The organism is Nocardia transvalensis, assembly GCF_015477765.1.
Taxonomy (GTDB): Bacteria; Actinomycetota; Actinomycetes; order Mycobacteriales; family Mycobacteriaceae; genus Nocardia; species Nocardia transvalensis_A.
Window position 1 is genome coordinate 398,961 of sequence record NZ_JADLQQ010000006.1, and the last position, 57,671, is coordinate 456,631.

The following is a 57,671-nucleotide window of genomic DNA, read 5'->3' on the forward strand; positions in this document are numbered from 1 at the left end:
ACCGGGTCGGAGCGGATGCGGGTGTTCAGGCGGCGGTAGATTCCGGCCATGGCGGCGCAGCAGGCGGCGCTGCGGCCGTCCAGTTCGGGGAGCAGGCGGAGGCCCAGGCAGTACCAGTTCTCGGCGCGACCGGCGGACTCGCGGATGAGGGCGGCCAGTCGGCCGTGCGGGTCGTGCAGTGCCCCACGGGAATCGAGTTCGAGCCGGACGTCGAAGCGGTCCAGCTCGTTGCGGGGCAGATAGATTCGGCCGGTCAGCAGGTCCTCGCGGATGTCGCGCAGGATGTTGGTCTGCTGCAGGGCGATTCCCAGCTGATCGGCATACATCGCGGCCCGGGGATCGTCGCCGGAACCGAATATCGCCAGGCACAGCCGACCGACCGAACCGGCGACCCGGCGGCAGTATTCGGTGAGTTCGGCGAAATCGGTGTACACGGTTCCGTCGGTGTCCATCTGGACGCCGTCGATCAGCTCCTCGAATGCCGGCAGCGGCAGCGGATAGCGCCGGGCGACGTCGGCGACGGCCAGCAGCACGGGATCGTCGGCCGCCTCCGGATTCGCCAGCGACTTGCGCAGCATGGTCAAGGCCTCGGTCTTGGCGGCCGTGTCCTGATCGCCGTCGCCGATATCGTCGATGCGCCGGGCCAGCGCGTACACCGCACACAGGGCCGTGCGTTTGTCCGTGGGCAGCAGGCGGATTCCGTAGTAGAAGTTCTTCGCCTCCGTGCGGGTGATCTGCTCGCACACGGCGAAGGCGTCAGCGGATGTCGTCATGCTCGCACCACCATCGATCGGCACAGCAGGCCCAGCATGGATTGCGCCGTGTGGCTGCGCCGGGGCCTGATCGGTTCGGTCCACACATCGCCGTCGGCGGCGCGCAGTGCGCGGGCCGTGGCATATCCGCCCGCCACGTAGCCCGCCACCGCTATGCGCGCCCATCCGGTGAGCCGCGCGATCAGCGGCCTTCCCGCATCGAGCAGTGCGGTAGCCCGCTCCACTTGGCGGTTCACCACGGCACGACAGCGCGGGTCGGCTCCCGTGGCCAGCCAGGACTCACGAACCCCGAGTTCCGCACAGTCGTGTTGCGGCAGATAGATCCGGCCGTTCGCGTAATCCTCGGCGACGTCCTGGCAGTGTTCGAGCACCTGCAGCGCCGAACAGATCCGATCCGACAGCGCCGTCGTCTCCGGCGTGGCCTGACCGAACACCGCCAGCACGATGCGCCCGACCGGATCGGCCGACAGTCGGCAGTAGCCCAGCAGATCCTCGAAGCGCGCATATCGGGTGACGCGCTGATCGACCAGGTTCGCCTCGATCAACCGCTGAAACGGCTCCGGGTCCAGGTGGCATTCGGCGACGGTCGGCACCAGGGCGCGCAGGATCGGGTGTTCGGGCTCGCCGTCCCACACCCGCGCCATATCCGCACGCAGCGCCAGCAGCCGGGCCGTGCGGTCACCGGTCGCCCGATCCCCGAGATCGTCGATCAGCCGGGCGACGGCATAGACCGCGTGCAGGTGGCGGCGCGGTGCCGCGGGCAGGCAGCGCAGTGCCACCGGGAAGTTCTCCCCATGCTCGCGGGCCCGCAGCCGGCGGGACGCGACGGTCGCAGCGTCCATGATTCGATGGTGGACGCAACGCTGGGCGCAATTCTTCAGCCGGGCAGGTGATTTCGGACCATCGATTTTGTCATCGGGTGATAATCGATGCGGAGGGCCGTCGAATGATCAACTCCGACAATGAATTCCCGGTGACACCGGACCTGCTCGAGCGCCTGGCCGGGGAACTCGATGCTAGAATGCCGAGTCTGCTCGATGAGGTCCGGGATCTGCTCGCGGCCGAATGGCCCGACTACGCGCGGTTTCTCGACGAACATCACCCCGAGGTCGCCGAGGCGGGTGTGCTGTTCGTGCACAGCCTGCTGGAGATGACCGACCACGGCCCGGCCCGGACCGACCGCGGCGATCACGACCGCGCCCAGCTGGTTTTCGAGCTGATCGGGCGGCGTCAGTTCCAGCAGGGTATGGAGCTGTCGGGACTGCTCAGCGCGTATCAGGTGGGGGCGCGGGCGGCCTGGCGTCACGTCGCTGAGACCGCCCTGAAACTGCATCTGCCGCCGCATATGCTGGCGACCCTCGCCGAGGCCGTCTTCGTGTTCGTCGACGAATTCTCCACCGCCTCGGCCCACGGGTACGTGCTCGAGCAGTCCGCCTCCACCGCCGCCCGCGAACGCCGCCGCGAGGAACTGGGCGAACTGCTGCTGTCGGGCCGCTCCGACACCGTCGGCATCCGCGCCGCCGCCGAGCGCGCCGAATGGCCGCTCCCCGCCGCCGCCGCCGTCGTCCTCGCCGACCCCGCCGACGGCGAATCCCGGACCGCCCTGGAACGTCTCGGCATGAACGCGCTGCCGATCCGCCGCCCCGACACCATCGGCGCGATCGTCCCGAATCCGGGCTCCGGCGGCCGGGCGCACCGGCTGATCGGCGCCCTGCGCGACCGCGACGTCGTGATCGGCCATCCCCTCACGCTGGACCTGCTTCCCGTCGGCATGCGCATCGCCAAGACCGCCCTGCGCCTGCGCCGCACCGGCGTCCTGGACGACAGCCCCGTCCTGGTCGCCGACCACCTCGACACCATCATCGCCAACCGCGACGAATGGCTGCTGTCGGTCCTGCGCACCCAGGTCCTGCACCCGCTGGCCGACGTGCCCGAGGGCACCCGCGACCGCCTGGTCGAAACCCTGCGCAGCTGGCTGTGGAACATGGGCGACCGGCAGGCAGTGGCCAGAGACCTCCACATCCACCCCCAAACCGTCCGCTACCGCCTCCGCCGCCTCCACGATCTGTTCGGCGACCGCCTGGATTCGCCCCGCGAACGGGCGCGATTGTTCCTGGCACTGATATGGAACGGGTCGCCGTAATCCCGTCGTTCTTCCGACACGCCCGAAAGCCCCTGGCGAGCCGCCATTTTCGTCCTGCGCACCCATCCCTGCCGCGCGGCGCAACGAACATGATTCGAGCACAGTGCTACCGACCGGAATTGTTCGACCAGGGCGGCGGTCGATCACGGAATCCATGAACGAAAGTATGAAGATGGAAGATCGACAATCGGGAGCAGAGGCTGTTTCGGGTGGACGTCGCCGAGGGGTATGGCGTGTCGGTTTGCTTGTAGCGGCAGTGGCCGCGGCCTCGACGTTCGGGTATGGCGTTGTGGCAGCTCAGGAATCGGATGAGAAGGCCACCGAATCGTTCGAATGCAACGATGTCGAGATCACGGTAACCATCACGGAGAAGAACGGCACATTCAAGGCGAACGCGGACAAGGTCGAGGTGGAGGACGAAACGGACAAGTGCAATGTCAAGGACTTTTCGGCCGAGACGGATGATGTCTCGGTGGAGCAGGAGGGTGATTTCTGCGTCGTGGAGGCCAAGCGCGCCACAGGGGTGGCTGAGGAGGAGTCGGACACGGAGAAGACCTCGAACGGGAGGGCCACCGTACGAATCCCCACCGAAGAGGGTGAGGCGGCGGAATTCACGCTTTTCGCACCGGTGGACAACCCGGATAGTGCCGAGACCGACAAGGCCAGTGCCGAAGGAACGGTCGAGGGCCTGACGATGGAATCCTGCGACGAGGAGAACATTCCTACCGGCACATTCACTGCTACAGGCTCATACAAGTTCTCCTGAGGCAGTAGGGCGGGAGCCGGTATGTGGACGAAGGAAGTCCAGCAGATCAGCGCACCGGAGCGAAACTCGGTGTCGCGCTTAGCTGTCACGATGGTGCGCTACCGGCGCCGCGTCTTCGCGGGATGGCTGATCGCGGTCGCCGTCGGTCTGCTCGGACTGCCGCATCTGCTGGGCTCGTTGCTGGCTCCGCCGATCGAGGTCGCGGGATCCGATTCGCAACGGGCAGGCCGAATGCTGGCCGAGGGCCTGCCCACTCTCGGTGACGAACCGGCGATCGCGGTCCTGCATTCGTCCGCGCTGACGGCGGCGGATCCGGCATTCGGGGCGGCCATCGACGCGGGCATGGCGGCGCTGGGCCGTGCACCCGGTGTCACCGGTGTGCTGCTGATGCCGGTGGCGGGCGATCCGGATCGCACGGTGTCGCTGCCCAATGCCTTCAAGCCGCTGCGGCCCCTGTTCCACGACGAGCGCGCGGCCTATCTGCTGGTGGGAATGTCCGGCGACGACCGTCAGCGCCAGGATCGTTCGCCCGCCCTGCAGGAGGCGGTCGACCGGGCGGCGCGGTCGGCGTCCGGCGATGCTGTGCAGGGGTATGTGATCTCGATATCGGCGTTCGGCGAGCGCATGCAGCAAGCCGAGATCCACGATCTGATGCGGATCGAGCTGGTCGCTGTGCCGTTGGCGATCATCCTGCTGTGGTGGTGGCTGCGTACACCGGTGGGAGCGCTGATTCCCATGCTGATCGCCGGTGCATCGATCGTTACCACCTTGGGCCTGTTCTCCTTGCTCACAAGGTTTTTCACCATCGATGGCATGCTTCTGGTCGGGATCAACGCGGTCGGCCTGGGAATCGGTATCGACTACGCCCTGTTCGTCATGAACCGCTACCGCGAGGAGCTATCGGCGGGGGCGCCGCCCGAGCGAGCCATCGGCACGGCGATGGCCATCACCGGGCGAACGGTGCTGTACTCCGGACTGCTGTTGCTGTTGGCGGCGGTCACGCTGTGCATGGTGCGCCGGCACGTGGTCGTGCAGGCCGCGATCGGAACGATGGCGGTCGTCGTGGTGACGATGGTCGCGACAGTCTCGCTGCTGCCCGCGCTGCTGGTCTCGATGACCGAATGGCTGGGGTGGCGGCCGGGATGGATGCGTCCCGTCGCGGTGACGTCGCCGGATTCGGGGCGGTTGAGCCGTTACGCAGCACATCTCATGCGCCCCCCGTGGCCGTACGTCGTCGGGATCACCGCCGCTCTGCTGCTGGCGGCGTCGCCGATGCCCCGAATGGCGCTCGGCGTCAACGCCGAGCACGAGGCGTTGGCGGGGACCGCGTATCTGGCCGGGCACGCGATCGTCGACCGGGACGTGCCCGGCTCGACAAGTGTGGTGACGGTGGTGCTGAGCCGCCCGGCCGACACCGCCCCGCCGGATACCGGGCCGCTGCTGGCGGCGTTGCGTGCCGACCCCGAGGTCGCCGCGGCCACCCGGATCGACAACGGCAGCGATCTCACCGCGGTGCTGGCCGTGCCGAGGCATACGGTTCATTCACCGGCGGTGGTGCGGTTGGTGGAACGTATCCGAACCGAAATCGCGCCTGCCACGGTGCCTTCTGGCATTCCCGTGCTCGTCGGTGGCCCCAGCGCTTTGGTGGCCGATATTCTCGCCGAAATCTCGGCGAGGATGTGGTGGGTCATCGCCGCCACGCTGATGTTGACGTTCCTCGTGCTGGTCGTCGTGCTGCGCAGCCTGCTGCTGCCGTTGAAGGCATTGGTGATGAGTCTGCTGGCCACCTCGGCGGCATTCGGCCTCATGGTGCTGCTGTTTCAACGGGACGGTGGCGACGAGGTCTCGGCGGTGTCCGGTGGGAACCTCATCTGGCCGCAGGTGCCGCTGATCGTCTTCGCCGTACTGTTCGCGCTGTCCACCGATTACGAGCTGTTCCTCGTGCGGCGTATGCAGGAGGAGTATCTGGCGACAGGAGACAACCGCTATGCGGTGGCGACCGGTCTGCAGCGCACCGCCCGGCCGATCTCGCTCGCTGCGGTGATCATCGCGGTGGGTTTCGGCAGCCTCCTGGTCTCCGATGTGACCGGCCTGCAGGAATTCGGTTTCGCCGCCGCAACGGCATTGATCATCGACGCAACCCTGATCCGGCTCGTCCTGGTCCCCGCGCTGATGCAGATCATGGGCCGTTGGAACTGGTGGCTGCCGGAGTTTCGCCGCGGCGCTGGTCGATGAGATCGGCGATGCCGTCGAGGATGCGGTCGAGGCCGAAGGTCAGCACGTGGGCGGGGCTGGTGGCGGCGTTGTGCTCGATTCCGGCTGCGGTGCCGACCCGGGAGGCCACCGGGAACTTCTTCGGATCGACGAGCCGAGCCAGGATCGGGGCCGCGATATCCCACCACTGCGGGTCGGTCAGGTGGGTAGCGCCCGCGGTGGCTTCCGAACCGGCCGACAGGCGTGCGGTGCCCTGCACGTGGGTGAGCACCAGGGCGAGAACGGAATCCATTTCGACATCGGTGAGGCCGAGTCCCTCGAGCGCCCGCAGTTCGGCCTCGTACTTGGCGGTGGTGTGCGGACCGGGCACGGGCCTGGTGCCGACGAGGTCGAGCAGCCACGGATGGGCCCGGTAGAGCTCCCAGTTGCGAGTGGCGATCAATGTCATCGCCGCCCGCCAGCCGCCCGCCGCGGTGGCGGGTTCATCGATATCCCGGTAGAGGCCGCTCAGCACGGCGTCCTGCATGAGGTCGATGAGGTCGGTCTTCCCGGGAACATGCGTGTACAGCGACATGGCGCCGACGCCGAGACGTTCGGCGACGCGGCGCATGGTGACCGCGTCCAACCCCTCCGCGTCGGCCAGTTCGATTCCGGCGGCGACGATCGCTGCGACGGTGAGGCCCTTGCGCCCCGGTTTCGGGTGCAATCCCCAGAGCAGGGCGATCGTGCGCGCCGGATCGGTCGGCGCATTCTTCGGTGCTGCCACGCGAACATTCTCCATTCGCCGAGCGCGACCTCTTGAATCAGGTGTACCGTACCATGTACGGTACATTGTACGGGACGAGAGAGGGTGGGCATGCGGGCTTCGGAGGCAGCGATCGAAACCGGTGAGCTGCGCAAGAACTATCGAGGAGCCGGCGCGGACGCGGGCTTGAACGGCATCGACCTGCGGGTTCCGGCCGGGACGGTGTGCGGGTTGCTCGGGCCCAACGGCGCGGGAAAGACGACGGCCGTGCGCATCCTGTCGACACTGCTGCGGCCCGATTCGGGCAGTGCCCGGGTGGCCGGATACGACGTGTTGCGCGAGCCGCGCCGGGTGCGCGAGCGCATCGGGCTGGTCGGTCAGTATGCCGCGGTCGACGAGATCCTGTCGGGGCGGCAGAACCTGGTGATGTTCGGTCGGCTCAACGGATTCGCGCCCGCGGCCGCGCAGCGCCGTGCCGACGAATTGCTGGAACGGTTCGATCTGACCACGGCCGGGAAGCGTCCTGTCGGCAAGTATTCGGGAGGTATGCGGCGGCGCCTGGACCTGGCGGCGAGTCTGATCGTCTCTCCGCCTGTGCTTTTCGTCGACGAGCCGACGACCGGGCTCGATCCGGTTGCGCGACTTCAGGTGTGGTCGGCGATCGAACAGTCGGTGGCCGCGGGCACGACGGTTCTGCTCACCACCCAGTATCTGGAGGAGGCCGACCGGCTCGCGGATCGGATCGTGATGCTCTCGCACGGACGGGTGATCGCGCAGGGCAGTCCCGCCGATCTCAAGAGCCGGGTCGGGACGGACTGGCTGGAGATCACCTGTGCCGAGGGCTCCGATGCGGGGCGGATCGAGGTTCTCGCCCAGCCGATCGCCTGCGGTGAGATCACCGTGGACCCGGAATCCCGGATGGTGCGAATCCCCGTCACCGACCGTGCCGACGCACTGATCACAATCGCGTCGCTGCTGCGCGAATCCGGCGTCGCACCACGCGATATCGGTGTGCGCAGGCCGTCGCTCGACGAGGTCTTCATTCAGCTGACCCAGCACGGAAAGGTTCCCGCATGACCACCTTCGAGACCCGCCGATCGTCGGCTCTCGGCGACATCGCGACGATCACCCGCCGCGATCTGACGCACTGGCTGAGCCGACCCGGGCCCGTGGTGGTCGCGTGGCTGTTTCCGGTCATGGTGGTGCTGATGTTCGGCACCATCTTCGGTGGCGCCATCCAAATACCGGGCGGTACAAGCTATTACGAATACCTGATGCCCGGGATGTTCGCCATGACGATGCTGTTCGGTCTCGAATCGACCATGACGGCCGTCGCCGGTGATGCCGCGAAGGGGGTGACCGACCGGTTCCGGTCCTTGCCGATGAACAGTGCCGCCGTCGTCGCGGGGCGCTGTGCGGCCGACATGCTGAACACCGTGATCGGGCTGGTGATCATCGTCGGCACCGGACTCACGCTCGGCTGGCGCTGGCACCACGGCCTCGCTGCCGCCCTCGCCGCCGTCGCGCTGCTGTTGCTGCTGCGGTTCGCGCTGCTGTGGACCGGAATCTACCTCGGGCTGATGGTCAAAGGACCCGAATCCGTCGTGGTCGTGCAGATCCTGGTGTGGCCGTTGCTGTTTCTGTCCAACGCGTTCGTCGACACCGTCACCATGCCCGACTGGCTCGGCACCATAGCCGACTGGAATCCCCTGTCCGCCACGGCTTCGGCCGTGCGGAACCTGTGCGGCAACCCCGGCTGGTCCGGCAGTTCGTGGGTCACGCAGCACCCGATCGCCCCGGCCCTGCTCTGGCCGCTGCTGATCACCGCGATCTTCCTGCCGCTGTCGGTGCGCCGATTCCGCTCCCTCGGCGCCTGAACGGTATCGATCCCCATCCGAGTCCGGATCGACTCCGAATTCACGGCGTAGTCCGGCCCCATCTGGAACGATTGCCCTCGGAGAGGAGTGCCATGCGTTCCAGCGGCTACCAGCAGCAGCCCGTCCCGCCGACGCGTGTCGATCCGCTGGGGCCGGATTTCCTGTGGGGGGTGGCGTCGTCCGGATTCCAGAGCGAAGGGTACGCGCCGGACAACAACTGGATGCGCTACATCGCGGACCCGCGGTGGAACCATGAGCCGTACGGCAATTCGGTCGATTTCTACCACCGCTTCGCGGAGGATATCGACAGGGCCGCCGCGCTGGGGGTCGAGGTGTTCCGGATCGGTGTCGAATGGGCACGGGTGCAGCCCCGGCCGGACGGGCCCGACGGCGGCTGGGACGAGGCGGGGTTCCAGTTCTACGACCGGGTGGTCGATACGATCATTGCGAAGGGTATGCGGCCGATGATCACCTTGGATCATTGGGTGTACCCGGGCTGGGCCTACGACCGCGGGGGATGGCAGAACCCCGAGATGGTTTCCTGGTGGGGCGCCAATATGCGCAAGGTGGTCGACCGCTACCACAACCGGAATCCGCTGTGGGTCACCATCAACGAGCCGATCGCCTACATCGTGCACGAACTCGTCCACGCCGATGTGCACGGTCCGGAGTTCGACAGGCGCTTCCACGAGATGGAGGACCGGTTCGCCCAGGTTCACAACGCCATCTACGACTACATCCACCAGATACATCACAACGCCATGGTCACCAGCAACGTCGGATTCGTGGCCAAGGACGACGCCGCGGTGAACGACCGGATCTTCGGGCTGATGGCGGACAAACTCGACTACATCGGCGTCGACTATTACTACGGGGTCGCGACCTCCGCTGCGATGCAACTGTGGAACATGCCGCTACAGGCGGAGGGAATCTATTACGCCCTGCGGCGCTACGCCCGAAAGTTTCCGGGCAAGCAGCTGTTCGTCGTCGAGAACGGCATGGCCACCGAAAACGGACGCCCCGGCGACTACCGGCGTGAGGACTACCTCAGAGACGTCGTGTACTGGCTGCAGCGTGCCCGCATGGATGGCATCGATGTGGTCGGCTACAACTATTGGAGCATCACCGACAACTACGAATGGGGTTCCTACGCCCCACGTTTCGGCCTGTACACCGTCGACGTGACCACCGACCCGGCGCTGCAGCGCATTCCCACCGCGGCCGTCGAAGCATATCGGAACATCACTCGTAACGGTGGCGTGGCGCCGGATTACCGTCCCACCCGCGACCCGGTGATCTGTTCCCAGGTCGACCCACCCAGCAGCTGCGACGAACCGGTCACACTGCCCGACGTATCCTGAGCGGCGCACCACCGGATAGACCTCCGAAGAGCCGCCGTGGGCGGATGGTGGCAAATGCTCAGTTTGCCGGAACCCTCAGCGCTGGAGGACTTTCCGAGCTCGTACGGGCTTGATCCCATCCAGAACGAATGCGGCTCCGAATGACTGCACGGTGCTGGTCTGTATGGCTCGGCACTGCCTGCGCAGATGCGCCAGGCGAATCCGAAATGTCCATCGCAATCTAAGGAGAAGAATGGTCAAGCCCGTTGCTGGAGTACTGGGGACCTTGATCGAAACAACCGGAACGCTGGTGGGCGACCTCGGTTCCCTCCTGGGGAATCTGGTCAGCGGACTGCTCTGATGCGCCACTCCGGCCCGGGGCGGGATCGAGCCGCCCAGTTTGCCCGCCCGGGACCGGATTGGTGGGTGCGAGGCCAGGTGTCGGTGCGGTAGCCGGGTGTGAGGAGATGGGTTCTTGTCGAGGGCTGGTGTCGCGGGTCTGTTAGCGGTGGCTTGCCGGGGTGTAGCCGTCCTGCTCACGGTGGCCGTGGTCGCGTCGCCCGCGGTGGCCGGCGGCGAGCCCGCCGAGGTATCGGTTCCCTTGCAGGGCTGCCCGGGCCTGTACGTGCTCGCCGTCCAGGGAACCGGGCAATCCGCGCCGAACGCGCCCGTGTCGGCCGACACCGGGATGCTGGCATCGGTGCTGGAACCGGTGACGGCGGCGGCGCGTGGGCTGGTGGCCCGCGCCTACGTCCCCTACGACGCCGCGTTCGGCGGCGCAGTGCCGGGCGGGCCGGTGCCCTACTCGGTATCGGTCGTCGGCGGCCTCGCGCAGCTGCGGGGCATGGCCAGCGCGGTGGTGGCACAGTGCCCGACCACCGAATTGGGCTTGGTGGGATATTCGCAAGGCGCGCATATTGTTTCGATGTTCGCCCAGGAGGTCGGCCAAGGTCGCGGTGCGATTCCCGCGGACCGGGTGGCCGGGGTGGCGCTGCTGGCCGACCCCACGCGCCGACCGGGCGCGCCACTGTTTCCCGGCGCTCCGGGCCGCACGCTGCCCGCCCCCGCACCGGGCACGGCGGGTACGGAGGTCGGACGGCTGCGGCCGTTTCCCCAACCGGCGCTGACCGGCGGCGGCATCGGACCGGACCAGGACATCGCCGCCGACTTCGGTGCCCTCACCGGCCGAGTCGCCTCGCTGTGCATGCCCGGGGACCTGGCCTGCGACGCACCCTCGGATCTGCCGATGCTGCGCACGATCGTCAATATCGTCGGGCAGGCCGATCTGGACCCGTCCGATCCGATCGCTGCGCTGACCTCGATCACCCACGCGATCGAGGACACCGTCGCCAGGACCGCCGTGGAGATCGCCGATCGCGATCTCGTCGGACATACGCTGGGCACGCTGTCGCTGGCACCGAAAAAGACGCTCAGCCAGCGCCTGGCCGAGGCCTCCGATCCCCGCATGCAGACCGGCGAGGGTGCGCAGCGTGCCCTGCTCAAACTCGCCACCAGCGCCCTGAATACGGTCATCGCGATCACGGGTGTGGTGCTGACGCAGGGAGAGGTCGCCGAGATCGGCGCGGCCGCCGCCACCGATCCGCTGGCCGGTCTGCATCGACTGGGGGAGGCGATCGTCACCGCCGCTGGGCGCCCGGTGCCTCGCGCGAAGGCTTTCCACCTGATCACCCAGATGTTCGACGCGGTCGCTCAGCTCATGGACGACACCGCGGAACTGATCGATCCGGCCATCTGGACGCGCTACCTGGATACGGCGAGCCGGCACGGCGCCTACGTCGCCGCCGCGCGAGCCACCGGCGGCCGACCCGCGGTGCTGTTCGTCGCCGACTGGTTCACCGCATTGGCGCGCGACCTCGCCGGTCCGCGGCTACCGGCCGGACCCAGCGCGGAACGACCGGCGGAGAGCCCCAACGTGCCTCTCGCGCAACCAATTCCGCTCACCGAGGAGCCCTCGACGGCCACGGGATCGGGCGCAGTCGACGAATCCGGCACACCCAAGGGCAGCATTCGGTCCACACCCCACGTCGAACCCCGGTGGCGCCTACTGGGTCTCGACCGGGAAACCGAGAGGTACTACCTCTGGCTGCTGGGGTTCGTCGCTTTGGCCATACTGTCGCACCGCACTGCGCGCGTCCTCGCACCGCGCGATCGCTTCCTCATCGGAGCGAACGCCCGTCGGGAGCGTGACACCGCGTGCGGCTCAGCCGATTCGGTAATCCTGCGGCCGGATGCGCCTGCGGTCGCGCCGAACGCTGAAGGTGCCACCGGGCCAGGTGAGCGTGTTGGTGCCGTCCTGGTCGACGAAATAGCTGGTGCAGCCGCCCACCGACCAGACCCGGGTGCTGAGCAGGCGGCGAGCGCGGGTCACCCACTCCTGCTCGGCGGCCGCACTGGGGGTGTAGCGGGTGATGCCGCGGGTCCGCATATGGGCGATGGTCCGGGCGACCAGGGAACTGGTCGGCTCGATCGCGAGGAATTGGGAAGTGTGCGGTAGCGCGGTGTTCGGCCCGGTGACCGCGAACAGATTCGGCAGGCCCGCGAACGCGATGCCGCGGTAGGCGCGGAAGCCGTCGCTGTCGAACTTGCGGCGCGTGGAGGTCGTGCCGGCACGGAAGTCCGGGAACAGGCGGATGGAGTCCTGGACGTGGAAACCGGTGGCCCACACGATCGCGTCGACCTCATGGTGTTCGCCGTCGGCGGTGCGGACGCCGGTCGGGGTGATCTCGATGATCTTCTCGGTGACCAGATCCACGTTCGGCCGGGCGAAGGCGGCGTAGTACTCGTCCGACACCATTGGCCGCTTGCAGCCGAAACGGTAATCGGGCGTGAGCTTTCGGCGCACCTCGGGATCGGGAACCTGCTTCGCCAAGGCCCGTCGGCAGGCCCATTCGTAGACCGAGAGTGCGCGCGGATGGAATTCCGCGTGGTGCATCATCTCCAGGAACGAGAAGATCGTCGCCCGCGCCGCCAGCCGCACCGGCGGCGCCCAGCGGAAGACCTTACGCAGCCACGGCGGAATGGGCCGGTCGCCGCGCGGCAGCACCCACGCCGGGGTGCGCTGGAACGACACCAGCCGATCACAGGTCCGCGCCAGCGCCGGCACGATCTGCACCGCGCTGGCACCGGCACCGACGACCGCGATGCGCTTACCGGCGGGCTCGAACGTGGGATCCCATTTGCTGGAATGCATTTGCGGACCGGTGAATTCGTCGCGGCCCGGGATATCGGGAATGGCCTCCGCATGCAACGAGAAGTAGCCCAGCACGACCGCGCGGGCGCGCACCGTGCGGCCATCGGCCAGCCGGATCACCCAGACGTGGGCGGTGTCGTCGAACTCGGCCTCGGCCACCTCGCTGTTGCACTGCACGTGGCGGCGCAGATCGAAGCGGTCGGCGATGGCCTCGGTGTAGGCCCGCAGTTCCGGTTGGGGCGCGTACAGCCGGGTCCAATCCGGGTTGGGCGCAAACGAATAGGAATACAGCACCGACGGGACGTCCACCGCGCATCCGGGATAGACGTTGTCGCGCCAGGTGCCGCCGATGGCCTCGGCCCGTTCGAGGATCACGAAGTCGTCGATGCCCAGCTTGCGCAGGTTGATCGCCACCCCCAATCCGCTGAAACCGGAGCCGACGACGGCGACCTCGTACTCATGAGTGGAAGACATGGTGTGCCCCTTGTGGATCGAACGACTAGGCGCTGACTTCGGCGGGTGCGGCGTCGGACTCGCGAAGGCCGATGCGCGCGTGCAGGCGGCGTAACGGTAGCGGCGACCACCACGTCCAGCGCCCGGACAGCCGCAGCGCGGCCGGAAGGAGGAAACCGCGGATCAGGGTGGCATCGGCCAGCACCGCCAGCGGCAGGCCGATGCCGAACGCCTTCATGAAGGTGATGTCGGAGGCCAGGAAGCCGAGGAACACGATGGAGATGAGCACCGCGGCCGCGGTCACGATGCGGCCGATGCGTTCCAATCCGATCGCGACCGACGCGGTGTTGTCGCCGGTGTTCTCGTACTCCTCACGGATGCGTGACAGCAAGAAGACCTGGTAGTCCATGGCCAGGCCGAAGGCGACGGCGAACAGCATCACCGGCACCACCGCCGACAGATCCCCGGTGACGGTGAAGCCGAGCAGCCCGGACAGGTGGCCCTCCTGGAAGATCCAGACCAGCGCACCGAAGGTCGCGGTGAGGCTGAAGGCGCTGAGCACCAGTGCGATCACGGGGACGATCACACTGCCGGTGAGCAGGAACAGCAGCACCAGCATCAGCACCACCACGTAGGCCAGCGCGACCGGCGCCCGCGCGGTGAGAGCCGCTATCGCATCGAGATTGGCCGCGTCCACCCCGCCGACCAGCGCTCGCGAGGGTGCGGGCTGGGCGCGCACATCGCGGATGACGTCGTGGACGACGTCCGGATCGGCGGCGGTGGGAACGATGGAAAGGTATGCGCTGCCACCATTTTCGAACCGGTGATGAGCCGCCGTGGGCGGGAGGGCGAGCGCGCCGCCCATGTAGCTGCCCGTCGCGGTATCGACGCGCTGGACGTGCTCGACGCGAGACAGGGCGGCGGCATAGTCGGCGAGTCCGGTTGTGCTGTCGGGTAGGACGACGAACAGTCCGGCCAGTTCGGTGGCGTCGAAGTCGTGTGCAACAGCCTCGGCCACCTGCCGTGCCGACGAATCCCCGGGCATGGAGCGGTAATCCGGAAAGCCGGGTACGAAACGCAGGAATGGCGCACCCAGTGCCAGCAGAATCACGATGACGACGGTCGCGATGGGCACGGGCCGCCGCATGACGGTGGTCGCGAGGCGGTGCCAGAAGCCGTCGCCGACCTCGTCGGCGGTCCGCTTGTTTCCGAAGCGGGACGTCGCGATCCGATTCCCGCTGAGCAGCAGCACCGCGGGGAGCACCGTCAGCGACACCAGCGCGGCAATGGCCGCCACGGCGATCCCGGCATAGCCGATGGACCGGACCGCCAGCAGCGGGAAGAACAGCATCGACGACAGCGCGATCGCCACCGTGAGGGCCGAGAAGCCCACCGTGCGGCCCGCCGAGACCAGGGTGGCCGTCAGCGCCGTGCGCGGTTCGGCTCCCGTCGCCAACTCCTCGCGATAGCGGCTGACGATCAGCAGGCTGTAGTCGATCGCCAAGCCCAGGCCGAGCAGGGAGGCGATATTCGCCGCGGTGGCGGCCAACTCGGTGACCGTCGTCAGCAGCCACAGCGTGCCCAGCGTGAGCACGGTGGTGACGGTGCCCGCGATCAGCGGCAGGGCCGCGCCCACGATGCTGCCGAAAACCAGCAGCAGCGCAATGAGAGTGAGCGGGAACGCCACCGATTCCCCGGTGACGATATCCTTCTCGCCCCGGGCGACGGTCTCGTGCAACATCATCGCGTAGCCGCCGACCTGCACGTCGAGCCCGTCGTGCCGACCGGCGAAATGCGGTGCCAGCTCGCCGATCCGGTGATCGATGGCCATCTCGTCGCCGAGGATGGTCGCCACCACCAGCCCTCGGGTCCCCGCCTTGTCGCGCATGGCGGCCGGGTGCCCGTCGGTCCAGTACGACAGCACGCCGGTGACATCGCGCTCGGCGCGCAGCCGATCGACCAGAGCGGTTGCGGCGCGGCTGGTTTCGGCATCGTCAACCGAGCGGCCCGCGTCGACGAGCAATACCAGATTCGGGGCGCCCTGCCCGAACTCGTCGCGCAGGGCCGCGCTCGCGGCCGTCGATTCCGAGGCGGGGTCGAAATATCCGCCGCCCTGCATCCGGCCGAACAGCGTCGGGCCCGCGGACGCCGCCAGCACGGTCAGGATCGCGGCGACGAGCAGGACCGCGCGATGGCGGCGCAGCGCGAAGGAGACCAGCGATCGGAGCATGCCGCTACCGCGCCTGCGCGCGCATCGGGAGGCGATCCGGATGCACCAGCGCGCCGATCACGATCTCGCCCACCCGCACACCGGGCACCGGGCGCAGCCGCCAGTGCGCGGCGATGGTGGCCACCTGCAGCGCGACCTCGGTGAGCGCGAAGACATTTCCCGGGCATTGGCGAGCACCCATGCCGAACGGGATGTGCGCGCCCTTGGATTGTCCGGCCGTCCGCTCGGGCAACCAGCGATCGGGATCGAAACGGTCCGGGTCGGCGTGCACGGCCGGGTCGCGGTGGACCGCCACCGGGCACACGAAAAGCATGGCGCCCGCGGGAATCTCGATACCTCCCAGGACATAGTCCTCCGGCACGTGGCGGACGGTCAGCCACGGCGAGTACTTGCGCAGCGTCTCCAGCACGATGCGCTTGGTGACCTCCAGGCGCGGCAGATCGGCGAATTCGGCGGGGCGGCCGCCGTCCAGCACCTCGTCCACCTCGGCATGCAGGGCCGCCTCGACCTCGGGGTTGCGGCCCAATTCGTGGAACGCCCAGGCCAGCGTCATGCCGATCGCCTCGGTGCCGCCGACGAGGAAGTTGATCAGCTCGTCGTGCACCTGCGAATCGGTGAGCATCACACCCGATTCCTCGTCGCGCGCCTTCAGCAGGGTGTCGAGTAGATCGCCGTGATCGAGTTCGGGATCGGCGGCCAGCTCGGCGCGGTAGGCGGAGATGATGGTGCTGGTCGCGGCCTTCATATCGACCACCAGCTGGTCGAAACGGCGATTGCTCGGCAGCGGCAGCCGGTCGATCCACGCCGGGCGGGTCACGCGCCGCGACAGCAGCGTCATCACCGGCGGCAGCAGGCTGTGGATGTGTTCGGCGGTCTCCGACCCCAATTCGCCCGTGAACAGCGTCGCGCATACCGTGCGCAGCGCCAGATCGTGCATCTGTTCGTTGACCGCCAGCACCTCGTCGTCGCGCCAGGCGGCGGCCCGCTCGGCGCCCAGGCGCGTCATGACCGTGGCGTAGCGCGCGATGCGGGACTTGGCGAAGGCAGGGGCGATCATCCGGCGCTCGCGCCGATGCCGCTGGCCCTGCAGCACCGTAACCCCCTCGCCCAGCAGCGCTTCCGCGCGCTCGATCATCAGGCCCTGATCCGACAGCGCGACGAATGCCTCACGCACCAGCTCCGGGTCGGTGACGACATAGGTGTCGTAGCCGGGGATCTTGACCCGCACGACGGGGCCCTGGGCCGACAGCGTGGACAGGAAGCGGTACGGTCGGCGGCCGAAGCGCGGCCAGTGGCCGAGCAGAGGCAGGGCGCCGGGAGCGGTGGGTGCGGGACGGGTCGCCGTCGAGACGGCCGTGGCGGTGCTGGAAGTGATCACGACGGGGCTCCAAATCTACTGCGCGCCAAAAATTCCGGCGAAAACCATGCCGGAATGACGATGCTCTCTCCGACTTCCCGGCGTGTTTTTCGCCGGGATCGAGGAGGATTGGCCGGGACTGGACGGCTTTGCCAGGTTACCCAGTCGTGATCAACGCCTGCAACAGCGGGCAATTCTTTGTCTCGGGAGCCAATACAGGCGTGCCGAGATTGGCTCTCGAGTAAAGGGTTTCGATACCGAAATGGGTCCCCGGGTGATATACCTCTCTGCCGATGGCGCCCGTTCTTGACACCCGTCCGAATCGCTGCCTAACGTGCGGAAATCGAATCGAGTCAATGTTTGCCTCGTTCCCTCCAGGGACGGCGTTCGCCCGTTCCGTTGTTCTGAGAGAAATCGGGGGTCATCACCGTGAGTGCTGCACGCCTGGCTGCGCTGGGGGCCGCTCTGCCCCGGCAGGAATACACTACCGACGAAGTACTCGCCCGCATGTCCAGCGGCGGCCGATTCGACGTCGAACGCATTACCGGAATCAAGACGCGGCGCATGGTCGATCGGACCGAGGAGGACACGCTGTCCCTCGGCGCCCAGGCCGCGCTCGATGCGCTGGCGCGTTCGAATTACAGTGCCGCCGACCTGGATATCGTCATCAGCGCCGGCACCACGGTGCACGACGGCTTCCACATGGTGTTCGAGCCCGCTGCCGCGCACGAGATCGCCCGCCGGATCGGGGCCGAGAATGCCTCCGGTTACGACGTGGTCAATGCCTGCGGTGGCACCATGACCGCCATTTATCTGCTGGAGAACATGATTCGCGCCGGGCTGGTGCGGACCGGCATGGTGGTGACGGCCGAGATCATCTCCCCGGTCACCGAGGGCGCGCTGGCCGAGGCCAAGGATCCGCACGATCTGCAGTTCCCGGCGCTGACCCTGGCCGATGCCGCGGTGGCGGTGATCGTCGACCGCGCCACCGACGACGCCGATCGCATCCACTATGTGGACATGATCACCTGCTCGGAATTCTCGCCGTTGTGTATCGCCAAGCCCAGCGACGACAGCGAGAACATGATCATGCTGACCGACAACATGACCATGCAGGCCGCGCCGCGGCGGGAAACGTGGGCGAAACTCCATCGTGACGTTCTCGCCAAACGCGGTAGCGATTTCGCGGCCGAGAACTTCGATTTCATCGTTTTCCATCAGCTCGGTGTGGCATTCACCGAAAAGCTCGCCCAATCCGGCGCGAAGATTCACGATGCGGAGATGCCGCCGCGACTGGCCACGGTGCACAAGTATGCGAACACCGGTGCCAGCACTCATTTCCTCGCGCTCTACGACTACATTTCGCGCGGCGAGATTCCGAAGGGTTCCAAGATCTGCGTGGTGCCGACCGCATCCGGGATGATCTTCGGTGTCATGTCGGTCACGATCGATTCCTTGGTGGGGTGAGCATGTCTGTTGTCATCGAACAATCCGCGATCAGCGCGGCCGCGGCCGACGCCGGATCCATCGACCATGCGGTGGCGGCCGGCCGGGCCTGCCTGGAGCGGGCCGGTGTGGCACCCGACGATATCGACGTGCTGATCAACGTCGGCGTCTATCGCGATGGCAATGTGGTGGAGCCCGCCAACTCGGCGCTGATTCAGCTCGGCCTGGATATGCACCGGGACTACGAGGCCGGTTCGGGCCGCTCCACGTTCTCCCTCGATCTGCGCAACGGCGCCTGCGGTGTGCTCAACGCCGTGCAGGCGGCGTCGGCCTTGCTGATCAACGGCACCGCCGACCGGGTGCTGATCGTCGGCAGCGATGCCCATCCCGGTGGGATCGCCCATGCCCCAGCGGATTTCCGCTACGCCACCACCGGTGCGGCCTGGCTGTTGGGCAAAGGTGTGGACCGCGACAGCGGTTTCGGGACCGTGCACATTCCCCCGGCGCGCGGACGGCGGGCAGGCACGAATCCCGGTGTCGACGGCTATCTCGACCTGAAGGCGATGGGAACCGAAGGCCAGCGGTCGATTACGGTCGAGGTGGCGCAGGACTACGAGTCGGTGTTGGCCGTGACCGCCGCGGAGACGGTGAGCGACTACCTCGCCGCGCAGCCGCGGCTCGATCCCGCCCGCGCCGTGCTGGTGACCAACAACCCGGCCCCCGGATTCGCCGCCGACCTGGCGGAGAAGTTCGGATTCGCGCGCGGTTATCAGGCGATGACCGGTGACCGCGACGCCGGTAGTTCGGGCCTGGCCATCGCCTACCAACAGCTGCGCGAGCAGGGTGAGCTGTCGCCGGGCGACGAATTGCTGCTGCTGGCGGCCGGTTCGGGTCCGATGGCCGCGTGCGTGAGTTATCGGGTGGAAGGCGCCGAGTGAGTTCCCCGTCGGAGGATCTCGATGTCCTGCTGGCGCGCCAGCTCGACAAATGGGCCGATCTGCCCGCGGTGAGCTATCCGGCCCGGCCGCGCGTGGACGGGTCGAGCGCCGGATATGCCCTGTCGTTCGAGACATTGACCTTTCGGGAGTTGGGCGAGCGCATCGAGGCATACGCCACCGCGTTCACCGATATCGGAATCACCAAGGGCGTCAAGACGATCGTGATGGTCCGGCCGGATCCGGATCTGTTCGCGGTGATCTTCGCGCTGTTCCGGGTGGGTGCCGTGCCGGTGGTGGTGGACCCGGGGATGGGTGTGCGGCGCATGCTGCACTGCTTCCGCAGCGTGGGTGCGCGGGCGTTCATCGGTGTGCCGCAGGCGCATCTGGTGCGGCTGGCGGCGCGGCGGACCTTCGCCGAGGTCCGGGTGCATGTGACGGCGGGCCGCTCCTATTGGGGCGGGCACACCCTCGAGGACCTGGCCGAGCGGGGCCGGGCGCGGGCGCACACACCCGTGGTGCACGAGCCGGACGACCTGTTGATGATCGCGTTCACGACCGGCAGCACCGGCCCGGCGAAGGGTGTCGAATTCACTCGGGCCCAATTCGCGGCGTCGCTGCGGGTGGTCACCGATTTGCACGGCCGCGCCGATGGATTCACCTCGCTGGTGACGGTGCCGTTGTTCGGCATCTTCGACCTGCTGCAGGGCGCACACCTGGTGTTGGGGCCGGTCGATCCGGTCCGGGTGTCGAAGGCCGATCCGGCGCTGCTCGCCGATGTGGCCGCTCGCTTCGAGGTCACCGATCTGACGGCATCACCGGCGCTGCTCGCCCCGCTGGGAGAGTACCTGCGGCGCAGCCGGATCGAATTGCCCTCGTTGACCACCGTCATCTCGATGGGTGCCCCGGCGAATCTCGATGCGCTGGACGGGATTCGGTCCGCGCTGGGCCCGGATGCGCGTGTCTTCACCACCTATGGCGCCACCGAGGCGCTGCCGCTGACCACCCTGGAATGGCGTGAGCTGCAGGCCACTCGCGAGCAGACCCGCGACGGGTACGGCACCTGCGTGGGGCGTGCGTTGCCGGAGACAGACAGTGACACCCGGGTGCGCATCATTCGTATTTCCGATGATGAGATTCCTTGGTGGAGCGAGGGTTTGGAGGTCGCGCCCGGGGAGGTCGGGGAGATCGTCGCCACCGGCTCGCAGGTCAGCAAGGGTTATCACCGCAACCCGAAGGCCGACGCGCGGGCCAAGATCGATGAGCGACTGCCGGATGGCACCGTGCGTCGCTGGCACCGGGTCGGTGACCTGGCGTGGCGAGACGACACGGATCGGCTGTGGTTCTGCGGCCGCATCTCTCAGCGGGTGCGCACCGCCGCCGAGGATCTGTTCACGGTTCGCTGCGAGCAGGTGTTCAACACCCATCCGGACGTGCGGCGGACCGCGCTGGTCGGTGTGGGCCGTTCCGGCGACCAGGTGCCGGTGCTGTGCTACGAGCTCCGCGATGGGGTCGATCCGTCCGAATGTCCGCGCATCGAACGGGAACTGTGGCGGCTGGCCGCGGCCCGGGAGATGACCTCGCCCATCCGAGTGTTTCTGTACCACGAGGGGTTTCCCGTCGACATTCGGCACAACGCCAAGATCGGCCGGGAGGAGCTCGCGGGCTGGGCGGCCCGACGGCTCGGCTATCACGGAGGAAGTCAGTGACCAAGGTCCTTGTTACCGGTGCGACCGGATTTCTCGGCAGTCATATCGTCGATCAGTGCTTGGCCGCCGGTGACGAGGTGCGGGTCCTGACCCGGCCGACCAGCAACCTGGGATATCTGGGCACCCTGTCCGATATCGAGATCGTGCACGGTGACCTCGGTGATGCGGAGTCGCTGGCAGCGGCCTGCAAGGGTGTCGACGTGGTGCATCACAGCGCCGGGCGGGTGGCGGAGACGGGGCGCCGGGAATTGTTCTGGGAGGCCAATGTCGAGGGCACGCGGCGGCTGATGGATGCGGCCCGTGGTGCCGGTGTCGGCCGGTTCGTGTACGTGAGCAGCCCGAGCGTGGCCACCGAGTACGACACCGACCGTTTCGGCATCGACGAATCCGAGCCGTATGTGCGCAATCCGAAGAGCTACTACGTGGAGACCAAGGCGGTGGCCGAGCGAGAGGTGCTGGCCGCCAACACCTCCGATTTCACCACCTGCGCGCTGCGTCCCCGCATGATCTGGGGTCCGCGCTCGGGCGGGTGGATGACGCTGCTGCTGAACAAGATTCGCTCCGGCCGACTGCCCGACCTGTCCGGCGGTAAGCAGGTGCTGGTGTCGATCACCTACTGCGAGCACGCCGCCCGCGCCTGTGTGCAGGCCTCCCGTTCGGACCATGTCGCGGGCAAGGCCTACTTCCTGGCCGACGCCGAGGACGTGGACCTGTGGGCCTTCGCCCGCGACCTCGCCACCGCCCTCGACCTCACCCCACCCACCAAAACCATCCCGAAGCCCGCCCTGACCCTGGCCATCACCATCTTCGACACCATCTGGAAAATCCCCGGCCTCCAGGACCGCATCGCCCCCCCACTGTCCAGCTGGACAGTCGCGGCCCTCACCGTCTCCAACACCTACGACACCACCGCCGCCCACCGCGACTTCGACTACGAGCCCACGGTTTCGCTACACGAGGGCCTGAACCGCTATGTGGAGTGGGTCCACTCGATAGGCGGCCTGGACGCCTTACCCGCCTGAAGGCTCGTGAGTCAGCCCGCTTCCTCGTCGTCTTTCCCAATATGGCCGGGGGATGGGTCAGCGTGTGCTTGCGATGACCGGGTAGTGGTCGGACAGGTTGGTGTAGGTGTAGTCCTTGCCCCAGCTCGTTACCGTCCATGGCTCGCACTGTTCGGGGAGGACCGTGTTGGTCCAGGCGGTTGGGCGGGCGTGTCCGCGGCGGAACAGGACGTAGTCCAGATCCTCGCGCGGCTCGCCGGGATAGCGATAGGCCGCAATGGAATTGGATTGGGTGTCGAAGGAGTAAGGGTGGCCGGTGCGGGTGTCGGCCGGGTCCAGGCCCGCGTTGTCGAGCATGCTGCGGTACTCCGGGCCGTGTGAGTCGACGTTGAGATCGCCTGCCACCAGGACCTGTTCGCTCGCCGGAATGTGCTTACCGTCCAGGAAGGCCGCGATCTGGCGGAATTGCTTGGCACGGTCGGAGACGGCTTCGCCTGCGCGGCAACGGCTGTCGGTGGACTGGGTGTGGGTGCCGACGACGTGCACCGTGGTGCCGTTCACATCCAGAACGACGTAGGCGAAGCCCTTGTTCGCGGTCCAGTCCACGCCGCAACCGTTCTCGAACAGGACCTGCTCCTTGCGTACGATCGGCCACTTGCTCATCACGATCACACCGCCGTCCTCCGCGGTGGTGTCGGAGTACTTCCCGCCCGTGGCGTCCCAGCCGTCGCGGCCCCGGCCGACCACCGGCGTCTGATGCGGATACAGCCGCGCCGCATCGGCTTTCATGGCCTCGGAGATCTCGTTGTCGAACGCCTCCTGCAGGACCACCACGTCGTTGCCTCGGAAGAAGTCGGCCGCCACGATGGCCGTGGCGCGATGTTCCTGACCCCAGTTCGGATACAGCGTGGTGCTCATCAGAAAGGTGTTGTAGGTCAGCACCTTCAGCGCCGGTGGGGCGGGTGCGGCCTGCGCGGCGGATGGCAGGCCCAGGCCCAGCACCGCGGTGGCGGCGAGGGCGATCAGCGTGGTCTTCCGACCCAGCGACATGTGCGTCTCCTTCGATCCGATCGGCCCGCCCGGATCGCGAGCGGGCGGAGACAGCGAAATCGGACAAATCGACGCGAAGATGTCCGGCATATGAGGCCGGGATGTTCTCGAATGGAAATATGGGTCCCCAGTCACCCGCCTCGGCGGCGACTGCGGGGGGAGCGGGGTTTGCGGCGATAGAAGTACTCTCCGCCGATATCAGCTGCGGCGCCGGCGATCTCGTCGATCTTGGGCGAGCCGCATGGGGCGCGTCCAACACTCGCACCTACGGCCGCACTCCGCAACAACCATCTCCCAGCCTGATACGCGGGTGCGAGCGCTACCTACTCGCCTGCACCCGCGCTACTCATTCAGGGACGGGGCACAGGGCGGCTCAATGGTGTCGCGACACTCGCCCATACTCTCTGACCCGCAGAACACCACGGTCCTGGTCAGGGTAAGCACCTGGTCGCCAGATATTCTCCGACGCTCGGAGACGCGACCAAGACAATGCCCGGTCCGGACGGCGGAATCCGGCTATGACACCGGATTCAGGGTGTGCCGCCTGGGCTCAAGCTCGCCACGGCCTTGAATTGGTCGAGGGATGAAGCCGGTGCAGTTCCGCCGCAAGCCTCTCCCGGTGCTCCTCGGCGGCCTGGGCGCTCGAAAAGCCCAGTGCGTCGGCGACGTACTGCCAACCGAGGCCATGTGCCAGAGCCGTATCGATGAATCTGGCTTCCGATTGATCGATGAAAAACCGGTCTGTGACGATCAGCCGACGCCAAGCGGCCATTACCTCTGGGGGAATATCCGGAATGTCGTCCCGGACGGTCAGCGTATTCATCGCCAGCAACGGCTGCTCGCCCACCAGCCGAAACCCCTCCTCCCCGAGGGCCTCACGTAACCACGCTTCGAGAGCCGGTCCCATTTGCTGCTGGCGTTCGACCATGTGACTCATTGTAAGTCGCTTGTGGGCCGGTGCTCGCGAGGACGACGACAACCCACGGCCGATCCGGCCTCCGTACTCCCTCCCAGGCCTCTAGCTCGCCCTCGAACACGGCCGCACCGGCGACGAAGTATGACAACGGTTTTCGAGCCTCCTTCTGGGCTGCCTGAGCAAGATCGATGATGCATCCGACAAGCTAGGCACGACGCGGAGCCTGTCCCTGGATGGCAGTCGGCCATCCAATCTGAATGAGTGGGTTTGCACTACCGCCCGACCGTCGGGGGAATTCCGAACCGCAGCGAGGGGGAGCGGGGTATATGCTGGGCGACCTTCTGGGTCTACCGCGTGGCAGTACTCGGAAACGGCTACCGATCCCTGTGGCTGAGCGAGGAGCGCAACAGTGAGCGAGGAAGGTGGCTGGGAAGACTTTGTTGTCGACCTGTGCGATCTCGCGGTGAAGTATGACGCGGATACATTTCTTTCCGAGTCACGTGTTGTTCTTTCCGCCCGCACAATCCATCCCGGCGACCAGTGCGGCAGTATCGTGGTTACCCGCTTCGACGACGAGGCGGCGCGGGTGGAGACGGGGTGGTGCTTCACCATGGTGGTGGATTACGTTGCCGAAGACCATGACCGGCCGGTTCCGGCGCTCGGCCTGATTGAGGCGATTTGTTCCGGCAACGCGGAAGAGCACTGTCTGATCGATTCCGACGGCCGCTGGGTAGGAATTCTCCTCGAGGCATGGGCACCGAACGGCGACCGGTGGCAATCGGGTGATCCGAACCGTGCCGAGAAGCGAGCGACGCGACGGTTTCCGCGTTGGGCCCAGTGAAGCAGTTGCCGCCGAGTCACCCTCGGCGGCGACTGCGGGGGGAGCGGGGTTTGCGGCGGTAGACGGTGGCGGTGATGCGGTGGCCCATGGGGTTGGTTACGTAGAAGTACTCGCCGCCGATATCGGCTGCGGCGCGGGAGATCTCATCGATCGCGCCGTGGAAGTCGGCGGTGCCGAAGTGGCTCAGGGTCATCTCGACCGTGCCCACCGGGTCGAATCCGTCCGATGGTGGGGTGTCGAGTTCTTCGGCCCTTCCCACCATTAGGCGCCGGTACGCAACCTTGCTCCCGGCCCGGTGCCGTCCACGTCGGTGAAGCCGTATCGTGTCGCGAGGTCGGCGGTGGTCTGGGTTCCGCCCGATCGGTCGAGCGTCTCGGGGTCGGCTGCCAGGGCGGCTACGCCCCGGCCGACGAAGCGTGGGGACTCGGCGTGCGTGATATCGAACGTTCCCTCGCCCGGGATGTCGACGACGGTTCGGCCGTCGTCGGTTGTGCGTGCTCCGCTGGCGAGCAGTTCGGTGCGCACCAATCCCGGCCAGACCGATATGACCGCGACGCCGTGTGGTTGAAGCTCGACCGCCATATCGGCCGTCATCTTGTCCAATGCGGCCTTCCCGACGCCGTAGACGACGTTGTGGCCGTAGGACACCGCGCCCGACGAGGAGATGTTGACGACCACCGCACCCGGCCGTTGGGCCTTGAACAGGAGGGGAGCGGCGTACACACCGGCGACATAGTGCGATCGGAGCCCGATCCCGAGCACCTGATCCCAGGCCTGCAACGGCAGCTCCCAGAACGGTTTATGCAGCCACTGGGCGAGATCCGGGGCCGAGAAGACGTTGTTCACCAGGATGTCGAGGCGTCCCTGTTCGGCGTCGACCCGGCCGAACAGCGCCGCCACTTGCTCGTCGTCGTGATGATCGCACTGCACCGGGATGCCGGTGCCGCCGAGTGCGGTCACCTCTGCTGCCGTCTCGGAGATCGTGCCGGGAAGCGGTCCGGGAGCGACGGTGCGTCCGGTGAGATACACCGTCGCGCCCGCGGCGCCGAGCTCCAGCGCGATGCCCTTGCCCACGCCTCTGCTCGCGCCGGTGACGACGGCGACCTTTCCCGACAGCGGCTGGGACATCGCTTCCTCCGGCAAGATCTGGGGTCCGACACTGGGCACGATTATGCCTGTCGCGGTTAGGGTTTGTATCCGACCGCGGCGAAATTGCCCGGCCGCCCCTGGTCGGTCGGGTCCACCGGTTCCTCGGGTCGCCAGTCGGCGGCGTAGACGAGGCCGGGTTCGACGAGTTCGAAGCCATCGAAGAGCGCCGCGATGTCGTCGCGATCGCGCATCGTGAGGGGATCCGATGTCTCGCTGTACATTTCGGCGATCTCGGCGGCGAGCCGCTTCAGCTCGTCGCCGACCTCCGACATCGAGGCGTGGCTCATGGCCACGTAGCTGCCCGAGGGGAGCCGGTCGCGCAGCCGCGCCATCAGCTCCTGCGGGCGGTCGGCGTCCGGTATGAACGGCCATACGCTGACGATCAACAGGCCCAGCGGCTGATCGAAATCGATCAGCCGACGGGTGTCGGGGTGGTCCAGGATGAGGTCGGGATCGCGCAGGTCGGCCTCGATCACCGCGACGCTGTCCATGACCTGTTGTTGCCGCAACAGCTCGTCGGCGCGGTTGACCGCCTCCAAGTCGTTGTCCACGTAGACAACTCGGCTGTCGGGCGCACCGATCCGGCTGATCTCGTGCGTATTACCGGCGGTGGGCAGGCCCGAGCCGATGTCGAGGAACTGCCGAATCCCCTGCGCCACCATGAATTTCACGGCCCGCCGCAGAAAGGCCCGATTGTGGTGGGCCCATACGTCCGCATACGGGAACACCTGGTACAGGTGCTCGGCAAAGATCTTGTCAACCCCGAACACGGCCTCGCCGGACAAATAGTAGTGGTACAGCCGCGCGGCCGACGGTCGGCTGGCGTCGATCTCACGGGGTTCGAAGTCGGGGGCGTTCATCCCAGGGCTCCTCGATAGTGCAGCACGTGCAAAGGCTAGCCCCCATCGAGCCGAACTGCGTTGGGAAAAACGGACTTAGACGCGAATCCCCATGTCAGAACGACGCCTACATCGGGAACAGGTTGTGTTTGCGCGGGTTCGGGCGGCGAACGGCCTCCTTGTCGCGCAGGAGGCGCAGGGCCTTGCGGATTTCGAGGCGGGTCTGCGACGGCTCGATGACCGCGTCGATATAGCCGCGCTCGGCCGCGATCCACGGGGTGGCAATCGTGGTGTTGTAGAGGTCGATCATCTGCTGCCGCACCGCCTCTCGCTGCTCGGGCGGGGCGGCGTCGAGTTGACGGCGGCCGACGACGCCGACCATGCTCTCCGCGCCCATCACCGCGATCCGCGCGGTCGGCCATGCCAGGCTGATATCGGCGCCGAGCTGTTTGCAGCCCATCACCGCATAGCCGCCGCCGTAGGCCTTGCGCACGACCACGGTCACGATCGGCACGGTCGCCTCGATCACCGCCCGGAAGAAGCGTCCGCCGCGCTTGATCACCCCGTTGCGTTCCTCCTGCAGGCCCGGCAGCACACCAGGGGTGTCGACCACGAACACCAGCGGCAATCCGAAGGCATCACACATGCGAATGAAATTCGTTGCCTTGTCCGAACATTGGGCATCGAGCGCACCGCCCAGCACCAGCGGCTGATTGGCGATCACGCCGATGCTGCGCCCGTCCACGCGCGCGAATCCAGTGATCAGATTCTGTGCGGTCACCGCGCCGATCTCATGGAAGTCGCCGTCGTCGAAGATGCGCAGCAGGACCTCGTACATGTCGTAGCCGGCCTTGTCCGAATCCGGGATGATCCGGTCCAGCTCGAGATCGTGCTCCGTAGGTTCGGGTTCCAGGCCGGGATTGACGATCGGCGGCTGTTCCAGACAGCTGGACGGAAGATAGCTCAAGTACCTGCGCACCCAGTCGAAGGCGTCCTTTTCGGACGGCGCGATGTGATGGATGGTGCCGTTGCGGGCCAGTACCGCGGCGCCGCCGAGCTCCTCGGCGGTGACCTCCTCACCGGTCACCGCTTTGATGACCTCCGGTCCGGTCACGAACATGTACGAGTTCTCCGTGGCGACCAGCACATCCATGTTCACCGGCCCGTACACCGACCCGGCCGCACATTTGCCCAGCATCACCGCCACCATCGGCACGAAACCCGTCAAATCCTCCGCCCGTCGGCACATCAGTGCGTACCAGGCCAGCGAGGCGACCGCGTCCTGGATGCGGGCACCGCCGGAATCGTTGATCATCACCAGTGGGCAGGCGTTCTTGTGGGCGAATTCCGTCGCAGCGGCGACCTTGCGGCCGAACATCTCGCCGACCGACCCGCCGTACACGGTCTGGTCGTGCGCTATCACGACCACTGGGCGGCCGTCGATATGGCCGCGCCCGGTGACTACGCCGTCGCCGTAGAAGGCGTCGGGGCTACCGGGCTGGCGCATCAGCGCCCCGGTTTCGACGAAACTTCCCGGATCCAGCAGCATCCGTATGCGTTCGCGGGCACTGGGAATGCCTTTGTTGCGGCGTTTGTCGATTCCGGCCTGTCCCGCCGGTTCGTCCGCGATTTCGAGGAGTTTGTGCAGCTCCTGCAGTTTGTCCCGGGTGACCGTCATCCGTGACCGAGGCCCTTTCCAAGTCGGATTGTGCGATCGAATGTGCCGTTTCATATCGCTGGAGCCTCCCTTGGGCGGCGAATCTCGCCCGGGGGCACTGTTCCGGTACGCGATGGCCGACCGGACGTCGCGAGGGTAGCAGCCGGATCACCGGCCGCAGACCAGCCATGGCAGTGTGTCCCGGTCGGCCTGGGCGCTTATTCGCGTATGGCGGTCGCGATCCCCAGCCAGTCGTCCGCATGTAGCCCGCGGCGGGAGGCGGGATCGTATCGGCACAGAAGCGTCGGCACCCTGGACACATCGTGCAGGCGGAATCCGCAGGAGCCGAGCAATGCGTCGAGTTCTGCCGAGGTGAAGCCGGACCGGAAGGGTTCGCCGAGACGCGCCACGATGCGCGACAGCCAGCGAGCACCCCGCCATGGGGTGGTGCCGGTAATGACGTCCGGGTCGATGTAGTCGAGCACCAGTCGGCTGCCCGGCGCGCACACGGCGGCGAGGTCGTGCATCGTCGCGCGGATTGCATCAACCGGGAGATACGTTGTCACGCCTGTCCACACGATCAGGGACGGAACGCCGGGGTCTAACCCATTGGCCAGCAGGCGCTCACGGAGGTCGTCCTTCTGGAAGTCGCAGGCGACCCAGGTGAGCGGTGGGCGGTGCTGGGGAAACAGCTGCTCGAATCTGGCGCGCTTGGCCTTCTGCGTCGATGGTGCGTCGACTTCGAAGATTCTCGTTGTGGCATCGGCTGTGCGCAGGCTGGTCGTGTCGAAACCGGCACCGAGCAACACGCTCTGCCGCACCCCGGCGGCGACCGCCGCACGGTACGCGTCGTCGACATAGCGGACCCGGAGCACCGTGTGGGCCTGCAGCCCGCCGACCAGCCGGTCCAGACAATAGATCGCGCCGCGCGCAATGAGCGGATGCGACAGCATCATCCGCAACGCGGGATCGCGGACGAAGCGGTGCGAGTACCGATCGTCGAGCAGCCTGCGGTCGTGTGGATGGACCGTTTCCGCGGCACGCTGCGCCGCCGTGAACTCCGCCGTCCAGCTGGGTTTGCGGTCCAGCCGCCGGGTCAGCACCTGCCCCCGCGCCATGCGAATCACTCTAGAGCGGGCAGGCTAGCTGGCGGAAGGCATGCTGTGCTCCTCGGGCACTCGAGCTGAATTCGATCTGGACGCCTGCCGTCGTGCGGAGGGGCAGCGAGGGGCTGGTGCCGGGGTCACCTGGAATGTCGACGCGACGGCGCGGTGATCCGACGGCCACGGTGAGATGACGACGTCGGCGTGGGGTCCGCCGAAGTCGCCCGGCAACGGTTGTGCGGGTGCGGGTTCGGCGATCACCTTGCTGTCGAGGGTTGTCGATGGGCCTGCGGCATAGACGAAGTCGATCCGGTCGTGTACCTCGTTGGCCTCCACCGAAGGTGACGGATAGCCCGGGGTCCACGTGTAGGCGGGTTTTGCAATCGAATCGGAGTGCCGTTCGCGCAACGAATCTCGGAAACCGAGCTCGGCCAGCCGGGCTGATACCGGCCAGCGCAGCTCACGGTCGAACGGGCGCGGGGTGACGGCCGCGGTGGCTGCGGTCCAGTCCAGGTGGGAAGGCACGTTGAAGTCCCCGGTGAGGAACACCGGAACACCCGAATTGGCCAGCGCCGGAAGCGAATTGAATCTACCGGCCATTTCCTTCATGTGGTACTGCTCATTGGCGAGGACCTTCTCGGCGGTGGCGCCGTCGCGAAGGTCGTACGGGCCATAGGGGTACGGCCGCAGATGGACGTTGCTCACCGCCACCACCCGACCGGGCGACACCTCCACGTAGACGTAGTCGGAGCTGCCCTGCGGCACGATGATCGGATGCTTGCTGATGATCTGCAGGGGTGCGTGAACATGCTTCCAGCCCAGGTCGTTCGCCAGCCGATTCAGGTTGTTGTTGGATTCCTGCACGCCCACGATGTCCGCGCCAGAGGCAACGATTGCTTCGGACACCTTCTTGAAGTCCACCCGGGTCCCACCTACCCAGATGTTGAACGTCATCACCGTCACCTGAGTGGTGGGCGGTTGTGCCGAGGCCCGATGTGCCGGTGTGGGACCGAGCCCGAGGACGGCGGCCAACACACCCGCCAGAACCGTGATGAGCCAGGAGTGTCGAGACATGTGCAACTCCTTCCGTAGCGTGACCAAGGTCACGGTAGGAGTGGCGTGTGAAACGATGGCATATCACTGATATCCCGTTCGGAAACAAGCAGCCAACACCGCGCCCGAATCCATTGCACAGCAACTATTTCCGGCAGGTACGGGAGGCCGTCACCGAGGTCACCCGCTTCTACGCGAGCCGGGACTTCGCTAGCCCGCGGAAGGCATGCTGTGCTCCTCGGGCAGTAGCAGGGTGGTGAGTTCGTCCAGGGCCGTGTCCAGGGCGTGGGTGAATTCGGTCAGCGGGGGAAGTTTGTCGGCCGCGCCGAGGATGCCGAAATGGAGGGCGTCGGTGTAGCCGACGCAGGTGACGTTGAACGAATTGCCGTGCATCAGTAGCGAAATCGGGTACAGCGCCTCGAGTCGCGCGCCGTTCCAGTACAGCGGTCGGCGTGGACCGGGGACATTGGAGACGCCCATGGGATGGGAGGAGGGCATGCGGTCGAAGCCGACATTCAGCCCGAGAATCCAGGGCAGGGTGACCGCGAGGCCGTAGCCGATCGCCGCATTCGGGGACAGGCCGGTCATGTGCCGCTTCGCCGCATCGATGGACCGCTTCACGGCTGTCAGCCGCTCGCGCGGGTCGGCGATATCGGTGGCGAGCGCGGTGAACATCATGCCCGCGCGGGTGCCCAGCCGGTCGTCGTCCTGCTCGCGTAGATCCATGGGAACACCCGCGGTCAAGGTGCGCGCGGGCAAGTGGCCATGGGCGTCGAGGTATCCGCGCAGCGCGGTCGACACCAGGTAGAGCACGATGTCGTTGATCGTGCACTCACCGGCCTTGGCGAGCCGCTTGAACAGCGCCAGATCATAACGGCGCGTGGACAGATCGCGGCGCCCCGTGATCGGACCGTCGAAGATCGACGGCGGCTGCTCGTAGGCGCGCTGGGCCGCGGTCCGTCGACCGCGTGCCCGCCGCAGTGCGTCACGTCCGGCACCGCCGATACCGCGCAGCACCTCCAGAACCCCGCGCAGGGCCACCAGCACCACCCGCAGCGGATTCGACGAAGTGCGTTGCGGCGGCGCATCGTTCGCACGGCCGACGGTGAAAAGATGTGGTGTCTCGCGGTCGTCGGGATCGGTGGAGAAGGTGTCGGTGAACAGCCGCATCAGCGATGCGCCGTCGAACAGGCTGTGATGCACCTTCAAGATGAGCGCGAACCGATCCGCGCCCAGGCCCTGGACCAGATGGATCTCCCACGGCGGCCGCCGCAGATCGAGCTGCTGCTGGTGGATCCGGGTGGCCAGTTCCAGCAACTGCTCGTGGCCGCCGGGCTGCGGCAGCTCCCAGGTGCGGATGTGCTCACCCAGATTCACCTCGTCGACCTCGCGCACCAGCGACGCCAACCGGCTCACCGGCACCAGATTCCACGGCCGGGGCAGCTCGGCGGGAGCGGCGACCTGGGCGAGCCAGCGCCGCACGAAGCGGTCGGCGTCGCCGTCGGGTGCGGTGAACTCCATCAGAAATGCGACATGCATGGGCATATCGGGCGATTCGAGCGACAGCCAGACGCCGTCGGTCGCCGACAACCGGTGCAGGGACATGGAAATCCTTTCTCGGGCGACACGTCCCGGTCAGCCGCGGGGAATCAGATCCAGTCGCATGCCGATCGGAATGGTCGCGAAGTGGAAGCGGTCCTTCGGCGGTTGCGCACCCGCGGGCAACCGCACGTCGAAGGTCCGGCACACCATGCTGACGACGTTCTTGATCTCCAGCAGCGCCAGGCCGCGCCCGGGGCAGAATCGCGGGCCGGAGCCGAACGGCGTGGACGCTTCCGGGCGGTGATTGCCGCCGCCGTCGCGCAGCCAGCGGTCCGGGTCGAAGGTGAGCGGATCGCTGAAGTTCTCCTCCTGCAACCCGGGGTGCTGGACGTTGATGATCACCCAGGTGCCCGCGGGGATCGCCGCACCGCCCAGGACGGTGTCGCGGACCGTTTCGAGTCCGATCAGCGGCGTGGTCGGACGCAGCCGCATCGATTCGGCGGCGACGGCTTCCAGATACGGCTGCCGCTCCAGCGCCGACGGAATCTCGGCCACCTCGTCGCGGATGCGCTGCTGCACCTCGGGATGTCCCGCGAGGTGATACAGCAGCCAGGCCATCGCATTGCTGGTGGTGTCCTGACCGGCGACGAGGATGGTGAGCGCCTCGGCGAAAAGCTCGTCGTCGGTGAAGGTTTCGTTGCCGTCGGGGGCGAGCAGCAGGGCCTCGATGAAGTTCGTCGGGCTTTCGGGCAGGTTCTGTCGGGCGCGCGCAATGACCTCGTCGAGGTCCCTGCGGATCGCCGCGAGTGCCCGGTCCAGCGCCCGGTCGGCGGGCAGCTTCACATAGCGCCAGTACGGGAACGGGGTGGCCATGCGGCGGTTGATGGTCGGGAAGATCAGTTCCAGGTGCTGCTGGATGACGTCGCCGGATTGCTCGATGGTGTTGATGTCGTAGTCGAAGGTCAGTTTGGCGGTGACGTCGACCGTGTAGCGGGTCAGGTCGGCCCGAATATCGGTGGGCGGCAACGACAGCCAGCGCCGCCGCAGGCGCTCGGTGATGGTCTCCAGGGTGGGGTGGAATCCGCGCAGATGACCGGCGTTGAAGGCGGGCATCGCCAGCTTGCGCCGCCGCCGCCACGCATCGCCCTCCAGTGAGAACAATCCGTTGGAGCCCATCTCGTCCATGATCGACTCGATCACCGACTGCCGGCGGAACCCGCTGGGGCGATCGCGCAGCACCTCGCGGATCAGGTCGGGATCGCTGACCACCACGACGGGCTTACCCGCCATGTCGACACGGTAGAGCGAACCGAATTCCCCGGCCCACTCCTCGAGGCGCCGATGCAGCAGCGTCGGCCACAGTTGCGGCAGATTTCCTACCAGCGGCCAGCCACCGGGCCCCGGTAGCTCGGTCAGAGACAGCTCTCGCGACGTGGTGGTGGACACCAGCGGAGCGTATCGCCGGCGCAGCTCGGACGCGAAAGCAGAACCGTCACTTTGTTTCCCGAGACAACAGGGGTGATATTTTCTGTTTCCCGGGCCGATTGATCCGCCCCGCGACGACGAACAGTGCGACCAGCAGCACACTCAGCCACACGTAGGTGTTGCCGATCAGGTGCTGCCCCGGGGTCCAGTCGAATTCGCGATTGTTGTCGCCGGGCTCCCAGTTCTGCGGGCCGATGACGAAGACCACCGCGGTGGCGAGGACGACCGCCGACCAGAGCAGTGCGGCACGCCGGGGCAGCCGCACGGCCGTCCCGGCCGCGGCGAACAGGGCCGGAGCGATCCACACCCAGTGGTGCGACCACGAGATCGGCGAGACCAGCAGGGTGAAGACCGCATTGAACGACAGCATCAGCGCCGGGTTGTCTCCCGCCTGCCGCATGGCCGCCACGACCAGTGCCAGCAGCAGCGCGCCGAGCAGCAGCCACAGCGCGGTGAAGGCCGGTTCCGGGACCTGCAGCCGGGCCAGCACCCCTTGGATCGACTGATTGGTGTGGAAGGCCGACCCGCTCAGCCCCGACACATTGCCCATCCCGCCGAACCAGTACCGGGTCGATTCCTTCGGCATGATCGCGAAGGCCAGGGCGGTCGCGGCGGCGCCGGTGATCGCGGCGGTCGCGGCGGCCCGGTAGTCGCGGCGGATGAGGAAGTACAGGACGAACGCCGCCGGGGTCAGCTTGATCGCCGCGGCCAGCCCGATCAGCATGCCGCGGGGCCACTTCGGGCGCAGTGCCAGGCAGTCGGCGACGACCAGCGCCATGAGCAGCAGGTTGACCTGGCCGAAATCCAGCGTCGAATGGACCGGCTCCAGCAGCAGACCCACCGGCAGCGCGCACGCGCTCGCCCACAGCGCGAGTTCGAGGGTGCCGGGCCAGAGGCGCCGTGCGGTGAGATAGATCGTCACCGCCAGGGCCAGCGTCGACACCACGAAGAACGTGGTGGCGGCCAGATGCCAGGACAGGATGGCGAACGGACCCAGGGCCAGGGCCGCGAACGGCGGATAGATGAACGGCAGTCCGATACCCAGCGTGGTCTTCGGCAGCGTCCCGTACATATCGGCGCCGTGCCACCACGCCTGCACTCCGAGCCGGTACACCTGCAGGTCGATGAACTCGCGCTTGATCGGGGTCAGCGGCCAGCTGGGATGCGTCAACCAGAAGATCGCGACCGCGAGTAGCAGTGGGGGGACCAGCCACAGCAGTCGAGCGAAGGGACGAGCCGAGGACGTCGTCGGAGCGGAGGTGGAGACACTAACCATCCAGCACGAGGTTACCGATCATCGACGCTCAGCCGAAGCCCAGGGCGAATTCCCGTCACCACCCGGCCCGTAGCATGGGGCGGGTTATGGGCAGCCCTCGTGAGCAGGGGCGTCAGGCGGAGGCGCCGCTGACGCTCACCACCGAACCGCCGCGCAGTCTGTCGTTCGCCGATCAGACCGCGTTCTGGGTCAATCTCGGGGTGTCGCTCATCGGGTTCACCGGGGCGATCTATGTCTTGCAACCGGATGGTCATCCACAGCTGCCGATCGTGGGCGCGTTGCTGGCGACCGTGCTGGGCACGCTGATCGGGACGGCGATGGTCGCCGTCGCGGGGGCGGTCGGGGCTCGGACGGGGGCCCCGGCCATGGCGAACTTCCGGGGGTTGTTCGGCACCCGGCTGTCGTATGTGCCGACTGTCGCCAACATCGTGCAGTGCATCGGCTGGGGTGTGTACGAGCTGACGGTCATCTCGGGCGGCGTGCAGGCCATCACGCACGGGCGGTTGCCGCATGTGCTCGTGATCGTCGCGGCTGGAGTCCTGTCCACGGCCATGGCGATCTGGCCGCTGTCGGTGCTGCATATTCTGCGCAAGTACGTGACGGTCGCGGTGTTCATAGCGATGCTGTATTTCACCGTGCAGCTGTTGCGGAATCCGCTGCCGCAGGTCGGCGACACCTCCTGGAGCGGGTTCTTCCCCGCCGTGGACTCCGCGCTCGCGGTGGCGGTGTCGTTCGTGCCGCTGGCCGCCGACTACACCCGGCACGCCCATTCGGCACGGGCCGCCTCCGGGTCCACCATGCTGGGCTATTCGGTGGCGCAGACCTGGTGCTATCTGCTGGGCATGGTCGCGCTGCTCCAGGTCGGCGGCGATCCGGATCGGATCTTCGACACCTTCCTCGGCGTCGCGGCCGGGTGGGTGTTCTTCGCGGTGCTGGTGGTGCGGGAATCGGATCAGTCGTTCGCCAATGTGTACTCCACGGCCATGTCGCTGCAGAATCTGCTGCCGCGGGTGGACCGGAGGGTGCTGGCCGCCGCCGTCGGTGTCGTGGCGATCGTGCTGGCGATGGGGGTGCACGATTTCACCGGCTTCTCGAACTTCCTGCTGCTGATCGGCTCGGTCTTCGTGCCGCTGTGCGCGGTGCTGGCGGTGGATTACTACTTCGGCCGGGGGCGGCTGGGCTGGGATCTGTCCGAGCGGGCACCGGCCCGCCCGCTGATGGTGGTGCCGTGGCTGCTGGGGTTCGCGGTCTATCAGCTGTTCAATCCCGGGTCGGTGTCGTGGTGGGCGCGGCTGTGGAGCGAGGCGCAGGATGCGATCGGGATCCATCCCGGGTGGTGGTCGTCGGCGTCGCTGTTCTCGTTCCTGGTCGCGGCGCTGGCCACCGGGGGCCTGGTGCTCGTCGAGCGTCGAGCGCTGGGGAGGCAGTCTGTCTGAGCACACCGGGCCCGGTGATCGCGATCTCGTCTTCGGGATGGGGACCGACCCGATGGCCGAGCCCGATTGGCCGCCATTGACTCTCGACGAGATCGACGAGGCGGCGCAGATCGAGTGGCGCAGCCCGCGCCCGCTGTCGTCGACGGCACGGGTGCGGATGGCCGATGGCGAGCGGGTCGTGGTGAAGCGGATGCCGGTGGCATTGCGGGATGCCGGTGCGCTGGCGGAGGAACATGCGTACATGGCGCATCTGCGGGCGCGGGGGATACCGATTCCGCTGGTGCGAACCGTCGTTCGCGGTGGGTTCAGCTATGAGATCCATGGTCTCGGGGACGGGGAGGATCTCTATCGCGGCGTTTTCTCTTGGACCCCTCACCTGTCGGAGGAACATGCGGACTCCGCCGGACGCATGCTGGCCCGATTGCATTGCGCGGCAGAGGGATACGAGGCTCCCGAGCGGGCACCGCGGCCGCTGCTGGCCGCGCTGTGCACCGATCCGATCGCGACCGTCGAACGGTATGCCGCCGCCCGGCCCACGGTCGCACGATTCCTGGACGCACGTCCGTGGCGGGAGCAGCTGGCGGCGCGGCGGGTCGGCACCGAAGGGCTCGCGCCGCTGTGGACCCACAACGATTGGCACGGCACGAATCTGCTCTGGCGCGGCGACGAGATCACCGCCGTCTTCGACTTCGGCCTGGCCAATCGCACCACCGCCGCCTTCGATCTGGCCGTGGCGGTCGAGCGATTCGCCGTCGACTGGATCGCGCTGCGCGACGGCGGCCCGGCCCGCATCCAGGAGGCGCAGCTGGCGGCGTTCCTCCACGGCTATACGGCCATCCGCCCGCTCACCCCCGCCGAGCGTCGCGCCCTGCCTGCCCTGTTCCCCCTCGCCCACATCGCCTACGAACTGTCCGAGATCGACTATTTCCTATCCGTTCTCCCACACCCGAACCACGAGAATGCCGAGATCGCCTACCGCGACTACCTGGTCGGCCACCTCCAGTGGGCCCAGGGAGAACAGGGTCGGGCCTTCCTCGAGCTGTTGGGCCGATTGGTGGGTTAGGTGCCCGGTCCGGCCCGTACCGAATGGAATGATGGCGGTCGTGGCGTACATCCTGCTGGTCGAGGACGACCCCGCGATCCGGGAGGGGCTCGGGCTGGCGTTGCGGCGGCACGGGCATGTCGTGTGCACGGCCGCGACCGGGGAGCAGGGGCTGGAGCTGGCGCAGTCGGAGGATGTCGAGCTGGTGGTGCTCGATGTGATGCTGCCCGGGATCGACGGATTCGAGGTGTGCCGCCGGCTGCGGGCGCGATCGGCGGTGGCGATCATCATGCTCACCGCCCGCGACGACGATATCGACATCGTCGGCGGACTGGAGGCCGGTGCCGACGACTATGTCGTCAAACCCGTCCTGCCACGGGTGCTCGACGCCCGCATCAAGGCCGTGCTGCGGCGCGGCACCGTCGAGCAGCCGCGCACGCAACGGTTCGGCACCCTCGAGATCGATCGAGCCGCGATGACCGTGCACAAGGATGGGGCGCCCATCGCGCTCACCCCCACCGAACTGCGTCTGCTGCTGGAACTGTCGGGCTCGCCGGGGCAGGTGTTCAGCCGTCAGCAACTGCTCGAAAATGTCTGGGAACACAGCTATCTCGGCGATTCCCGGCTGGTGGACAACGGCATTCAGCGCCTGCGCGCGAAGGTCGAGGACGACCCCTCCGCGCCGGTGTACGTGCAGACCGTGCGCGGCTTCGGGTACCGGTTCGGTCCGGTATGAGGTGGCCGGGCGGACTGCGCTCCCGCTTGCTGGTGGCCTTCGTGGTGGCCACCACGATCGGGGCGGTGCTGGCGGCGGCCGCGAGCTTCGTGACCGCACGCGCCGGGCTGGTCGCCGATGCCCAGAACCAGGCCGCCGAGGGTCTGCGCGAACGGATCACCGCTATCGCGCCGGAGCTGACCTACCCGCCCGACCAGGCCACCCTCGAACGCATTCTCGACGTGGTCGGCGATTCCGCGGAGGTGACCTACGGATCGCTCACCGCCCGCACCGGCGGGGACCTCGGCCTGATCGACACCGAGTTGCGTACGGCGGTGCGCGACCGCGGAGAGCTTGTCCTGCAACGGGTCCGGCCCTCCACCCGATCGCCGGTGCTGGCGATCGGGATGCCGCTCACGAGCACCGGTGTCGACGGCCGCCGCACCCCCTCCGGTATCGAGGTCTATGCCCTGGTCGATCTCGCCGAGACCCAGCACCGCATCGAGGAATCGGCGTGGGCGGCCGCGCTCACCAGTGCGCTCGCCCTGCCGCTGGCGGCCGTGCTGGCGCTGCTGGCCGCCCGCAGCGTCCTGCGCCCGGTGCGGGAATTGCGCTCCGCGGCAGGGCGATTCGCCGACGGCGACCTGTCGGTGCGGGTCCGGCCGCGCGGCTCGGACGAGCTGTCCGAGCTTGCCCGCACGGTGAACCGGATGGCCGCCGAACTCGAGGACACCATGACGCGCCTGCGCGAATCCGAGGCCGAATCACGGCGTTTCGTCGCCGACGTCTCACACGAGCTGCGTACCCCGCTGGCCACCCTCACCGCGGTCGTCGAGGTGCTGGACGAGGATTCGGCGCAACTGAGCCCCGACCAGCAGACCTCCGCCCGGCTGGCCGTCGAGGCCACCCGCCGCCTGACCCGGCTGGTCGGCGACCTCATCGAGGTGTCTCGATTCGATGCCGCGAGCGAGCGGCTGCAGCTCGAGGAGGTGGAGGTGCGGCGTGCCGTCTCGGATACCCTGCGCGCCCGCGACTGGGCGCGGCAGGTGACCGTCGATGCGCCCGACCCGATCGACGCGGTCCTCGACCCGCGTCGCCTGGATGTGGTCGTGGCCAATCTGGTCGGCAACGCGCTGACCCACGGCGCACCGCCGGTCCGGGTCGAGGTTCGTGCCGACGACGAGTTCGTCACCGTCACCGTCGTCGACGGCGGCCCCGGACTGCCTGCCGACGATCCGAATCGTGTCTTCGACCGCTTCTACAAGGGCGATCCGTCGCGCTCGCGATCCCAGGGCAGCGGTCTGGGGCTGGCCATCGCCCGCGAACACGCCCGCCTGCACGGCGGCGACATCATCGCCGAGAACGTGCCCGGTGGCGGTGCCCGATTCGTCGCGCGGTTCCCGCGCCGCGGGGAGGAAATCTGATGCGACACCGGGGTTTTCGGGACATCGTTCGTCGATTCCTTTGGGTGATACCGGTATCGGCGGTCGCGGTGTGTGGGGCGTGCACCATTCCGACGTCCGGCGTGCTGGCCGCGGGCAACGCACCGACCGGCGTGGCGCCGGGAGTGACGCTGTACTACTTCGATGCCGAGGGCAGACCCGTCCCGGAGCTGCGTGAAACCGGGCATCTCGGAACCGTGGCCGAGGCACTGGATCTGTTGTTGCGCAGCACGCCGCCGCCCGGGCTGTATTCGGAACTGCCGTCCGGCGTCGCCGCGCCGAGGCCGCTGGTGACCGAGTTCGACGACCGCATCACCGTCCACATGCCCTACACCGCAGCCGAACTCACCGAACCCGGCGTGTCCCAGCTGGTGTGCACCGCGCTGGGTGTACACCGCCAGGCCGGGCGCGGCCCCGCGACCGTGGTCCTCATCCCCACCATCGGCGACCGGATCGGACCTCGGGACTGTCCGGTGCAGCGCTGACTGCGACACGATTGCGACAGTGCCGCCACAGGGCCCGGACATCGGCGCATCAGCCTCGAAGCCATGACCGCAGTGCAAGCTCACGGGCCGACGGGTTCGGCCGTCGCCCGGACCGGATTCGATCGACTGCTGGGCGTCGACGCCGTGCGCGGGATCGCCCTCCTCGGTGTGTTCGTCATGCATTTCCAGGTGACCGGATGGTGGCACGCCGGTCCGCCCGATGCGACACCGGAAGCGCTGGTGTGGGTGCAGCAGCACACCTCCTCGCGCGCGATGAGCCTGTTCGTCCTGCTGGCCGGGCTGTCGGTGGCGCTGATGACCGGCGGGCCGCGGCCCTATACCGGAATGCGGATGGCGCGCGCGCGTTTGCGCGTGCTCGTGCGGGCCGCGGTGCTGCTGCTGATCGGGCTGTGTGTCGCGCAGTTCGCCATCCCCTCGGTCCTCGAGTACTACGCGGTGCTGCTGATCCTCCTGGTGCCGTTCACCGCGCTGCGGGTGCGGACCCTCGCAGTACTCGCCACCGCGGCCGTGCCCGCGGTAACCCTGTATGCGGTGTGGATGTTCAATCGGCACGCCGACTTCATGCGCATGTCCCCGCCGCAGGGTCTGGAGATTCTCGTCCGGCCCGACCGATGGGGCGACTACCTCGACGCGCTGGTGCTCTTCGGCGGCGGTTTCCAGACCATCTATGGAATCCCGCTGGTCCTGGCGGGTCTGGCGATCGGGCGATCGGATCTGCGCAATCAGATCACCCAAAGGCGCATGGCTGTCGCCGGTTCCGCCCTGGCCGGCGGCGCGTGGCTGCTGTCGCGGCTGGCCGATCGCATGTTCGCCGCCGATACCGCGGCCCTGGACACCCCGCCGAGTGCGCGAGATCTGCTCCGGATGCCGGGCCCGTCCTCGTTGTATGCGACCAGCGCGGTCGGCATCGTCCTCATGATCGGTCTGGCGCTGCTGCTGGTCGCGGTGCTGTCGGCGGCCCTCGACCACGTGCGGATGCGGCGCCTGGCGTGGCCGCTGGTGGCGACCGGCAGCATGACCCTGACCTGGTATGTCGGTCATCTCTTCTTCCTGCGCCTGATCGGTCCGGACGCGCTGTTCTCCTTCGCCGGTTTCGTGGGTCTGGTCGCCCTGGTCCTCGCGGTCTCGGCGCTGGTGCGGCTGTGGTGTCGCCGCGGCCCGCTCGAGTGGCTGGTCCACCGGGCGATCACCGCGGTCGTGCGCCCATGACGAGCGTGCTGAGAACTTTTGTCGGGTGAGAGCCGATACACCGAACAAAACGGCCGAAACCGCCCCGGTTGTCGCATATTCTTGTTCCCGTTACCCGGAGACCTAGATCACTCGGTCGGGCTGCTATGTTTGCTCGCTGCTAGTGCTCGCGGCGGGTCGAGCGGGGGACAGCTACGACAAGATGGAGTTAGAAGTTTGGCTATCCCAGGTTCAGAACAAGATACGACCCGCTCACAGAGCAGATGGGGGGCGCTGTTCGCCACCAAATCGGTCGAGCAATCGATCCGCGACACCGACGAGCCGGACGCCCGGCTGCACCGGGATCTCACGGCGTGGGACCTCACCATCTTCGGTGTGGCCGTCGTGGTCGGCGCCGGCATCTTCACCCTGACCGCGCGCACCGCCGGGACCGTCGCCGGTCCGTCGGTATCGCTGGCGTTCATCTTCGCCGCCATCGCCTGCGGGCTCACCGCGCTGTGTTACGCGGAATTCGCCTCGACGGTGCCGGTTGCGGGCAGCGCCTACACCTTCTCCTATGCCACCTTCGGTGAGCTGGCCGCCTGGATCATCGGCTGGGACCTGATCCTGGAGTTCGCGCTCGCCGCCTCGGTGGTGGCCAAGGGCTGGTCCCAGTACCTGGGTGAGCTGGTGGGCACGCCGGTCGTGCACTTCGGTTCGGTCGCCTTCGACTGGGGCGCGGCGTTGTTGATCGCCCTGCTCGGGGTGCTGCTGGCCGTGGGCACCAAGGTGTCCTCGCGGGTGTCGGCGGTGGCCGTGGCCATCAAGCTCGCGGTGATCGCACTGGTGCTGATCGTGGGCCTCACCTTCTTCAAGGCCTCGAATCTGAGTCCCTACATCCCGCCGTCGCAGCCCGGTAAGACGGGTGAGGGCATACATCAGTCGCTGTTCTCGTGGCTGACCGGTGCGGGGCACAGCACCTTCGGCTGGTACGGGCTGCTGGCGGCGGCGAGCCTGGTGTTCTTCGCGTTCATCGGTTTCGACGTGGTCGCCACCACCGCCGAGGAGACCAAGAATCCGCAGCGCAATGTGCCGCGCGGCATCCTCGGTTCGCTGGTGATCGTGACCGTGCTGTATGTGGCGGTCTCGCTGGTGCTGACCGGCATGGTGTCCTACACCGAGCTGTCCAAGGGGGACGCCACCCTCGCGACGGCCTTCGCCATCCACGGCGTGACGTGGGCGAAGAACCTCATCTCCATCGGTGCGCTGGCCGGGCTCACCACCGTCGTCATGGTGATGTACCTGGGGCAGACCCGGGTGCTGTTCGCGATGTCGCGCGACGGGCTGCTGCCGCGCGGGCTCGCCCACACCGGCACCAAGGGGACGCCGGTGCGGATCACCGCGATCGTCGGCGTGGTGTGCGCGGTGCTGGCCGGTTTCGTGGAGTTCGGCACCCTCGAGGAGATGGTGAACATCGGCACGCTGTTCGCCTTCGTGCTGGTCTCGCTCGGCGTGCTGATCCTGCGCCGGACCCGGCCGGATCTGCCGCGTGGTTTCAAGGTTCCGCTGGTCCCGCTGGTCCCGATTCTCGCGGTGCTGTCGTGCCTGTGGCTGATGCTGAACCTGTCGGTGGAGACCTGGCTGCGCTTCGTGATCTGGATGGCCGCGGGGCTGGTGCTGTACTTCACCTACGGTGTGCGGCGCTCGGTCCTGCGCAACGGGCGGAAGTAGGGTGTGTCCCTGTCATCCCAGCGAAAAGCATGCCGGGATGACAGGGAATCGGGGTATCCGGATGGCGGGAATCGGGATGTCCAGATGGCGGGGAATCGGGATGTCCGGATGGCGGGAATCGGGATGGCCGGATGGCAGGGGAGTCGGGATGTTGGTGGTGACGGGGATTGGTTGCCGGTGGTGACGGGGAATCTCTTCTAATCCGCGTCGACGACCACTGGGGCGACCACGCAATGTTGGGGGGCGGTTTCGGCGGCGGCGTGGGCATTGCGGGCCAGGGTGCGGGCGCGGTCCAGTTGCTCGAGGATCGTTTCCCAGTGGGCGTAGCCCGCGTCGAGGTGGGTGCCGCGGGTCAGGTCGTGGTGAATGCGCAGCAGGGTGCGGGTGGCCTCGGCGGTGTAGGCGGCGGCGGCCAGTGGGGGCTGGACCTGGTCGGTCGCGGCGTACAGTTCGGCGATCCGGTCGGTCAGCCAGTAGGCCTCGAAATGTGCTTGGGCACTGGAGTCTTCGCCACGCAGGTGGACGGCACCGGGCCCGGCGGCCCGGGCGCGATCCTCCAGGCCCGCGATATCCGGTGCGGTGGTCAGCAACCTTCGCAGATCGGCCCCGATCAGCCGATACAGCAGGCCCGCGAGCATGGCATGCTCAACCCCCGTGGTGTCGGTGGAGGCCATATCTCGGCCCCACACCTGCTCTGCGACGTGGTCCACATCGGCATGCAGGATTGCCAGCGCCGCCTTCAACTGCCCTATCGTGGCCATAGGTGCTCGTTTCTCTGTCGTCTGTGACAGGTGGACAAGACGGACGACCGTCCTGCCGGAGAGCAAGGCTACCTTTTGGCAAACGCATTTCCCGTAGCATCGCCACGCCCGGCTTTCGGGGTGTCGCCGAATTCGCCTCGGCGTGCCGCCGCGCTCGGTAAGGCTGTCGGTCCAGGGCGCCAAAACGGAGGGCTTCCCTCCGATTGGGGACTACACTGGGGATCGACGGATGCGAAACACCCCGACGACAGGACGGGAACCGATGACCGACAACGACGCAGCACCGCAACTCGACCCCACCACAATCGATTTCGAGAGCGCGTACCGCACCGGCGCCCTGGTGGAGGGCCTCGTATTGGAGCGAATGCCTTGGGACATCGGTGAACCGCAGCCGCTGCTGATGAAAATCGAAGAGCAGGGTCATATTTCCGGCGACGTGCTCGACGTGGGCTGCGGCCCCGGCGACAACGCCGCCTACCTGGCCGAGCGCGGATATCGGGTGACGGGGCTGGATGCCGCGCCCACCGCCATCGAGCAGGCCCGCGCCCGCGCCGCCGCCCGCGGCGCCCAGGTCGAATTCGCCGTCGCCGATGCGACGGTCCTCAGCGGCTACGACAACCGATTCGACACCGTGATCAGCAGTTCGCTGATGCACTGCCTCGATCCGGAGCAGCGCAAAGGCTATGTCGCCGCGCTGCATCGGGTGATGCGTCCCGGAGCGCGACTGATCCAATTCTGTTTCCCGGACGATCCCGACGGCCGCAACCGGACGTTCTCGCCGTATCCCATCACCGAAGCCGAACTGCGCGCGGCGTTCTCGGCGCCGAAATGGACCATCACCACCTTGCGCGCCGACCGGATCACCGCCATCGCACCGCCCGAGCCGATGCTGCAGGCCTTCCGTGAGCAGGGTGTGGAGCCCGATCGCGACGACTCCGGCGCCATGCTCCTGCCGACCTGGGTGCTGGAGGCCACCCGAAACGGCTAGCCGACCAGGAACTTCCGGACCGCGGCCGTGAAGGCGGCCGGCTGATCCAGCGGGATGCAGGTGGCACTGTCGCCTATCTCGACCAGTTCGGCGGACGGGAAGGCAGCGGTGAGGCGACGGCCGTGGTCGCGGGGCATGAGTCGGTCCCGCTCGGCCCAGATCACCAGCACCGGATTCCGGAACTGTGCCGCCGCGCTCGCCCACCGCGCCTTGTCGGCCGGGGAGTAGTCGTCGCGCAGCACCTTGGCCAGGTCCCGGCGGACCGCCGGATCGGTGAACCGTAGCTGCCATTCATCGGCCAGATCGGCCGGCAGCGGATGGACGGTGGTGACGTCGGCCGCCGCCGCGCGCCGCCGAATCACGCCGGCGCGCAGTGCCGTACCCATGGCATCGAGCGCGCCGGGTAGGCGTGCGGCCCGGGAGAACAGTCGCCCGGTCCGCCCCGGCGGGTAGTTGTCGAAGGCCTCGCAGGCCGACAGCACCAGCCGGTCCAGCCGATCGCCGTGGCCCTCGGCCAGCATGACCTGTGCGGCGCCCCAATGATTCTGAATCAGCGTCACCGCGCGCAGATCCAGCGCATCGAGAAATTCCCCCGCCAGGCGGGCGAGCCCGGCCACCGACAGGTCGGCGTCGGGACGCATGGGCAGCCGGTGCGCACCCAGCGGCATGGTCGGGCGAATACAGCGATAGTCCGCCTCCAGATCGGCGACGACCTCCCGCCACACCCGCGCATCCTTCATGGCGCCGTGCAGAAATACCAGCGGCGGGCCGTCGCCGGAGTCGAGGTATTCGATCGGTCCGGCGGACAGGTCGACAGTACGGGTCTGAGTCATCACACCTCCACGGAAGTAACGGGCCCGGCGGGCAATTCGAAGCGCATGGGCGCGATGTTCTGGCCGCGCAGGATCGGCATCGGCGCGAACCGCAGCACCGCCGTGCGCAGGCCGACCGCGACCGGATTGTGCCATTGCTCGAGCGTGCTGAGGCGACGCGAGCCGAGGACGAGCGCCCGGGTCCGCTCCCGGCGCGCGTTCTCGTAGGCACGCAGGGCCCGTATCGGATCGGAGTGGGTGGCCAGGTGGTGGGCGAGGACGTAGCCGTCCTCGATGGAGGAGCCCGCACCCTGGCTGAGGCTGGTCAACATCGCGTGCGCGGCGTCGCCGACCAGGGTGACCCGTCCGGTTCCCCACTGCTCGAGGAAGTTTCGGTCCTGCGAGGGCACGCTGACGACCGCATCCTCCGGTGTGGCGGCGATGACCTGCCCGATCTCCTCGGCCCAGCCGTCGAAGGCGGCCGCGATACCGGCCTTGCCGCCGTCGTAGGCGCGGGCCCGTTCCACCCCGACATTCTTGGTGCCCCACCAGTAGACCCGGCCACCGCCGATATCCATCAGCCCGAACCGCTGTCCGCGACCCCAGTAGTGCCGTGCCACACCGGTGCTCACGTGCGCGTGGGAGAACGGTATCGTCGCCAGCCAGCACACGTATCCGTACTCGTTGACCGGCTCGGGCCCGGTCTGCTGCGCGCGCACGACCGAGCGGATGCCGTCGGCGCCGACCAGCACATCGCCGCGCGCCGTGCGGCCGTCGGCGAAGGTCGCCACGACCCCGTCGTCGGTCTGGTCGTAGGCGACCAGCCGGGCGCCGAAGTGCAAGGGGGTGTCGCCGACGGCGTCGCGCAGCGCGGTCATCAGATCTGTGCGCGCGAGCGTGACCGCCGGATGGCCCAGTTCGGCGGACATATCCTGGATGGGCAACTCGCGCAGCAGTTTTCCGCTCGCGCCATGGATGAAGAAATGCTCGGTCACCTGCCCGGTGGGTCCAGCGGTGAGGTCGATGCCCAGGGCCGCGAGCACGCCGTTCGCATTGGGCAGGATGCCGAGGCCGGTGCCGGTGTCGCGCAATTCCGGTGCGGCCTCGAAGATTTCGGCGTCGATGCCGTGCCGGCGCAGCGCGGCCGCCGTGGTGAGCCCGCCGACACCCGCGCCGATGATCAGAACCTTCATGTCTAGAGACTCCTCGTGATCGCCAGATCCAGCACTCGGTCGGGCAGCAGCCGGGCGGCCAGCGACCCGATCGAGACATCCCTGCCCACCCGATAGCGGATGCGGGGGCGGCGGGCGGTCAGTGCGTGCTCCACGGCGCGGGCCACATCGGCGGGTGCGGTCGTACCGGAGGTCGCCGTCGCCGCATTCGCCTCGGCGAAGGCGGTGAACCGGTCCCGGTACAGCGCGGCGATCGGCTCCGGAGCGCCCTCGAGCAGGCGGGTGGCCGTCCGGGCCTGCTTGTCCCAGATCGGCGTCGCGATCGCGCCCGGCTCGATCACCGACACGCTGATCCGCTGCGGCGCCAGTTCGCGCCGCAGCGCATCCGACAGACCCTCCTTACCGAACTGGCTGGCTGCATAGGCGCCCATATACGGCAGCGCGACCCGGCCCACCCCCGAGGTGACATTCACGATGCGGCCGACCGGGCCCGCGGGTGCGGGTGTGCCGGAAATCCGCAGCAGCGGGAGGAACTGCCGGATCATGGCGGCCACACCGACCAGGTTGACCTCCAGCTGGTTGCGCAGGTCGTCCAGCGGTACGCATTCCAGCGGGGCCGAGACGCTGATCCCGGCATTGTTGACCAGACCGAGCAGACCGCCGTCCCCGACCTCGTCGTGAATGAGCTTGTGCGCGTCGGCGATCGATTCCTCGGAGGTCACATCGATCGACACCGGCCGCAGCCGGTCACCCGGCAGTTCGGCACGCAACTCCTGCGCCGCCTGCTCGTTGCGCACGCCCGCGTAGACCGTGAAACCGCCGCGCGCCAGCCGAATCGCGCTCTCGCGACCGAGGCCGGTGGAGCAGCCGGTAATGACCACGGCTTTCGTGATGTCGGACAAGGTTCTCACTCTCCACTCGGGACGGGTACGGGAAGTGCCGGTTCGGCCGTCAGCACGTTCAGGGTCTCGTCTGCCCATCGGGTCGCCCGCTCGGTCGAGACGACATCCTCGATGTAGGTGAAATTCCAGTGCAGGACGTCGTGACTGGTGTTGACACTGCCCACGAAGTACCCGCTGACCGAGATCCCGGCGATGAACTGGGCGCCCGACAGCGTCCAGTCGCCGATCCGGTCGGGGAAGTCGTAGCGACCGATATTCGACAGGCAGATATTGCCCGGCCCGCGGGAATCCAGCAGCTCGACGGTGCGGCGACCGGCGGTGACCGAGGCAGGGCACAGGACCGGCAGCATCGCGATCTGCGACAGATGCTGACGGAACCGCTTGCGGCGGGTCAGTTCCCGGTTCAGTCGGCGGGCGACATCCCAGAGGTCGGTGCCGGGACCGAAGCGCAGATACGACGGCACGGTGGCGACGTAGGCGCCGGCGTCCTCCGGCGAGACCGACACCTCACCGCGGAAGTCGATCGGCGATCCGATGCCGATGCGGCCGCGGACGCCCGGCTCGACCACGGTGCCGTAGGCCTGGGCCATGGCGGCGGTCAAGGCACCGTGCACGGTGACGCCCTCGGCGCGACAGCGCGCGACGAGTGCCTCGAGCCGGTCGCCGCTCAGCTCGCGATGCAGCAGTCGGCTGCGGCGTGCCGTCGGTTCGAGCGGGATCTGCGGACGCAGCCGCCGCGGGCGTGCGACGAGGGTGACCGCCTGGTCCACCAGACCGGCGCCGGCGGCGGTGGCCACGCCCCAGGGCGCGCGGAAAGCCCTGGGGAGCAGCGCCTCCGGGGCGGGCAGCGCCGGACGCGACCGAATGGAGTCGGGCGCCGTACCGGTGGCGGCCAACTCGACCAGGCGCCGCAGCAGGGCCAGCGCCGTCGTGCCGTCGGCGATGATGTGCGACACCGTGAACACCAGATCATGGCTCTCGGCGCCGCCCGAGCCGCACCGGACATCGGTGATCCGGGCCAGCGGCCGGGTCGCCCACTCCAGCGGGGTGGCCAATTCGACCTCGTCGACCTCGCGTTCCCAATCCGTCCGGTCGCCGTCGACCGTGCGGATCGGCACCTGCGGATCGGCGGGGGCCACGAAGACCGGATCTGTGCCGTCCGGCTGCCGGGCGATGCTCACCCGCAGCAGCGGATGCTCCCGGGCCAGCGCGTCGGCGGCGGTCCGCAGGGCGGTCTCGGACAGGGCGCCGCGCAGATGCACGCGGGCGACCACATTCAGGGCGGAGAGCTGGTCGCAGATCCAATACCAGCGTTCACTCGCGCTCAAGGGGCGACGAATCTCGGTGTCCATCAGCACGTCCCGGTGGCGGATCGGCGGGCCGGTTCCCGCTCGAGCAGTTCGCCGAGCAGTGCGGCCACGGTGGCGATATGTGGTTCGGTCATGATCGACAGATGATCACCGGGAATCTCGCGGATATCCAATCCGCGGGGCGTCCAGCGATCCCAGCCGTTGCTCGCGCTGCCGAACATGGTGCCCGCCAGCCGGTGCGCGGTTTCGATGCTTGCGGGCAGGCCGTCGCGTGCCCGCAGCAGCGTGATGTCGCGGTCGATCGGCGTCATCCGATAACCCACGGTGGCTTCGAAATTCGCGCGGAACACCGCGTACAGGCGCCGAAGTAGCTGCGGTGAACTGTCTTTCGGCAGAATGCCGTGATCGATGGCCTGGCGGAGAATCGAATCGAACAGCTCGTCACGATCGGTGGCCGAGGTGTCGAAGGAGTCGAGATCGAGCTGGTCGGCCTCGTTGCCGCGGGCATAGAAGATCAGCTCTCCGAAGAACCACACGATGAGGTCCCGCTCGCTGATCCCCGACGGCGGCTTGTCGCCGAGGGCCATGGTGTCCAGCAGCACCAGCCGCTCGACCTCCTCCTCCGGCAGTTGCCGGGCCACCTCTAGGGCGACATAGCCGCCGAACGACCAGCCCGCGATGTGGTACGGGCCGTGCGGACGGACCCGCCGGATCGCCTCGATGTAGGAGGCGGCCAGTTCCGGAACCGTCGTCAGCGGTGCGGTGCCGGGTTCGGCGCCGGCGGCCTGCAGCCCGTACACCGGGCGGTCGCCGGGCAGGTGCCGCACCAGCGGGACGTAGCAGATGACATTGCCGCCGATCGGATGGATCAAGAACAGCGGGGTCGCCGCGCTGTCCGAGGTGCGCAGCGGCACCAGCGGATCGAAGGTGCGGCGGGCGCCGCCGGACCGCACGATCGCCGCCAAGCCCGCGGCGGTCGGTGCGGCGACGAAGGTCTCCAGCGGAATCTCGACGTCGAAGCGTTTGGCCACCGTCATCGCCACTCGCATGGCGCCGATGGAGGTGCCGCCCGCGGCGAAGAAGTCGGTGTCGGCGGCGAACTCACCGGAACCGCCGAATTCGGCCAGGATTTCGGTGATTTCGCGCTCGAACTCGTCGGCGGGCGGGCGTCCGGTCGTCGCCGCGCCGGAGTTCTCCGCCAATCGGTGCAGCGCCGCATCGTCGCGTTTACCGCTCGGGGTCAGCGGCAGCGCGTCCACCCGGTGCAGGCGTGCGGGCACCATGTGCGCGGGCAGGACCCGCCGCAGGTCGCCGCGCACCCGGTCGGTGTCGATCTGCGCGACGCCGGGCTCGGCGACCAGGAACGCCTCCAGCACGGAGTCGATGCCATCGAGCCGCCGCGCGACCACCGCCGCCTGCGCCACGCCGTCGACCGCGGCCAGCGCCAACTCCACCTCGGCACATTCGACCCGATAACCGCGCACCTTGACCTGGGTGTCGGACCGGCCCAGCGAGACGATGTCGCCGCCGGGCAGGGCGAGGCCGAGATCGCCGGTGCGATACCGGATTCGGCCGCCCGGCGCGGCCACGAACCGCTGCGCGGTCAGGTCCGGCCGCCACTCATATCCCTGCGCCAGCCCGTCGCCGCCGAGGTAGATCTCGCCTGTCACCCCGGGCGGCACGGGCCGAAGCCGCTCGTCGAGCAGTTCGATCGTCGCCGCGCCGACCGCGGCGCCGATGGGCGGCAGGTGGGGGAAGCGATCCGCCGGGCCGGACATCGAATAGGTCGCCGCCACATGGCTTTCCGTGGGGCCGTACTGGTTCTCCACCACCACGCCGGGATTGGCGTCGACCAGCGCCCGGATCTCCGGTGTGATGCGCAGCTGCTCACCCGAGGAGGCCAGCGCGGTCAGCGAGGTCGGGTACACCCCCGTGGTGCGCGCCGCCTCGGCGAAGGCCTGCAGCGCCACATACGGCAGGTAGACGCGGGACACCTCGTGTTCGGCGACCGTGCGGACCAGGGCGGCCGGGTCTCGGCGCTGCTGCTCGGTGATCAGGCGCAGGGTTCCGCCACCGGCGAGGGTGGCGAAGATCTCCTGGAACGACACGTCGAACGACAGCGGTGCGAACTGCAGGGTGGTCGCGCCCAAGCCCGCGGTGGCGCACCGATTCTGCCAGCGAACCAGATTCGCCAGACCGCGGTGCGGCATCGCCACACCCTTCGGCTCACCGGTCGATCCGGAGGTGAACAGCACGTAGGCGATCGACTCCGGATGGATCGGGGGCAGCGCGGCGTCCGAGGCGGGTGGCTCGCCCAGCAGCTCGGCGGCGTCGGTGACCATCCGGAAGGGCTGAGACCGGGCGATCATCGCCTCCCGTCGCGCCTGCGGATAGGTCGGATCCAGCGGCACCACCGCGGCACCGGCGCGCAGCACACCGAGTACGACGGCGACCAGCTCCGGCGAACGCTCCAGTTGCACGGCCACCCGCGCACCGCTGGGCAGCCCCTCGGCGCGCAGGCGGAGCGCCACCGTCTCCGCGGCCCGATCCAGGGTGCGGTAGTCCCAGACGGTCGAATCGTCCGCCACGGCAACGGCATCGGGGTGCAGGGCCGCGGCGGCCTCCACCAGATGGACCGCGTCGTCGGTGTGCGCGGCGGACGGGTCGAGCGGCCCGTGCGGATCTCGGACCATCGCCTCGAGTGTTCCGATGAACAACCGGGCGTACTGCTCGCACTGTGCCCGGCTCGGTCCGTCCGGCCCGGCGCCGATGCGCAGCGTGAGATCGTCGGTGCGCGGGTCGATCGCGGCGGTGACCAACAATGCGAAGTTGGTCTCCTCACGAATCCGGAACCCGGTCAGCGCGACCGTGCCGTCCCCGGTCAGCCCCGAGAACATGTGGTAGTGCACGTAATTGAAGGCGGTGTCGAACGGCGTGCCGCCGTGGTCGGCGATGATGGCCCGCAGCGGGTAGCGCCGATGCGGATGGCCGTCGCGCTCCTGCGCAGCGATGCGCCGGACCGCCGCCAGCCAGGTCGACGAGGTGGTGTCCAAGCGGGTCGGCAGGGTGTTGAGGAACAGACCGGCCACGACATCGCCGCCCGCCCGGGCAGGACGAGCATGCGACACCACGCCCGTGGTGACATCCTCGGCGCCGGTCATCGCCCGCAGGGTCAGGCAATGGGCCGCCAGCAGCACCGATTTCAGCGGCACTCGGTGGTCGGTGGCGAATGCGGCGGCCGCGCGGCGCAGCCAGCGCGGCAGTGACGCCGTGGATTGGGCGGGTTCGTCGCTGGGCGGTTCGAAGGCTCGCGTGGAGGCGATCCGGGTCGGCTCCGATCCCGACAACAGGTTCGACCATTACTGCCGCGCGTGCGGATCGGCCTCCGCCGCACGTTCGTCACGCACGTACTCGGCCAGCAGTGTCGCCGAATGCGGTGCGGGATCGACCGCTTCGATATCGAAGCCGAGCAGGTGCAGATAGTCCTGCAGCAGTTCGCGGACCAGATTGGCCACGCTCCAGCCGTCCAGGATCGCGTGATGGAACCGCAGCACCAGCTCGAACCCGTCGGGCTCGGGCACCACCTGCATGCGGTACAGCGGCGCCGAATCCAGGACGTAGTTGTCGAAGTCCAGATCGTGCTCCGGCCCGATGATGAGGGTCTCGGGCACCTCGTGATACACGATCTGGATCGGCACCGATCTGCCGGTGAGGTCGAAATCCGACCGCAGTGCGGGCTGGCGTCGCACCAGCCGTCGATAGGCCTCCCGGAATACGGTCTCCCGCAGCGGCATTCGCAGCCGATACCGGAAAACGTCCTTGTACAGGGTGGATTCGGTGCGCTCCAGGCTGTGGAACAGCATGCCCAGCTGCAGGGCGGTGGCCGGGAACGCGTCCTCGACGCCGGTCAGAGTGGCACGGTCGATGAGTGGAACCGTGTCCAGCGCGGTGCGGACGTGCGACTCGGGTGCGGCCGAATCCGCGTCGATGGCCGCGGCGAGCTCGGCGATGGTCGGACTCGCGAAGAACTTATCGATGTCGAACCGCAGACCGCGCCGTTCGGCGGCGGTGCGCAGCCGCAGCGCGAGGATGGAATCGCCGCCGATGGTGAAGAAGTCGTCATGCGCGCCGAGTCGGTCGGCGTCGACCCCGAGGGTCTCGGCCCAGACCGCGCCGACGGCGCGTTCGGAATCGGTCCGTGGCGGCTGGAATTCGGATCGGCGCGGGCTCGGAGAGGGGAGCGCCTTGCGGTCGACCTTGCCGCTGCGGGTCAGTGGGATCTCGTCCAGCCGCACGAAATGTGCGGGAATCATGTAGCCGGGCAGGCGGTCGGCCAGATGGGCGGCCACCGAGGTCTCGGACGCCTCGCCGACGTAGTAGGCGACCAGGGTCGTCGTGTCCCCGGCGATGCGGGCATCGATCACGACGCCGGCCGACACCCCGGGGCAGTCGGCCAGCGCGCTGTCGATCTCGCCGAGTGTCACCCGATTGCCGCGCACCTTGACCTGGTCGTCGATGCGGCCCAGGTACTCGAGCGTGCCGTCGGCCAGCCATCGGGCCAGATCGCCGGTGCGATAGCGGCGCCCGCCGGGCACCCGGTCGTCGGTGACGAAGGCGGCCGCGGTGAGGTCATCGCGGCCGCGGTAGCCGCGGCCCACGCCGACACCGGCGATATTCAGCTCGCCTGGTACCCCCTGCGGGACGCGCCGCCCCTGGGAGTCGAGCACCAGTAGGGCGATATTGTCGATCGGCCGGCCGATCGGAACGCGGGGGACGTCGTCGGTGATCTCGAAATACGAGACGTCGACGGTGGCTTCGGTGGGCCCGTACAGATTGATCAGGTGCACGTGGGTGAGGCCGAGATCGGCGAATACCGCGCGGAACCGGCGCACCAGCGCCGGGGTCAGGGCCTCGCCGCTGCAGAACACCAGCCGCAGCGAGGCCAGCTGGTCGGCCCGCACTCCCTGCGCGGTGACGTGTTCGAGGAACGGCCCGAGCATCGACGGCACGAAGTGCAGCACCGATACGCGGTGCCGTTCGATGGCCGCGGCGAGCTTGCGCGGATCGCGCTCACCGCCCGGCGGCAGCAGTGCCAGCTGCGCGCCGACCAGACTCCACCACATCAGCTCCCAGACCGATACATCGAAGGTGGCCGGGGTCTTCTGCAGGATCACGTCGTCGGCGGTGAGCGGATACGCCCGCTGCATCCAGCCGAGCCGGTTCACCACCGACAGATGCTCGATCATGACGCCCTTCGGCGTGCCGGTCGAGCCGGAGGTGTAGATGAGATAGGCGAGGTCGGTCGGTGCGGCGGTTCGTTCGAGTGCGGAAACCGGCTGTTCGGCCGCCGGTTCCAGGCGTTCGACGCCCAGCTCCCCGGCGATGCCATCGAATTCGTCTGTGGCGATGAGAAATCGGGTCGCACAGTCGGACAGGATCGTCCGTACCCGCGCCGCCGGGAAGTCCGGATCGATCGGCACGTACGCCCCGCCCGCGGCCAGCACCGCGTGGATCGCGATCACCAGTTCCGGCGATCGGCGCAGGATCAGCGCCACCGGTTCCTCGCGCCGCAGGCCATGGGTACGCAGTTGTGTGGCGAGAGCGTCGATCCGGCCGCCGAACTCGCCGTAGGTCAGCGTGGCGACGGAACCGTCGGCGTCGAGAGAGGACAGGGCCGGTGCGTCGGGGGTGCGGGCGATCTGCTCGGTTACCAGCCGATCGATCGTGGCCTGCTCGTCCAGCGGGCCCGGCACCGGGCCCTCCAGCGACCGCAGCCGCTCGTGATCGTCGGAGGACAACAGGTCCAGTTCGGCCAGCGGAGTATCCGGATTCGCCAATGCCGCATTCAGCAGACCGAAGACGTGCCGGATCAGATCGTCGATCGGGTAATCGGTGTCGAAGACGTCGTCGGCGAAGAACATGTCCATCTCGAGGACACCCTCGTCCTTGTACTCGCGGACGGTGATGTTCAGCGCGTCCAGCGAATAGCCCGACGCCAGCGCCGCCAGCTCGGTGACGCCCGCCGGCAGCCCGCCGCCGGGAACCGAGATATAGGAGTAGGTGACGTCGAAGAGGCTGCCGGAGCCCGCGCCCCGGTCACGCAGCGCCGTCTGCAGGTCACCCAGCGCGAAACGCTGATGCGTCTTGAGTTCCGCCACCGCCTCGGTGGTGCGAGCGAGATTCTCGCCGAAGGTGCGGGATTCGTCGATGGCCACCAGCAGCGGGAGCATGTTGGTGAGGTGTCCGATGGTGAACAGATCCTCGGGCCGCCGGTTCAGCAGCGGCACACCGATCACGATATCGCCGTCCCGATGAATCCGGCGCAGGTACCACGCCACCGCGGTGGTGGTCACCGCGAACACCGAATGCCCGGTGGCGCGCAAACGGTCTCGGGTGTCCCGCTCGAAACGGAGGCTGCGGCGCGAGCGGGTGTGCTCGTGGACGGCGGCATTACGGGTGAACAGGGCGGGTGTCACGGCGGCGAACCGCTCGACCAGGGCGTCGTGATCGCGCCGGTAGTCCTCGGAGTCGCGGTAATCCGCGTCGGCGGTGACGACGTTCAGATAGCTGCCGGACGGCGGTGGCGCGGCGGCCTCCCCGCCGACGTACTCCTCGCACAGTTGGTGCAGCGCGAGCGTGAGCGCCCAACCGTCGGCGATCGCGTGGTGGGCGCTGAGGTAGATGAGGAACGAGTCGCTGTCGTCGATCACGATCGCCGGCCGGACGAGTTGGCCGTCCGCCGGGAGCACCTCGTCGGTGACGCGGTCCATCCACGCCTTCGCGGCCGCGCGCGGGTCCGGCTCGCCGGTGACGTCGATGACCTCGATACCGTCGAGGTCAGGGGTGACGCGCTGGGTCATGGTCCGCGCGTCGATCCGCACGCGCAAGGCGTCGTGCCGTGCGGCGACTCGATGGATACACTCCTGTAAGCGCCCGACATCCAGTGGCGCGGCGATCCGAACATAGCCCGCCAGTTGGGCGAGTGGCAACTCGGGAAACAGCACGGCGACGGTCATGACATCCCGCTGATACGGGGTCAACGGCCAGGCCTGATCGGCCGCAACCGATTGCTTGGTGCCGGTTGTTTCCACGGTCGTCGTCACTCGAAACTCCCTTGGGGCATGCGGAATCCGATCCTTCGCCTGAAACCGGTTTACGGGAAGCGCCGAATTGCCAGACAAACGATCGTCGGGTTGTGCAGCGGAACAAGCGAATCCCGTCGCCGGAACTTCGTCACGGCAGTCGGGAACTATTTCGGGGTCGGGCGTCGAGGCGACATTGCCTATGGCCCATCGACTTTCGAATCTACTGGCGAGTACGCGATTGTGAGATGTGATAATCTCCACAGCCCCCTGTGATGATCTACACAGAGGTGGCGGCATGCGATGAAAAATTCAACCAGCTGCCGCGCGATTCCCGGTAATCCAATGCTGTGCAGGTCGTTTCGGACGTATCGAACGAAGGGGCCGGGCAAATATCCTGGTTCGTATGAGTGTGCAGACGGAGGGGGCGGCCGGTCCGCTACCGCGGGGCAGGCATCGGCTCACCCGGGCCGAGGTCGAGTCCTCGCAGTATCGGCGGTTGTGTGGGGCGGCGCTCGTGGCGGTGGGGGAGTTGGGGTACTCGGCCACGACGGTGGGCGATATCGTGTCGCGGGCGCAGGTGGCGCGGCGGACGTTCTATGCGATGTTCGCCGGTAAAGACGAATGTTTTGCCGCTGCTTATGATTTCGGGGTCGAGTCGGGGCTGCGGCAATTGGGGGAGGCGATCGAGGCGGCGGGGTCGACCACCTTCGCCGAGCGGATGCGCACCTCGTTCGAGGTCTACCTCGCGGTGCTGGCCACACAGCCCGCCGCGACGCGCGCGTTGTACGTGGAGACCCTGGTGGCCGGTGCGCCGCTGGTCGCTCATCGGGCCCGCGTGCATCGGCTGTTCGCCGACTACATCATGGATATCGCGCGCTGCGGCGTGCAGACCGGAGAGCTTGCCGCCCAACCGGATCCGCAGCTGGTGGACATGCTGCTCGGCGGGATCGACGATCGCATCCGCGCCTGTCTGCACGACCGCGCCGCGGCCGCGCTTCCGGAGCTGGCGCCGCTGTTCACCCGGGCGGCGTTGGCGCTGTGCGGGTATCGGGCAGGAGCCGATCAGGCTTCGGGGTCGGTCGGCCCGGCCTCCCGATAGGTGCGCGCGACCAGCGCGGCCCGCAGATACCAGAGCCCGCTGGGCTGTGCCGGATCCATCCCGGTGAGCTGGCCGATCCGCTTGAGCCGGTAGTCGACTGTATTGGTGTGCACCTGCAACTGCCGCGCGGTGCGCTGGCGCGACAGGCCGGTGGCCAGGTGGCTGCGCAGCGTCTCCAGCAGATCCGGGTGATCGTCGAGCGGATCCAGCAGTGCGCCCAGCCGATCCAGGCCGGGTCCGGGGCGGGTGAGCTGGTATTCCATTGCCAGATCCGAGAATCGGTACAGTCCCGGCCCGCTGCCCAGCCGCAGCACGGTGTCCAGGAGCTCGTGGGCGCGATCGGCGGAGTCGGGGATCTGCTGGGTCGCCGCGGTGACCACCGTCGCCGTGAC

General features: G+C 67.9%; 44 protein-coding genes and 2 pseudogenes (2 of these 46 cut by a window edge). 21 read left to right on the forward strand and 25 right to left on the reverse strand.

Features of this window, described 5'->3' with window-relative positions; genetic code table 11:
* Window positions 1-773, reverse strand: the 5' portion of a protein-coding gene (gene hpnD / locus IU452_RS19830) for a presqualene diphosphate synthase HpnD (RefSeq protein WP_195110576.1). It extends 112 nt beyond the left edge of the window; only the first 773 of its 885 coding nucleotides appear in the window; it begins with the start codon at window positions 771-773; the stop codon falls past the left edge of the window.
* Window positions 770-1,615 (reverse strand): squalene synthase HpnC, encoded by an 846-nt coding sequence (gene hpnC / locus IU452_RS19835; RefSeq protein WP_195110577.1) that lies wholly within the window; start codon window positions 1,613-1,615, stop codon window positions 770-772. Before hpnC ends, hpnD begins: the two co-directional genes overlap by 4 nt.
* Window positions 1,616-1,719: 104 nt before the next feature.
* Here hpnC and IU452_RS19840 point away from each other — a divergent pair, with 104 nt between their 5' ends.
* The 3 genes from IU452_RS19840 (at window position 1,720) to IU452_RS19850 (ending at window position 5,917) form a co-directional block, all read left to right on the forward strand.
* On the forward strand, window positions 1,720-2,916 hold the full coding sequence (locus IU452_RS19840) for a PucR family transcriptional regulator (protein ID WP_195110578.1): 1,197 nt from the start codon (window positions 1,720-1,722) through the stop codon (window positions 2,914-2,916).
* Between the two features lie 166 nt (window positions 2,917-3,082).
* Window positions 3,083-3,682, forward strand: coding sequence for a hypothetical protein (locus IU452_RS19845; protein WP_195110579.1), 600 nt, complete (start codon window positions 3,083-3,085; stop codon window positions 3,680-3,682).
* Between the two features lie 21 nt (window positions 3,683-3,703).
* On the forward strand, window positions 3,704-5,917 hold the full coding sequence (locus tag IU452_RS19850; protein WP_195110580.1) for an MMPL family transporter: 2,214 nt from the start codon (window positions 3,704-3,706) through the stop codon (window positions 5,915-5,917).
* Here the strand turns inward: IU452_RS19850 and IU452_RS19855 are convergent.
* Window positions 5,862-6,662, reverse strand: coding sequence for a TetR/AcrR family transcriptional regulator (locus IU452_RS19855; RefSeq protein WP_324192710.1), 801 nt, complete (start codon window positions 6,660-6,662; stop codon window positions 5,862-5,864). The genes IU452_RS19850 and IU452_RS19855 overlap by 56 nt on opposite strands.
* Before the next feature lie 90 nt (window positions 6,663-6,752).
* Between IU452_RS19855 and IU452_RS19860 the strand changes: the two genes are divergently transcribed.
* From IU452_RS19860 to IU452_RS39200, 4 genes and pseudogenes are all read left to right on the forward strand, one after another.
* Window positions 6,753-7,718: an ATP-binding cassette domain-containing protein gene (locus IU452_RS19860; RefSeq protein ID WP_195110582.1), complete on the forward strand. Its 966-nt coding sequence runs from the start codon at window positions 6,753-6,755 to the stop codon at window positions 7,716-7,718.
* The gene (locus IU452_RS19865; protein WP_195110583.1) at window positions 7,715-8,518 is read left to right on the forward strand and encodes an ABC transporter permease; all 804 of its coding nucleotides are present in this window, start codon (window positions 7,715-7,717) and stop codon (window positions 8,516-8,518) included. Before IU452_RS19860 ends, IU452_RS19865 begins: the two co-directional genes overlap by 4 nt.
* Window positions 8,519-8,610: 92 nt before the next feature.
* Window positions 8,611-9,879 carry a family 1 glycosylhydrolase gene (locus IU452_RS19870; protein WP_195110584.1) on the forward strand — a complete coding sequence of 423 codons (1,269 nt, stop codon included), beginning with the start codon at window positions 8,611-8,613 and terminating at the stop codon, window positions 9,877-9,879.
* 544 nt (window positions 9,880-10,423) lie between these two features.
* Window positions 10,424-11,089 (forward strand): annotated as a pseudogene (locus IU452_RS39200) (cutinase family protein); the annotation flags it as partial.
* A gap of 990 nt (window positions 11,090-12,079) precedes the next feature.
* Here the strand turns inward: IU452_RS39200 and IU452_RS38245 are convergent.
* Genes IU452_RS38245 through IU452_RS19885 form a run of 3 tightly spaced genes read right to left on the reverse strand, consistent with a single transcriptional unit; the run spans window position 12,080 to window position 17,130 of the window.
* Window positions 12,080-13,543 carry an NAD(P)/FAD-dependent oxidoreductase gene (locus IU452_RS38245; RefSeq protein WP_324192711.1) on the reverse strand — a complete coding sequence of 488 codons (1,464 nt, stop codon included), beginning with the start codon at window positions 13,541-13,543 and terminating at the stop codon, window positions 12,080-12,082.
* Window positions 13,544-13,568: 25 nt separating this feature from the next.
* Window positions 13,569-15,752: an MMPL family transporter gene (locus IU452_RS19880; RefSeq protein ID WP_195110586.1), complete on the reverse strand. Its 2,184-nt coding sequence runs from the start codon at window positions 15,750-15,752 to the stop codon at window positions 13,569-13,571.
* A 4-nt stretch (window positions 15,753-15,756) separates the two neighbouring features.
* Complete coding sequence (locus IU452_RS19885) at window positions 15,757-17,130, reverse strand: cytochrome P450 (RefSeq protein WP_195110587.1); 1,374 nt, start codon at window positions 17,128-17,130, stop codon at window positions 15,757-15,759.
* A 408-nt stretch (window positions 17,131-17,538) separates the two neighbouring features.
* Between IU452_RS19885 and IU452_RS38250 the strand changes: the two genes are divergently transcribed.
* Genes IU452_RS38250 through IU452_RS19905 form a run of 4 tightly spaced genes read left to right on the forward strand, consistent with a single transcriptional unit; the run spans window position 17,539 to window position 22,221 of the window.
* On the forward strand, window positions 17,539-18,576 hold the full coding sequence (locus tag IU452_RS38250) for a 3-oxoacyl-ACP synthase III family protein (protein WP_195110588.1): 1,038 nt from the start codon (window positions 17,539-17,541) through the stop codon (window positions 18,574-18,576).
* A 2-nt stretch (window positions 18,577-18,578) separates the two neighbouring features.
* Window positions 18,579-19,493: a hypothetical protein gene (locus tag IU452_RS19895; RefSeq protein ID WP_195110589.1), complete on the forward strand. Its 915-nt coding sequence runs from the start codon at window positions 18,579-18,581 to the stop codon at window positions 19,491-19,493.
* A complete protein-coding gene (locus IU452_RS19900) occupies window positions 19,490-21,199 on the forward strand; it encodes a fatty acid CoA ligase family protein (RefSeq protein WP_195110590.1) in 1,710 nt (569 codons plus the stop codon). The genes IU452_RS19895 and IU452_RS19900 overlap by 4 nt, the downstream gene beginning before the upstream one ends.
* Window positions 21,196-22,221, forward strand: coding sequence for an NAD-dependent epimerase/dehydratase family protein (locus IU452_RS19905; protein ID WP_195110591.1), 1,026 nt, complete (start codon window positions 21,196-21,198; stop codon window positions 22,219-22,221). Before IU452_RS19900 ends, IU452_RS19905 begins: the two co-directional genes overlap by 4 nt.
* A 57-nt stretch (window positions 22,222-22,278) precedes the next feature.
* Here the strand turns inward: IU452_RS19905 and sph are convergent, their stop codons facing one another.
* The gene (gene sph, locus IU452_RS19910) at window positions 22,279-23,250 is read right to left on the reverse strand and encodes a sphingomyelin phosphodiesterase (RefSeq protein WP_195110592.1); all 972 of its coding nucleotides are present in this window, start codon (window positions 23,248-23,250) and stop codon (window positions 22,279-22,281) included.
* A gap of 550 nt (window positions 23,251-23,800) precedes the next feature.
* A complete protein-coding gene (locus IU452_RS19915) occupies window positions 23,801-24,178 on the reverse strand; it encodes a hypothetical protein (RefSeq protein ID WP_195110593.1) in 378 nt (125 codons plus the stop codon).
* A gap of 397 nt (window positions 24,179-24,575) precedes the next feature.
* Here IU452_RS19915 and IU452_RS19920 point away from each other — a divergent pair, with 397 nt between their 5' ends.
* The gene (locus tag IU452_RS19920) at window positions 24,576-25,007 is read left to right on the forward strand and encodes a hypothetical protein (protein ID WP_195110594.1); all 432 of its coding nucleotides are present in this window, start codon (window positions 24,576-24,578) and stop codon (window positions 25,005-25,007) included.
* Window positions 25,008-25,023: 16 nt separating this feature from the next.
* On the opposite strand, the gene IU452_RS19925 is transcribed toward IU452_RS19920, so the two are convergent.
* From IU452_RS19925 to IU452_RS19965, 9 genes are all read right to left on the reverse strand, one after another.
* On the reverse strand, window positions 25,024-25,269 hold the full coding sequence (locus IU452_RS19925; RefSeq protein ID WP_195110595.1) for a hypothetical protein: 246 nt from the start codon (window positions 25,267-25,269) through the stop codon (window positions 25,024-25,026).
* Window positions 25,269-26,135 (reverse strand): SDR family NAD(P)-dependent oxidoreductase, encoded by an 867-nt coding sequence (locus IU452_RS19930; protein ID WP_195110596.1) that lies wholly within the window; start codon window positions 26,133-26,135, stop codon window positions 25,269-25,271. The genes IU452_RS19925 and IU452_RS19930 overlap by 1 nt, the downstream gene beginning before the upstream one ends.
* Window positions 26,136-26,191: 56 nt before the next feature.
* Window positions 26,192-27,016 carry an SAM-dependent methyltransferase gene (locus IU452_RS19935; protein ID WP_195110597.1) on the reverse strand — a complete coding sequence of 275 codons (825 nt, stop codon included), beginning with the start codon at window positions 27,014-27,016 and terminating at the stop codon, window positions 26,192-26,194.
* 106 nt (window positions 27,017-27,122) lie between these two features.
* Window positions 27,123-28,673: an acyl-CoA carboxylase subunit beta gene (locus tag IU452_RS19940; protein ID WP_195110598.1), complete on the reverse strand. Its 1,551-nt coding sequence runs from the start codon at window positions 28,671-28,673 to the stop codon at window positions 27,123-27,125.
* Between the two features lie 197 nt (window positions 28,674-28,870).
* Window positions 28,871-29,755: a class I SAM-dependent methyltransferase gene (locus tag IU452_RS19945; RefSeq protein WP_416382340.1), complete on the reverse strand. Its 885-nt coding sequence runs from the start codon at window positions 29,753-29,755 to the stop codon at window positions 28,871-28,873.
* A 39-nt stretch (window positions 29,756-29,794) separates the two neighbouring features.
* Window positions 29,795-30,829, reverse strand: a complete 1,035-nt coding sequence (locus IU452_RS19950; protein ID WP_195110600.1) for an endonuclease/exonuclease/phosphatase family protein — start codon at window positions 30,827-30,829, stop codon at window positions 29,795-29,797.
* A gap of 189 nt (window positions 30,830-31,018) precedes the next feature.
* Complete coding sequence (locus IU452_RS19955) at window positions 31,019-32,413, reverse strand: wax ester/triacylglycerol synthase family O-acyltransferase (RefSeq protein WP_195110601.1); 1,395 nt, start codon at window positions 32,411-32,413, stop codon at window positions 31,019-31,021.
* A 30-nt stretch (window positions 32,414-32,443) separates the two neighbouring features.
* Window positions 32,444-33,796 (reverse strand): cytochrome P450, encoded by a 1,353-nt coding sequence (locus IU452_RS19960; protein WP_195110602.1) that lies wholly within the window; start codon window positions 33,794-33,796, stop codon window positions 32,444-32,446.
* Window positions 33,797-33,842: 46 nt separating this feature from the next.
* The gene (locus IU452_RS19965; RefSeq protein WP_195110603.1) at window positions 33,843-35,111 is read right to left on the reverse strand and encodes a glycosyltransferase 87 family protein; all 1,269 of its coding nucleotides are present in this window, start codon (window positions 35,109-35,111) and stop codon (window positions 33,843-33,845) included.
* An 86-nt stretch (window positions 35,112-35,197) separates the two neighbouring features.
* Between IU452_RS19965 and IU452_RS19970 the strand changes: the two genes are divergently transcribed.
* From IU452_RS19970 to IU452_RS20000, 7 genes are all read left to right on the forward strand, one after another.
* The gene (locus IU452_RS19970; protein ID WP_195110604.1) at window positions 35,198-36,547 is read left to right on the forward strand and encodes a purine-cytosine permease family protein; all 1,350 of its coding nucleotides are present in this window, start codon (window positions 35,198-35,200) and stop codon (window positions 36,545-36,547) included.
* 37 nt (window positions 36,548-36,584) lie between these two features.
* A complete protein-coding gene (locus IU452_RS19975) occupies window positions 36,585-37,610 on the forward strand; it encodes a phosphotransferase enzyme family protein (protein ID WP_195110605.1) in 1,026 nt (341 codons plus the stop codon).
* A gap of 31 nt (window positions 37,611-37,641) precedes the next feature.
* Window positions 37,642-38,325, forward strand: a complete 684-nt coding sequence (locus IU452_RS19980; RefSeq protein ID WP_228818267.1) for a response regulator transcription factor — start codon at window positions 37,642-37,644, stop codon at window positions 38,323-38,325.
* The gene (locus IU452_RS19985) at window positions 38,322-39,728 is read left to right on the forward strand and encodes a sensor histidine kinase (protein WP_195110607.1); all 1,407 of its coding nucleotides are present in this window, start codon (window positions 38,322-38,324) and stop codon (window positions 39,726-39,728) included. Before IU452_RS19980 ends, IU452_RS19985 begins: the two co-directional genes overlap by 4 nt.
* Window positions 39,729-39,772: 44 nt before the next feature.
* Window positions 39,773-40,231 (forward strand): hypothetical protein, encoded by a 459-nt coding sequence (locus IU452_RS19990; RefSeq protein ID WP_195110608.1) that lies wholly within the window; start codon window positions 39,773-39,775, stop codon window positions 40,229-40,231.
* Between the two features lie 63 nt (window positions 40,232-40,294).
* Window positions 40,295-41,461 carry a heparan-alpha-glucosaminide N-acetyltransferase domain-containing protein gene (locus IU452_RS19995; RefSeq protein ID WP_195110609.1) on the forward strand — a complete coding sequence of 389 codons (1,167 nt, stop codon included), beginning with the start codon at window positions 40,295-40,297 and terminating at the stop codon, window positions 41,459-41,461.
* Between the two features lie 195 nt (window positions 41,462-41,656).
* Window positions 41,657-43,150 (forward strand): amino acid permease, encoded by a 1,494-nt coding sequence (locus IU452_RS20000; RefSeq protein ID WP_228818270.1) that lies wholly within the window; start codon window positions 41,657-41,659, stop codon window positions 43,148-43,150.
* A 197-nt stretch (window positions 43,151-43,347) separates the two neighbouring features.
* Here the strand turns inward: IU452_RS20000 and IU452_RS20005 are convergent, their stop codons facing one another.
* Window positions 43,348-43,911 carry a hypothetical protein gene (locus tag IU452_RS20005; RefSeq protein ID WP_195110610.1) on the reverse strand — a complete coding sequence of 188 codons (564 nt, stop codon included), beginning with the start codon at window positions 43,909-43,911 and terminating at the stop codon, window positions 43,348-43,350.
* 262 nt (window positions 43,912-44,173) lie between these two features.
* Between IU452_RS20005 and IU452_RS20010 the strand changes: the two genes are divergently transcribed.
* Window positions 44,174-44,899, forward strand: a complete 726-nt coding sequence (locus tag IU452_RS20010) for a class I SAM-dependent methyltransferase (protein ID WP_195110611.1) — start codon at window positions 44,174-44,176, stop codon at window positions 44,897-44,899.
* Here the strand turns inward: IU452_RS20010 and IU452_RS20015 are convergent.
* From IU452_RS20015 to IU452_RS20040, 6 genes and pseudogenes are all read right to left on the reverse strand, one after another.
* Window positions 44,896-45,732, reverse strand: a complete 837-nt coding sequence (locus tag IU452_RS20015) for an alpha/beta fold hydrolase (RefSeq protein WP_195110612.1) — start codon at window positions 45,730-45,732, stop codon at window positions 44,896-44,898. The genes IU452_RS20010 and IU452_RS20015 overlap by 4 nt on opposite strands.
* Window positions 45,732-46,904 (reverse strand): FAD-dependent monooxygenase, encoded by a 1,173-nt coding sequence (locus IU452_RS20020; protein ID WP_195110613.1) that lies wholly within the window; start codon window positions 46,902-46,904, stop codon window positions 45,732-45,734. The genes IU452_RS20015 and IU452_RS20020 overlap by 1 nt, the downstream gene beginning before the upstream one ends.
* A 2-nt stretch (window positions 46,905-46,906) precedes the next feature.
* Entirely contained in the window at window positions 46,907-47,785 is an 879-nt protein-coding gene (locus tag IU452_RS20025; RefSeq protein ID WP_228818272.1) for an SDR family NAD(P)-dependent oxidoreductase, read from the reverse strand.
* A gap of 5 nt (window positions 47,786-47,790) precedes the next feature.
* Entirely contained in the window at window positions 47,791-49,137 is a 1,347-nt protein-coding gene (locus IU452_RS20030; RefSeq protein ID WP_195110615.1) for a condensation domain-containing protein, read from the reverse strand.
* Entirely contained in the window at window positions 49,137-51,788 is a 2,652-nt protein-coding gene (locus tag IU452_RS20035; RefSeq protein WP_324192727.1) for a non-ribosomal peptide synthetase, read from the reverse strand. Before IU452_RS20035 ends, IU452_RS20030 begins: the two co-directional genes overlap by 1 nt.
* Window positions 51,771-56,477: pseudogene (locus IU452_RS20040) on the reverse strand (non-ribosomal peptide synthetase); the annotation flags it as partial. The pseudogene IU452_RS20040 and the gene IU452_RS20035, both read right to left, overlap by 18 nt.
* A gap of 106 nt (window positions 56,478-56,583) precedes the next feature.
* Here IU452_RS20040 and IU452_RS20045 point away from each other — a divergent pair.
* Entirely contained in the window at window positions 56,584-57,279 is a 696-nt protein-coding gene (locus IU452_RS20045; protein ID WP_195110618.1) for a TetR/AcrR family transcriptional regulator, read from the forward strand.
* On the opposite strand, the gene IU452_RS20050 is transcribed toward IU452_RS20045, so the two are convergent.
* Window positions 57,243-57,671: the final stretch of a PucR family transcriptional regulator gene (locus IU452_RS20050; protein ID WP_195110619.1), read on the reverse strand. Its footprint extends 759 nt past the window's final position; the window shows 429 of its 1,188 coding nt (coding positions 760-1,188); its start codon lies beyond the right edge, outside the window — the gene reads right to left on this strand; the stop codon is at window positions 57,243-57,245. The two genes, IU452_RS20045 and IU452_RS20050, sit on opposite strands and share 37 nt — an antisense overlap.

Bases quoted from the DNA above. Each gene is read 5' to 3' on its own strand.
- hpnC (WP_195110577.1), bottom strand. From the start codon at position 1,615: ATGGACGCTGCGACCGTCGCGTCCCGCCGGCTGCGGGCCCGCGAGCAT.
- IU452_RS19840 (WP_195110578.1), top strand. From the start codon at position 1,720: ATGATCAACTCCGACAATGAATTCCCGGTGACACCGGACCTGCTCGAG.
- IU452_RS19845 (WP_195110579.1), top strand. From the start codon at position 3,083: ATGAAGATGGAAGATCGACAATCGGGAGCAGAGGCTGTTTCGGGTGGA.
- IU452_RS19850 (WP_195110580.1), top strand. From the start codon at position 3,704: ATGTGGACGAAGGAAGTCCAGCAGATCAGCGCACCGGAGCGAAACTCG.
- IU452_RS19860 (WP_195110582.1), top strand. From the start codon at position 6,753: ATGCGGGCTTCGGAGGCAGCGATCGAAACCGGTGAGCTGCGCAAGAAC.
- IU452_RS19865 (WP_195110583.1), top strand. From the start codon at position 7,715: ATGACCACCTTCGAGACCCGCCGATCGTCGGCTCTCGGCGACATCGCG.
- IU452_RS19870 (WP_195110584.1), top strand. From the start codon at position 8,611: ATGCGTTCCAGCGGCTACCAGCAGCAGCCCGTCCCGCCGACGCGTGTC.
- IU452_RS38245 (WP_324192711.1), bottom strand. From the start codon at position 13,543: ATGTCTTCCACTCATGAGTACGAGGTCGCCGTCGTCGGCTCCGGTTTC.
- IU452_RS19880 (WP_195110586.1), bottom strand. From the start codon at position 15,752: ATGCTCCGATCGCTGGTCTCCTTCGCGCTGCGCCGCCATCGCGCGGTC.
- IU452_RS19895 (WP_195110589.1), top strand. From the start codon at position 18,579: ATGTCTGTTGTCATCGAACAATCCGCGATCAGCGCGGCCGCGGCCGAC.
- sph (WP_195110592.1), bottom strand. From the start codon at position 23,250: ATGTCGCTGGGTCGGAAGACCACGCTGATCGCCCTCGCCGCCACCGCG.
- IU452_RS19915 (WP_195110593.1), bottom strand. From the start codon at position 24,178: ATGGTCGAACGCCAGCAGCAAATGGGACCGGCTCTCGAAGCGTGGTTA.
- IU452_RS19925 (WP_195110595.1), bottom strand. From the start codon at position 25,269: ATGGTGGGAAGGGCCGAAGAACTCGACACCCCACCATCGGACGGATTC.
- IU452_RS19930 (WP_195110596.1), bottom strand. From the start codon at position 26,135: ATGTCCCAGCCGCTGTCGGGAAAGGTCGCCGTCGTCACCGGCGCGAGC.
- IU452_RS19935 (WP_195110597.1), bottom strand. From the start codon at position 27,016: ATGAACGCCCCCGACTTCGAACCCCGTGAGATCGACGCCAGCCGACCG.
- IU452_RS19940 (WP_195110598.1), bottom strand. From the start codon at position 28,673: ATGACGGTCACCCGGGACAAACTGCAGGAGCTGCACAAACTCCTCGAA.
- IU452_RS19950 (WP_195110600.1), bottom strand. From the start codon at position 30,829: ATGTCTCGACACTCCTGGCTCATCACGGTTCTGGCGGGTGTGTTGGCC.
- IU452_RS19955 (WP_195110601.1), bottom strand. From the start codon at position 32,413: ATGTCCCTGCACCGGTTGTCGGCGACCGACGGCGTCTGGCTGTCGCTC.
- IU452_RS19965 (WP_195110603.1), bottom strand. From the start codon at position 35,111: ATGGTTAGTGTCTCCACCTCCGCTCCGACGACGTCCTCGGCTCGTCCC.
- IU452_RS19970 (WP_195110604.1), top strand. From the start codon at position 35,198: ATGGGCAGCCCTCGTGAGCAGGGGCGTCAGGCGGAGGCGCCGCTGACG.
- IU452_RS19975 (WP_195110605.1), top strand. From the start codon at position 36,585: ATGGGGACCGACCCGATGGCCGAGCCCGATTGGCCGCCATTGACTCTC.
- IU452_RS19980 (WP_228818267.1), top strand. From the start codon at position 37,642: ATGGCGGTCGTGGCGTACATCCTGCTGGTCGAGGACGACCCCGCGATC.
- IU452_RS19985 (WP_195110607.1), top strand. From the start codon at position 38,322: ATGAGGTGGCCGGGCGGACTGCGCTCCCGCTTGCTGGTGGCCTTCGTG.
- IU452_RS19995 (WP_195110609.1), top strand. From the start codon at position 40,295: ATGACCGCAGTGCAAGCTCACGGGCCGACGGGTTCGGCCGTCGCCCGG.
- IU452_RS20005 (WP_195110610.1), bottom strand. From the start codon at position 43,911: ATGGCCACGATAGGGCAGTTGAAGGCGGCGCTGGCAATCCTGCATGCC.
- IU452_RS20010 (WP_195110611.1), top strand. From the start codon at position 44,174: ATGACCGACAACGACGCAGCACCGCAACTCGACCCCACCACAATCGAT.
- IU452_RS20015 (WP_195110612.1), bottom strand. From the start codon at position 45,732: ATGACTCAGACCCGTACTGTCGACCTGTCCGCCGGACCGATCGAATAC.
- IU452_RS20020 (WP_195110613.1), bottom strand. From the start codon at position 46,904: ATGAAGGTTCTGATCATCGGCGCGGGTGTCGGCGGGCTCACCACGGCG.
- IU452_RS20030 (WP_195110615.1), bottom strand. From the start codon at position 49,137: ATGGACACCGAGATTCGTCGCCCCTTGAGCGCGAGTGAACGCTGGTAT.
- IU452_RS20035 (WP_324192727.1), bottom strand. From the start codon at position 51,788: ATGGTCCGAGATCCGCACGGGCCGCTCGACCCGTCCGCCGCGCACACC.
- IU452_RS20045 (WP_195110618.1), top strand. From the start codon at position 56,584: ATGAGTGTGCAGACGGAGGGGGCGGCCGGTCCGCTACCGCGGGGCAGG.